Source organism: Marinomonas aquiplantarum (assembly GCF_003314975.1).
GTDB lineage: Bacteria > Pseudomonadota > Gammaproteobacteria > Pseudomonadales > Marinomonadaceae > Marinomonas > Marinomonas aquiplantarum.
In genome coordinates, this window is the sequence record NZ_QNRF01000003.1 from 461,371 (window position 1) to 506,161 (window position 44,791).

The following is a 44,791-nucleotide window of genomic DNA, read 5'->3' on the forward strand; positions in this document are numbered from 1 at the left end:
ATTCCCCCCAACGCGTTCACCCGTATGGGCCAGAAAGTCCTCTTTACGGTCTAATTTTTCAGCATAACTTGGTCCCATTCTGACCATCGCACAATCCGTTGTACCACCACCGATATCAACCACTAAAACCGTTTTATCTTGCTCAAGTCTGGTTTCGAAATCTAACCCTGCGGCAATCGGTTCATATAAAAACTCAACAAACTCAAAACCCGCTCTTTTACTGGCCGTTGTCAGAATATCAAGGGCTTGACGATTACTCGCTTCAGCATTGATTCCTTGAAAGTTAACAGGCCGACCAATAACAGTTCGCGTTAAACGGTGCCCTAATGCCGCTTCGGCTTTTTGCTTAACATTCTGCATCATGCACGCGACCACATCCTCAAAGAAATGAATGTGTTCACGGCGTAAACCCGACCCGCCTAAAAAAGACTTTGGCGATTTGACAAAATAGCCTTCTTCTGGAAAATCATAATATTCAGCAAAGGCTTTTCGACCAAAAAACAAGACTTGATCGTCCTGCCTTATATCCTCTTCTCGACGCACTCGCTGTGCTCGTAACAGAGCAGCTTGCCTATCGTGAAGAAAGGCTTGGCGTTGTGCCTCATCAAGCATATTATGGCCGACGGATTCCGTTATCAGGTCTCGATCGAGTGCGTATAATGTGGACGGCAGAAATGCGTTGTTCTCTTCCAAAGGAAGTAGACGTGCCCCCTCCTCAGACATAACCCCCATTGCGCAATTAGATGTGCCATAATCGAAACCACAAATCATTTGTTAAACCTGACCTTATATTCACGAATGTTTTGAAAAGCAGCGGACGATAACATAGAGACAATAGACTGTCAGCTAAGCTGATCTAACAATTAAATGCGTCAATGACATTCTAAAAATAAACCAGCCAAACGCAGCGAAAGAATAAAAAACGCTCAAAGGAACAATACTGAGATCACCATAAATTTAGTGTTTATGGATAACACACACTAACCAATAGGAGCAGATAATGCACCTTTCGCTACAAAGCAAAATCATGTTACAAGCCATACTGGTTGCCGTTATTATTGCTATCGGAGTCGGTGGCGTTTCCTTTTACGATTTCACCACCAGCAGTGAAGCCAGAATCAAATCGGAAGCGAGTTCACAGGCCGAATCCATCTCCACATACATTAACGCTTGGTCCGATGATCGTTCAAACACGATGAAAGCCGTCAAACAAAAAATTGAACGGGCATTAACCGCCAACCCACAAGCTAACGAACAACAAATTCTCGATATATTGCAGCAAGCACAAAGCAGTTTGAGTTTTGGAATGACATTTTTAGGGCTTGAAAATGGCGCTATGTATCGACACAACCCTGCCTTGAATAGTGCTGATTACGATCCGAGAGTTCGTAGCTGGTACAAAGACGCCAAAAGCAAACAATCTGCTTATGTCACCGCCCCCTATATTTCTTCGTCAACGAAAAAGCTCTCTATGACGTTTGTTGAACCCATTATTATCAATGGGCAATTTAAAGGAGCCATTGGCGGTTTAGTATTTTTAGATGATTTACTGGACAAAATTACCGCGATGAATGTGCTTGGTGATGGCTATAGCACTTTGCTTGATGGTAACGGAAAAATCATTGCGCACCCAAATAAAGCCCTTATTCTAAAAGAAGCGACTGAGTTATCCCCAAATTTAACAGCAAGCTTTTTAAATGAGGCCCGACGCACAGCCAAATTCACCAATCTAACCATCCAAAACCAAGACACCTTAATGTACGCCAGTAAAATTGAGAATAGCCCTTGGGTGTTAGGGTTAATGATGGATCAAAAAACGCTAGACGCACCACTTTACAAACTGGGTTTAAACATTCTCATTGCAGTGGTCATTTTATTAGTGCTGGTTTCTCTGGTCGTTATGCAGATTTCACGCATTCTATTAAAAGACTTACGACGTGTTTCTGACAGTATGGCGCAAATCGCTCAGGGTAATGGCGATCTTACCCAGCGCTTAACGACTCACTCAAAAGACGAAATTTCGGAACTGGTCAACAACTTCAACCACTTCGTTGCCCTACTACAAACCACCATTTCGCACTTAAAAAAAATCGGTGTGGATTTATCCGACCAAGCTAATGCCTCTTATCGTTCATCACAACAGAGCGCTCAAAAACTGGAAGAACAACAAGGCAATATTTCCATGGTTGCCACCGCCATTCATCAGATGGCACAAGCCACACAAGAAATCGCCAGCAATGCCACCAACACCGCGAATAATGCCGATGAAACGGTCGCGTCGAGCAACCTTGGTCAGCAACAAGTAGAGAAAAGCCAGAACAGCATTCGTGCCCTAGCCTCTGATATAGAGGGTGTTGCAGATGTGATCAATAATTTGAGCCAAAACGCCGATGGTATTAATACCATCCTGACTACGATTTCAGGAATTGCTGAACAAACGAATTTACTGGCGCTAAATGCTGCTATCGAAGCCGCACGAGCAGGCGAACAAGGCCGAGGATTTGCCGTGGTCGCCGATGAAGTTCGCGTCTTGTCACAACGTACTTACAGTTCCATTGAAGAAATTCAATCCATGATTGAAGCACTGCAAGGCATTACAAAAGACGCGGTGAATAAAATCAAATTAAGTCATAACAAAGCAGAAAGCAGTGTGTTGGATGTCAATGAAGCCAAAAACAGCTTAGACCAAATCCAACACTCAGTGACCATGATCAATGATCGTGCTGCACAAATTGCTACTGCAACAGAAGAGCAAACCAGCGTCACGGCGGAAGTGAATCAAAACACAGCTGACATTCAACAGAGTGCCACCGAACTGGTCACATTGGCTTCAGACAGTGCGACCCGCGCGGAAGACCTCAAAACACTTTCAGACGATCTAATGAAAAACATTAATCACTTTCGAACCTAAACCGGCTTCGCCCTCTCTAAAACAAAAATGCCTGACAGTCTTCACTGTCAGGCATTTTTTTGATCGCAAATCAGGTATGTCTAGTCAAATTTTATACCAAAGGTGATACACCGATCACAACTTTATGTAAGAAAAACACAATGGCGAACCAAGATACCATGGCAAACACAAAGGCAATCATATCGTATTGCACTCCGCTTTCTTCACGCTGTACGCCATTTTTACGATCACGACGACGATAAATAGCAAAACTGGCCACAGACCAAACTAATAAACTACCGAATAAAATGACATCAGCCAACGTACCATTGCTCATCAAGTGCGCAAAAGCCCACAATTTCACAGCAATTAAAAACGGATAGCCCATTTTAGATTTCAAGCTTGTCTTTGGCACCATCGCCGATCCAAGTGCAAATAAAGCAACTAACATCACTAACGCGGAGATATGCTGAACCACAACCGGAGGAAACCACAACCAAATAGGCTCGAGGCGCATTTTCTGGTATCCCAAAACAATCAGCGCCAACGACAATACGCTCAATAAAATAAAACGCGTACGCCACTGCACCAAACCCGTTTTTTCAAGGTGCATCTCACGCCAGTTTGGCGCCACTACACGTATCGAATGAACGCAGATAAAAATCACCAAACCCACAACTAACATCAACATTAAACATGCCCTCTCATTATCCCCACTCGCTATTAAAGCTACCTAGCCTATAGCAAAAAACGCAGCGAATTATAAAGCAGATCAGCGAATAAGGATAACGACTAAATTTGCACAAAAATCGCACATTGGCGTTGAGTGCAGAAAAAACCGTTAAATGACGCGAAAAAGCCATTGAAAGACGGCCAGAAAGCTAGAAAATCCTCACTTGTTTGCTAGAATACCGACTTTTTTACAATCGAGCTGGTGCCATGATTAAAACCCCTTACTACCTCATAGACAAAGCGGCTTTATTAAAGAATTTAGAGAAGATTGCCTATGTGCGTGAAAACTCTGGCGCCAAGTCTTTATTAGCGTTGAAATGCTTTGCGACTTGGTCTGTATTTGACCTGATGCAAGAGTATATGGATGGCACCACTTCTTCCTCTTTATACGAAGTAAAATTGGGTAAGACCCGTTTTCAAGGTGAAACTCATGCTTACAGCGTGGCGTATTCTGATGAAGAAATCGAAGAAGTATTGGCCCACTCTGACAAGATCATTTTCAACTCGATTGGTCAGTTCAATCGCTTTAAAGACATTAGCGCAAACAAAACTCGCGGTTTACGCGTTAACCCACAAGTCAGTACCTCAGAGTTCATCATTGCAGACCCTGCACGCCCTTTCAGCCGTTTAGGTGAATGGGACCCGGAGCAAATCAGCAGCGTCATTAATGACATCTCTGGCTTCATGTTCCACAACAACTGTGAAAACGACAGCTTTGAGTGTTTTGACGAGATGCTTAATTTGATCGAAGAGCGCTTTGGTCACCTGATTGCACAAGTGAAGTGGGTGAGCTTAGGCGGCGGCATCCACTTTACAGGGGAAAACTACCCACTAGACCGTTTTTGCGAACGCCTAAAAGCCTTTGCCGAACAATACGATATCCAAGTCTATCTAGAACCAGGTGAAGCCAGTATCACGAAGAGCACAACCCTTGAAGTAACCGTGCTGGACACCTTATTCAATGGCAAAAATTTGGCCATCGTCGACAGTTCCATTGAAGCCCACATGTTGGACTTATTAATCTATCGTGAAAACGCCAAAATGCTGCCTAACGACGGTGAGCACCAATACATGGTGTGCGGTAAATCCTGTCTTGCAGGTGATATTTTTGGGGAATTCAACTTTACTAAACCTCTAAAAGTGGGAGATCGCTTGTCTTTTCAAGACGCGGCGGGTTACACCATGGTGAAGAAAAACTGGTTTAATGGCGTCAAAATGCCATCCATAGCCATACGCCAACTGGATGGCAGCATCGAACTCGTAAGAGAATTCGACTATCAAGACTTTGAACAGAATCTGTCTTAACTCTACAGACTCAATTTTTGGAGAGAGTGTTACTATGAAAAAAAATGTCCTCATTATTGGTGGCGGAGGCGTGGCGCGCGTGGTCGCTCACAAATGCGCTCAACACAACGACACACTGGGCAATATCGCAATTGCTTCACGTAGCGTTGCGAAATGCGACGATATTGTCGCCAGTGTCTTAGACAAAGGCAGTATGAAAGTCGAAGGCCGCATTCAAGCATTTGCCCTAGACGCTCTAGACGTGCCAGCCACTGTAAAGTTGATTCAAGACACCGAATCGCAAATCGTCATTAACGTCGGTTCTGCCTTCATTAATATGTCTGTTTTGGAAGCCTGCATTGAAACCGGTGCTGCTTACCTAGACACCGCCATTCACGAAGAACCTGAAAAAATTTGTGAGCAACCACCTTGGTATGCCAACTACGAATGGCAACGTCGTGAGCGTTGTAAAGACAATGGTATTACCGCTATTTTAGGTGTTGGCTTCGATCCAGGTGTGGTGAACGCCTATGCCGCTTTGGCTTACAACGATTACTTTGACAGCGTAAGTGATATCGACATCATCGATATCAATGCGGGCAGCCACGGCAAATACTTTGCCACCAACTTCGATCCTGAGATCAACTTCCGTGAATTTACCGGTCGTGTTTACTCTTGGCAGAATCGCCAGTGGCAAGAAAACAAAATGTTTGAAATCAGCCGTACCGATGATCTACCTGTGGTCGGCAAGCAAACCGCGTACATGACAGGTCACGATGAAGTTCACTCACTATCACAGAACCTAGACGTACCAAACGTACGCTTCTGGATGGGCTTCGGCGAACATTACATCAATGTCTTTACGGTATTGAAAAGCTTGGGACTCTTGTCTGAGCAACCAGTGAAAACCGCAGAAGGCCTAGAAGTTGTACCATTAAAAGTAGTGAAGGCGGTATTGCCAGATCCTTCTTCTTTGGCACCTGAATACACAGGCAAAACCTGCATCGGTGATGTGGTTAAAGGCATCAAAGACGGTGAAGAAAAAGAAGTCTTCATCTATAACGTGGCCGACCACAAAGACGCTTACAACGAAGTGGGCAGCCAAGGTATTTCTTACACCGCTGGTGTACCACCGGTGGCAGCGGCTATTTTGGTGGCAAACGGTACTTGGGATGCCAAAGAAATGCGCAACGTTGAACAGCTAGACCCAAAACCTTTCCTAGGTTTGTTGAACGAAATGGGGCTACCAACACGCATTAAAGACGAAAACGGCGACCGCCCTTTCACGCTTTAAGCCAACCTATTCTTTAACTAAGAAAAAGGTAACAAACAAAAATCCCCAGTGAGAAAGCTCACTGGGGATTTTTTTATGATCCATTGCGGTAAACCAGCTCATTTAGAGATGCGATTCAAAGAGGCTTTCGTCTTTTCCAAAGCTTGCCTTGGCGTCATTTCCCATACCTTCACGAAAGCTTTATAGATACCCCACAAGAACAATAACGGCATGACCAAGGTTTTTAGCAAAAACAGCGCCATCAAATTTAAGAACTTATCCATGGACGCATTCAAGGAATCCACATAACCCAAAATTTTGCTTTTGGCGGCCATGGTGACACGACTAAAACCACTGGTAAGACTTTCAAAGGTGCTCATTTTGTCATTCATACGCTCCGTAAAAGAGGCTATTTCATCTCCACTCTCTTGTTCTTGATCTGACAGATCAGCCAAGCTGAGACGTTGAACGCGAATCTTGTCGTTCACCTGATCCAATTTGGTTTGAATGGCTTTCAAGGCATCTGAGCGGTTAAACAAACTATTAAAAGTCCCTTCTTCTTTCATCAGCTTCGCTTTCTGCTCGTTTAGCATGGCTTTGTCTTCATTAAGCTCAGCTAAGGCTTCACGCAACAATGACATTTGCGCTAACAGAGCATCATGCTTTTGTTTTTCTTTTTGCAAATCTAGGGCAGCTTGGGATTTTAGCTCTGCGGTCAAATCCAATGATTGATCCAATTCATCGGGGGAAACAGGAAACGCCTCCAGCGCCAAATTGTTTTGCGCAATGCGTGGCTCAACAAAGGCACTGTCTACCCAACCGCTTGCTAACGCCACTAAGGCAATGGAAAACTTACACAGACAAGCAAATAGAAACACTCGATAAATCACCACCAAGCCACTGAGAGAAAAGTAATAGCAAACTAAGTAGAGCACGCCAGACACGCTGATAAAGACTTTGAAATACAGAGTTTGGAAGATTTCCACGAGAAACTTTTGGATCAATAACGACGAAATGGCGTACTTCATAATGGACGAAAAGTCTTCCACCAAATCATTCAATGGATCCAGCATTTCACCAATCTGAATGGAGCCAACGATGGGAACATTGAGTGTGACAGTCGACAGCACTGACACAGTGGCATTGAACAATCTGGCCAAGCCAAACGACACGGAAGACGTCACTAACGAGGCATTTATGTAGTCTTCGGCGTAACTGTCCACCACTCCCACCCAAGCCAGCACAATCACCACTGACACAAATAACAAAGCGCGCCACCTTGTAATCCACTGCTCCATACTCTTCCCTTCTTATCGTATTTTTACTGCATCAAACATGGACACTAGCCTAATTTTCAATCGATCGCGAAGCATTCGACTATTTTTTGTTCAGCTTGTTTGATCTGCATTACACTTTGGATCTGACCTTACTCACCAAGAACTGCTAACATAGAGACAAAAAAATCGACCACAATAAGGAAAACATATGAGTCTGATTTGTGAATTGAATGATTTACGACGCTTGTATCACAAAGGTAAGACAAAGATGTTATCAGGAACAATCAAAAAATAGATCTACTGTACAGAAAACGCCCAGATATCATCCAACTTGCTATAAGGAGACTGCAATGATGATACGCGATACAAACCTCATGAAAACAAAACTATGGCTGACTTCTGCACTGCTTTTTGTCTGTTGCATTTGCTATGCTGCAGATGGTCAAAATAATCAGTTTACCTTGGTGATCAATGGGCAAAAGACGGAAGCACTGCCTATTGGATACAAATACATTGAGCATAATGAAATATTACTGGATAGCACGACTGGAAAACCGGTCGGTAAAGCCAGCGAACTCCTTAACCCCATGCCTATGGTAGAGAAAAGAAAGAATGGAGCTCTTTATTTAGTTGATGCAATAGATGACAAGGGTTATCACCTGCAAAACTATACACAGACTAAAGCAAGACATAATTGGGTACATAGATGGGACAAGCTTGGCATAGGATACCTATCAATTGATGACGTCACTTTATGGAGTTTAGGTGAAAATGAAGGTTCTGAGATTGAACTACTTGTTTACAACAATCAGAAAAACAAAATAAAAGGCCGGCTGCGAGATTTTGCAACCCTTTCACATACCGGTACTAAATATTCCATCGATTTTTTAATATATGAGATTGATGGTGACTGGCTTAAGGTCGGTGATGATGCTTGGTTTAAATATGATAAGCGTTTCACTAGCATCAGCTATTGGCAGGACAGTTTAGTCGGAACACCTGAAGATGAAGGTTGGCCTGGTTACTCCATTCTTAATCAACCACTACTGACCAAGGATGCATCCGGTCAATATAGCCAATCCAAAACGCGAGTAACCACCGAAGGTAAATTCATCTACTTACTGGAAAATGACGGCAACTATGGTTATGTAATGGCAACAGACAAACCTATCCCAACATGTGGAGATAAAAAAATCCCCCTGAAAGTGGACAAAGGCTGGATCCGAACTTTCGATGACAATAAGACACCGATATTACATATTGAAGGGATGATCTGCTAAACAAAGAATGCCTTGCTAGGCCATTCACTTTAATCTCAGTATCAAGCTAAAGTGGATGTTCAGATATCATGATATTCGACGGCTTTTTCTTCACCTTGTTTGAACTGCATTACACTCTGGATCTGACCTTACTCACCAAGAGCGACTAACATAAAGACAAAAAAATCGACCAAAATAAGGAAAACATATGAGTCTGATTTGCGAATTGAATGATTTACGACGCTTATATCACAAACGCGTTCCAAAGATGTTTCAAGGGTATTGCGAGTCAGGTTCATGGACACAGCAAACCCTTAAGTTAAATACTTCTGACTTCGATCACATCTTATTTCGTCAAAGAGTAGCGCGAGATTTAGAACCACGATCACTCGCCACTAGACTAGTAGGACATGATGCTAAAATGCCCCTAGCCTTAGCGCCCGTTGGGTTATTGGGCATGCAACATGCTGATGGTGAAATTCTCGCCGCCCAAGCCGCCGAAGAATTTGGTGTGCCTTTTACCTTGTCTACCATGAGCATTTGTTCCATTGAAGCGGTGGCCGCCAAAACCCAATCGCCCTTCTGGTTCCAACTTTATGTGCAGAAAGACCGTGAGTTTACTAAAAAGCTGATCGACCGAGCCAAAGCCGCAGCTTGCTCAGCCTTGGTCGTGACCTTGGATTTGCAAATGATTGGCCGTCGCCATGCGGATCACAGAAACGGTATGACAGCGCCACCGCGATTAACTCTCCCCAATATCATCGACATGGCTCGTCGACCACGTTGGGCCATGAATATGCTGCAAACCAGCAATCGAGAGTTTGGTAATATTCAGGGCTGTGCTACCGGTGTAGACGACATGAACGACCTAATGAAATGGACGGCAGGTTCCTTTGATACCAAACTCAGCTGGGAAGACATCCGCTACTTCCGCGACCTCTGGCAAGGGCCTCTCATCATCAAGGGCATCATGGAAGTGGAAGACGCTAAGGAATGCGTCAAACTCGGTGCCGATGCGATTGTTGTTTCAAACCATGGTGGTCGTCAGTTAGATGGTGCGCGCTCTTCTATCAGCACCTTACCCGAAATCGTCGCTGCGGTCGGTGATCAGATTGAAGTTTGGTTAGACAGTGGTGTACGCAGTGGCCAAGACATCATCCGAGCGAAAGCACTCGGCGCAAAAGGCGTCATGGTGGGCCGACCTATGGTGTATGGCCTTGGTGCCATGGGCAAAGCCGGTGTTACTCGTATGTTGGAAATCTTCCACGAAGAAGCTGAACTCACCATGGCCTTCATCGGCCACCGAGACATTAAAGACATCAACCGTAATGATGTGGTGTTTCAACATGAAAAATTTAGAGATGTTTGAGACCAGGTAAAACCATCGATATGAACAAAAAAAGCAGTAGACCCCCTACTGCTTTTTTCACATCTCATAGTATTAGATCAAAAGAAGCACTGAACTAAAAACAGAGCTGAATTAGGCAAATTCTGACCCAGCGTCTAGCAAGGCTTCCCATAAATATTGAGAACTGGCTAAATCAGACAACAAGAGATAATACTCTTTACCCTTTCCTTCCTGTCTGGCCACGATGGCATTAACACGAGCCACAGACGTTTGAGCAATGCTCCCCACAGGGAACACATCACCTCTTAAATCCACACCGCACACTTTGGAAAACATACTTGCCGTTTGCTCGCCACTAAACAAAAAACAAGCATGACTGTGTTGGCAAAATAAACGGTATACATCCTCTAAAGGTTCCGAGCTAAGCTCTAGTTTTTCAATCAATTCATGGTAAGTATTCTCAATATCCACCAGCCAGAATTCGGTCTTGCTGAGGCGCAATACTACTAGGCTGTCTTCGAAAAGCAGGGATTGGTTTGCTTGACTGGGAATAGGCAAACCTTGTGATGTCAAAAAGCTTGCTGCGCCCTGTCCTCTAAACCCCACTCTCGAATTGACAGTACAATCCTGATAACGAATGCTGGAAGTCGATGACCCTGTGTCACTTAAATCAATCCTACTTTTACGTAAATTAGGCACCGCACTTAAGCTAAAAGATTCCATTACAACACCTCCTGACGAGCATTGTTTTCATCATAAAAAGGCAATTTAACGACTTCAGCCATGACAATTTCCCCATTATCCACACGAATCGGAAATCTTGTACCAAGCTCCTGTTGATCCACCCCGACAAAAGCCATGCCGATGTTTGCCCCAACCGTACTGGAATACTCTGACGAGGTAATGTTGCCCGTAATGGCACAATCAACTTGACTGGCATTGGCCAATACCAAATGCCCTTCTTTTGGTCGAGTGACCTTCGCATCAAGTTTAAAACCAACCAGTTTTCGAGTCTGTTTTCGCGCCATAACAATGTCGACAGATCGACAGCCAATGAAGAAAGGCTTCTTACGATTAACCGCCCAATTTAAAGAAAGTTCACCGGGATGCGACATGCCATCTGTGTCTTGGCTGACAATGATATGGCCCTTTTCCAAACGCAGTAATCGTTGAGTTTCGACACCAAAAGGTTGCATATTAAACTCGCTACCCGCGTCCATTAAACGATCCCAAATGCCTTCGCCTAACAAGCTCGGCATATGAATTTCGTAACCTAATTCACCAACAAATCCGACCCTCATCAAGCGCACCGGGACGCCATCGATAGTGCCCTCCCGATAAGCGAGATAAGGAAAGGCTTGGTTTGAAAAGTCCACATCAAAACACACCTTACTCAGCACTTTTCTAGCGAGTGGGCCAGCCACGTTAACCGCCGAAAAAGCCGATGTCACATTCGCAATGTCCACCTCTAAACGCCATTGCGCGTTCCATTTGGTCATTTCTCGATAAACCGCATCCACGCCACTGGTCGTGGCGGTAATGTAGAAATGGTTTTCCGCAATTCGGCACGCCACACCATCGTCCACCACCACGCCTTGCTCATTGGTTAACACTGCGTAGCGTGTTTTACCAACCGGCTGCTTTAGAAAGCCAAAGGTATAAATGCGATTCACAAATTCCGCTGCGTCTGGGCCTCGCACCTCAAGACCGCCCAAGGTACTCACATCGATCATGCCCACCGCATTGCGCACCATTTGAGCTTCTTTTTGAATCAACTCATCGCGATCAGCAGGGTCTCCATAATAGGCAGGACGACGCCAAATACCTGCTGGAATCATATGAGCGCCAAGCTCAAGATGACGCTGATGCATTGGTGTGTATTTATGAGGGCTAAAAATACGCCCAGCAAGGTGCGCTAATTTCTCAGGGACAAAAGGCGGTCTGGCGGTTGTGACGCCGGTTTCCGTCACGGTTCTATTCGTCGCCTCAGCCACCAAACGAGCCGTTGGCAAGGCCGAATGGCGGCCTTGAGATGGTCCCATCCCGACTGTGGAAAATCGTTTCACGAGTTGCACATCGCGATAACCCAGACGGGTCGCATTGACGATGTCTTTGGCTTGTAGATCTTCATCAAAATCGACAAAGTCCTTGCCTTTGGGATGTTTGAAAATAGGCCAAGGAAAGTTCGTCTGCTGATCACAAGCAACGACCTCAGGTTCACTGCTCGTAAGACCTAATGAGATCACACTCTTGTATGCGGCTAACTGACCGTCACGAATCACCGCATCCAGTTCATGCACACCATTGGCAGACCCAGCCACATGCAGGTTGTTCGGCAAACTGGTCAGTGAAAAACGCGCATTGTCATCGTTATAGCTGAGTTTTGCCCCCGCCTGACAAAGCAATTGGTAAACCGGCATATAGCCTGCGGACATGCACAACATGTCGCAAGGAATCGTCACGCCACCCGCCGAGACTTGTCCTTTGCCTGTGATGTTATGCACTTGCACGGCCGACAAACGTTTCTTATCCGAACTAGGCAAAGCTTCATACACAGTGGCATTTAAGCGAACCTTGATGCCTTGTTGCGCCACGGCGTGTTGCAACGTCTCATCAGCACCCTTGGCACGCATATCAACAATAAGAGGGACTTGTACGCCATTGCTGACCAATTCAAGTGCACACAAATAGCCATCATCATTGCCGGTCAGAACCACGGCGGTGTTGGCTGGTCTGATCGCATATTGGGACATCAGTCGCATCGCTGCGCTCGACATCACCACCCCCGGCACATCGTTATTGCGAAACACAACGTGCTGCTCAAACGCCCCAGATGCCACAATACATTGTTTCGCTCGGGCTTTGTACATGCGATTGCCTTGAATAATCGGCAAGTAGTTGTCGGTAAACCAACCGTTACAAGTTGCGTTATTTAATACCGTGATTTTTGGGTGATTTAACACACTTTTTTCGAGTTGATTTCTTAACGCGTTAGCACGCACACCTTCAACATCAAAGCGATGATAGGTCAGCGCGCCGCCTAACATAGGGTTTTCATCAACCAGTAACACACTGGCACCCTCTTCTGCGGCTTTCAAGGCGGCCGCGAGACCAGCAGGGCCAGCGCCAATCACAGCCACATCATGAAACAGATAGGCTTTGTCGTGGTAAACCGGTTTGAAGCTCAGATCGGCAAAGCCTAAACCGGCTTTTTTACGTATGAAGGGTTCCCATTTATCCCAGATGCCCATTGGCTTATAAAATGCTCGGTAATAAAAACCCACTGGCATAAATCGACCCGCCAAGCTCAATTTCGCGTCTTTATCCTGTTCAAGAGAGCCATTGTAGTTTTGTCCCAACACTTCCAAATCTGCCGAAATACGCTGCTTATCAGCCAAGACATTTGGTTCACTGTTAAGCTGCACCAAGGTATTCGCATCTTGACCGGCCATGGTTAAAGGCCCACGTGGTCGATGATATTTAAAGGAGCGCGACATGAGCCACTGATCGTTTGCGATCAAAGCACTTGCAATGGTGTCACCCTCAAAACCTTGATAGTGTTGTCCTTCGAAGGTGAAATTAAGCGTTTTTTGTCGATTAACGAATAAGCCTAACGGGGCTGGTAGTCGGTTCATGCTCATGCCCTTTTCTCCTCAGTGACGGCGGCTGCGCTGTCAAACTCAACACGTTTAGTAAAGCGTTCAGATGGATCATAGGTGTTCAGAATCTCATCGCTGGCCGTATGACGTTCTGCAATAAACCAATAACCAGAAGGGGAATGAAACCACCACTCCATCACGACTCGAATGGTATTTTCAGAATAAAACACATAGTCAGCCCACTCTTTGTCAGAGCAGGTCACATGATCAGGCATCGACTTTACTTCGCCGCCATACACAAATTCACTGATATTTCTGAGCCCATTTAACGGGCAATTCATCATTTTCATCTTGGGTCTCCTAATGGCTAGCGGCAGTAGCGCCCATTTCATTGACTTGACGAAACTTATCAAAACGATCCATAGCAAATGGCGCAATGAGCTCAGGAACCTTGCCGCCACTCGCCACCAACTCCGCCATGGATTTGCCACAAATCGGGGTTGATTTGAATCCCCATGTGCCCCAACCCGCATCCAGGTAATAGTTCTCTACTGGGCTTAATCCCATGATTGGACTGTAATCTGAGGTCATGTCTGTGATCCCTGCCCATTGACGCATCAGTTTCAAGTTCGCCATAAATGGGAACATTTCAACGGCGCTCGCTAGCAGGCTTTCTTTTAAATCCAGGGTTGAACGGGTGTTATAAAGTGGGTAAGGATCTGAACCACCACCAAACACCATTTCACCTCGGCCAGTTTGTTGCACATAACAATGCAGTGCGGATGAACTGACCAATGGATCCAGAAACGGTTTTACTGGCTGGGTTACCATGGCTTGCAGAGGGTAAGTGGTAATCGGCATTTTGATGCCTGCCATGGCCGCAACAATTGAGCTATGACCTGCAACCGCTTGAACAATGCAGCCACAAGAAACCTCACCTCGATTCGTCTTTACGCCTTTCGCTTTGCCATTTTCAACAATCACATCCGTCACTTCGGTTAATTGATGCAGCTCAACGCCTCGCTGAGTGGCGCCTTTGGCATAACCCCAAGCAACGGCATCATGGCGAGCAGTAGCACCATCAATGTGCCACAAGCCAGCTAATATCGGCATGTCCGCTGGATTCATGTTGAGGGTCGGTACAAGCTCTTTTATTTGTTGAGGGTCAATTAGCTCCGTTTTACCACCAAAATGCGTATTCACTTCGGTACGTTGACGGAAGGATCGAACCGTCGAATCTGTGTGCGCTAAGGTTAATTGTCCACGGGAGGAATACATGATGTTGAAGTCAAATTCATTGGACAGTCCTTGAAACATATCAACGGACTCTTTATAAAATTTAACCCCTTCCGAGGTCAGGTAATTAGAACGTATCACCGCCGTATTCCGCGCCGTATTACCACCGCCTAGATAACCTTTTTCTAAAATAGCGATATTGCTAATGCCGTGGTACTTGGCAAGATAGTAAGCCGTGGCGACACCATGACCGCCACCACCAATAATGATCACGTCGTAGTGCTTTTTAAGTTCTGTCGGGGAAGGTAAATCCGCATCCTTTTCAAATGGGTAGTCGTTTTTTAAACCGTATTTCAATAGGGAAAAAGGCATTTTTCAGCTCCTTAAAAAATCTGATTTGGCATTAAGCTAACAACCCAATTGATGTTGAGCGGCGGTTAACGTGTTCTGCATCAGGCAAGCAATGGTCATGGGGCCAACACCACCCGGAACGGGAGTGATTGCAGCCGTTTTTGACAATACGCCGTTAAAATCCACATCCCCCACGAGCTTCCTTTTGCCATCCAATGAGATTTGATTAATACCAACATCAATGACGACAACCCCAGGTTTCAACCAGTGTTCTTTCACCATCAGAGGTTGGCCCACAGCCGCCACGAGAATGTCTGCACTGCGGCATATTTCTTCAATGTTTTGTGTGCGAGAATGCACCAAGGTCACAGTACAATCCGCTTGAAGCAGCAAATTCGCAATGGGCTTTCCAACAATATTAGAACGACCAATCACCACCGCGTGCTTACCCGACAAGTCATCCATCTGCCGCTTCAGCATGATAATGCAACCCAGTGGCGTACAGGGCACAAGAACTGGCTGTCCGGTGACCAACTTGCCGACGTTTTCCGGATGAAAACCATCAACGTCTTTTACAGGTGTGATGGCTTCAATCACTCGAGGTTCCGATAAGTGTGCCGGCAAAGGAAGTTGCACTAAGATGCCATGAACAGACTCATCTCGATTGAGCTGATCAATTAATTCGTCTAACTCAGACTGAGTTGTGTTTTCTGGCAAGTAATGGGCGATAGATTGAAGACCTGACTGCTCAGTACGTTTGATTTTATTGCGCACGTATACACCGCTCGCAGGGTCTTCACCCACTAATACAACCGCCAATGCGGGTGTCACCTTGTGTTTCAGCTTGAAAGCCGACACATCTTGCGCCACATGTTGAACTATCTCATCAGCAAGCGTTTTACCATCAATCATGACCGTCATGATGTTCTCCCTGTTGGCCTACTTAAACACAACCGTTTTATTGCCATACATGAACACACGGTGCTCAAGATGCATCCTCACCGCCGTCGCCAAGGCCACTGTCTCAGTGTCTCGACCAACGGCGACCAAACGCTCAGGCGAATAAGTGTGATCCACTGGCTGAACGGACTGTTTTATAATGGGCCCTTCATCCAGATCAGAGGTGACATAGTGCGCTGTCGCCCCAATGAGCTTAACACCGCGCTGATGCGCTTGATGATAAGGCTTGGCACCTTTAAATCCGGGTAAAAAGGAATGATGAATATTAATCGCACGACCATGCAGTTTTTTACACATTGCATCCGATAAAATCTGCATGTAACGAGCTAACACTACTAAATCCGTATGAGTTTCATTGATAATGTCCAGCAACGCGGCTTCTTGCTCAAGTTTGTTGTCTTTATTGACGGGCAGGTGCACAAAGCGAATGCCTTCACGCTCCACCATCGGCCTTAAGTCCCTATGATTTGACACCACAGCGGTAATCTCCATAGGTAGCTCGCCTTTGCGATGACGGTATAGAAGATCATCCAGACAGTGGTCAAACTTGCTCACCATCAGCAGCACTTTTACCGGTTCGCTTTTGTCAAAAATCTCCCAGTCCATATTGAATCGAGCCACTTGTTCCTCAAAGCCATCTCGAATGGAAGTGATCGTCTGAGAGTGACCTTCTATGCGACATTCAGCTCGCATAAAAAAGCGGCGGTTTTCTTCGTCATCAAATTGGTGCATTTCAGAGATATAGCAATCATGCTCAGCAAGATAAGACGACACGGCCGCTACAATGCCGCTCATCGCATCGCAAGAAGCCTTTAAAACAAACTCGTTAGACATACCACCAAACCTCAAATATAAAAAAATTATTCATATATAAATTAAGAAAGTTGATTTTCATGCTTTAAAAATCAGTTACATTCAAATATATTAAATTCAATTATTTTTGAAAGTTAAAAACTAAAAAACCTTCAAATAAAACAAAATTAGTACATATATAAAAAAATTAATCATATATGGAATAAATCATGACAAAAACCACTGAATATCAGGTTCCGGCGTTATCTCGAGGACTGCAAATAATCGAGATGTTTGATAGCCAAAAAAGAGTCTTAAACACACAAGATTTTGCTGACAATTTGGGGGTCAGTGCCTCTTCCACCTATCGTATTGTGCAAACCTTGCTGGATATGGGTTACCTAAAGAAAGTCACCAGAAATGCCTACGAGCTCGGCCCTCAAGTCGTTTCCCGTGGCTTTGCCTTTTTGGCTGGCAAAGATTTGGTCGACATTGCCGCACCTTATCTGAACGACCTAAGAGACAGAACGTCGATTTCCTGTCATTTAGGCATACGCGACGGCTTAGAAACCGTTTATATTTATCGCTCTCAAGCCTCTCAACGCTTATCAGTGAATATTCCACTGGGCTCTCGCTTGCCTTGCCATACCAATGCGATGGGGCGCGTGTTACTTCAACAACTCAGTGACATTGAACTCAATGCCATGTATCAAACTCAACAGTTAGACTCTTACCCAGGCCCCTACCCGCAATCTTTTCCTGAGTTAAAAGCCCTGTTAAAAAAAGAATGGGAGCAAGGCTATTCAAGCAATCGATCGGATAATGCCACGGCCATTGCTGTCCCCATCACCAACTATTTAGGCAAAACAATAGCGGCCATTAACATCTCGGGGGCCGACCAAGTCATGAATCACCAAACACAATTTGAAGCGGCGAAAGAGGAATTACTCAATACAGCAAGCGCCATTTCACAGCTCGTGCCTTAACGCTGTCTCGGCCTAAATAATGTCCTAAAAAAGCCCTAAATAATGTCCAAAAAAATGGGCGTCTCTGACACTCAATTCAGCGACGCCCATCTCATTCAGAAGTGATTAAAAGCGTTAAGCATCACCTTAACCAACATAGTGTGAAGCTAGGGAAGGTACGAATAACAGGCTTTTATCCACATGCTGATACCTATATGGAGGTAGGTTATTAGGGCAATGCTGGAGCAGTTGCCGAGGCAAGGGGACTTGTTCGCACCTTCCCTAGGAGAGTGAGAGTAGCGCCACTAAAATAGAAAATAAAAGGCCCCTTTCGGGGCCTTTTAGGTCACGCTAGTGGGGGGGCGCGACATACAGTAGTGTAAACACTACTTATTGGCTTCTACACCAAACTCTGGGTAGGCATGCATACCGCATTCATGCATGTCCATCCCCTCTAATTCTTCCTCTTCACTCGCACGCAGTCCCATAATTTTCTTAATGATCCATAACGTAATCAGGCTCATTACAAACATCCAAATAAAGGTACAAATCATGCCGGTAAATTGACCGAAAAAAGTCGCGTCGTCATTTGATATCAGAACGGCAAAAATGCCCCAAATACCAGCCGAACCGTGAACAGAAATCGCACCGACTGGATCATCAATTTTCAATTTATCCATTGCCAGAACAGACAGCACAACAACAATGCCACCAATAGCACCAATCAATGACGACATAGCTGCTGATGGCGCAAGCGGTTCGGCTGTAATCGCTACCAAACCGGCTAAAGCACCATTAATTGTCATGGTTAAATCGGTTTTACCAAATAAGAAACGTGCAAAAAGGGCCGCTGTAATCATGCCTGTTGCGGCGGCGGCATTGGTATTAACAAAAATTTTGGCCACCGCATTGGCCTCTTCAACATTGGCTATTTTCAGCTCAGAACCGCCATTGAAACCAAACCAGCCCATCCAAAGAATAAACATACCTAATGTAGCAAGTGGCAAGTTAGCACCTGGAATGGCACGAATTTCTCCGTTCTTTCCATAACGACCTTTACGAGGACCCACCATAATCACAGCCGCTAATGCCGCTGAAGCACCAGCCATATGCACAACAACCGATCCAGCAAAATCCTGAAAGCCCAATTGATCCAAAAAGCCACCGCCCCATTTCCAATACCCTTCAACTGGATAAATAACGGCAACCATGACCACGGCAAACACTAGGAAAGGCCATAAACGCATTCTTTCTGCAACGGCACCGGACACAATCGACATTGTTGCGGCAGCAAAGACGGCTTGAAAAATAAAGTCCGCCATAGACGAATAATAAGGGGCATCATCAGCACCCCCTATAACCGCATCGACAGCATTATCTTCTCCCAAGAAAAATTGAATACCCGGAATATAAGCACTCATAGGATCAGCCGGATACATTATGTTGTAACCAACGCATAGATAAACAAAACACGCTATCCCATAAAGCAATGCGTTTTTATTTAATATCTCCACTGTATTTTTGCCACGAACAAGCCCGGCTTCTAACATTGCAAAACCCGCGGCCATCCACATTACGAGCGCAGCACACATTAGGAAATAAAATGTATCTAACGCATAGCTAACTTCCATTACCATATTACCCATAGATATAAGCTCCAAGTTGAGAAAGTAGAATTCACTAACAAGAAAAAGATTTCTTTCTGAGATAACTTCAAGATTTAGGCCAGCATTATTTAAGGCTCTGAAAAATAAAGAGTAATTTAATGATGTTTGATATATGAAATGAAAATTTATATGAGCAAATAAACAGCCGTAATAAGGCACAATAAAGAGTCAAAAAAATGCATTTTGCACAAAAAAAAGCCACGTTAAAAACGTGGCCCCAAATAGGTGTCATGCCATTAATTTAAAACTTCTGACCTGGAATCCAACTTGTACCCGCTAAAGGCACTCGCGCCATGGCCGCCGATTCCACTGTTAAAGCCACAAGGTCTTCTGGCTCTAAATTGCGTAAATCATTCTTACCACAAGCGCGTGCCAAAGTTTGCGCTTCAAGCGTTAATACACGTAGGTAATTGGCCAAACGGCGTCCAGCATCGACAGGGTCTAATCGCTTCATTAGATCAGGGTCTTGAGTCGAAATACCCGCTGGGTCTTTCCCCTCTTGGTAATCGTCATAGTAGCCTGCTGCGGAACCAATTTTCTTAAATTCATCGTCCCATTTAGGATCATTACAACCCAGAGCGACTAAGGCGGCCGTACCGATGGCGACAGCATCCGCTCCTAGAGCCATACATTTAGCCACATCGGCACCATTGCGAATGCCACCAGAAACAATAAGCTGCACTTTACGATGCATGCCCATTTCCTGTAACGCTTGAACCGCTTGAGGAATCGCTGCCATGGTTGGGATACCAACATGTTCAATAAACACGTCTTGCGTCGCCGCAGTACCACCTTGCATGCCATCCACAACAATCACGTCAGCACCCGCTTTAACAGCTAACTTCACATCATAATAGGTACGTGTTGCCCCCACTTTAATGTAAATAGGCACTTCCCAGTCCGTAATTTCTCGTAATTCTTGGATCTTAATCGCCAGGTCATCCGGCCCAGTCCAATCAGGGTGACGACATGCTGAACGCTGATCAATGCCTTTTGGTAAGTTACGCATTTGAGCAACTCGGTCGGTAATTTTCTGACCTAATAGCATACCGCCGCCACCAGGTTTCGCACCTTGGCCAAGTACCACCTCAATCGCATCGGCTTTACGCAAATCGTCTGGGTTCATGCCGTAACGAGAAGGCAGGTATTGATACACCAATTTACTCGATTGACCACGCTCTTCCGGCGTCATACCGCCATCGCCTGTGGTGGTTGATGTTCCAACCATCGACGCACCACGACCTAAAGCCTCTTTGGCATTCGCCGATAGCGCCCCGAAACTCATCCCAGCAATGGTCACAGGAATGTCTAACTTAATGGGCTTCTTAGCAAAGCGATCACCCAAAACCACCGAGGTGTTACAGGTTTCGCGATAGCCTTCTAAAGGGTAACGAGACATACTCGCCCCCAAGAACAAAAGGTCATCAAAATGAGGCACCTTACGTTTTGCGCCAAAACCACGAATATCATAGATACCCGTATTGGCCGCACGGCGAATTTCAGCCATAGTGGCGCGATCAAACGTGGCGGACTCTTTTAAGCTAGGGTTATTGTTTGTGTCATTGCTCATGGTAAAAACCTCTCAAAAATTAGTAAGCCGATGCATTGTCAACTTTAAAGGTGTAAAGCTGGCGAGCCGATCCATAGCGTTTAAAATCAAGCGGATTTTCATCCACTCCGGCTTTTTCTAATAAGCCCTTCAATTCCGCAATATGCTCGCTACGCATGTCTTTTTCGATGCAATCTGCGCCAAGAGATTTAACGCTTCCTTTCACATAAATGTGCACTTCATACAAGGAATCACCCAGTGCTTCACCCGCATCGCCACACACCACCAGCGACCCTGACTGCCCCATGAAACAACTCATGTGACCAATGCTGCCTTTAACAACTATGTCGACGCCTTTCATCGAGATACCACAACGAGCGCCCGCATTACCTTCGATCACCAACAATCCACCTTGAGCCGTCGCACCAGCCGCTTGAGAGGCATCGCCTTTGACACGAACCACACCTGACATCATATTCTCAGCAACGCCTTGGCCAACATTGCCATGAACCGTAACATTGGCGGTTTTATTCATGCCGGCGCAGAAGTAGCCTGCATGACCATGAATATCCACAGAAATCTCTGCATCTAGCCCAACCGCAATATTGTGGTTGCCTTTCGGGTTGGTCACGACCCATTCTTTTTCCGTTATATTCTCTTTGCACTCATGTAAGGCTTTATTTAAATCTCGTACAGATTGAGCCGCTAAATCAACAGTCATCATTTTCACATTCTCCTAAAACTATTTACGTTCCCAAACATAGAAGGTCGCTGGCTCAGGTTCCCAAACTTTGGCGTTTTCGATACCCGGTAAACTAACCAAAGCCTGATATTCAGAGGCCATTGCAACGTAATCATCTGTTTCAGCAAGAACCGCAGGCTTACAAGCGATAGGATCACGCATCACGGCAAAACCGTCTTTTGTCCCAATCGTAAAAGTGAAAAAACCATCTAGATCTTTCAGCGCATTTTCCAAGGCCACTTTCAAGCTATCGCCCTGGTTAAGTCGCCAAGTTAAATAACCAGCCGCCACTTCTGAATCGTTTTCCGTTTCAAAGGTAATGCCCTCACGCTTTAACGTATCGCGCAAACGATTGTGGTTTGATAACGACCCATTATGCACAAGACACAAATCCGAACCGGTCGAAAAAGGATGACTGCCTTCCATGGTGACAGCGGACTCAGTGGCCATACGAGTATGACCAATGATGTGACTGCCCTTCATGCCACTTAGGTTAAACTTGGAGGCAATATTTTCAGGCAAACCAACTTCTTTGAGAATTTCGATGGAGGATCCGGCACTCAAGATCAATACATCAGCATCAAGCTCAGCCAAAGCACGGCGAGCAGAACTTTCATTCGTGTTAATTTTCAGCACAACGACATTAGCGTTTTGCATCCATTTGATTTCACAGCCTAATGACGCCGATAAATTGTCACTCAACTCTTCCCAGCGATAGTCTTCGTCAGGATGTCTTAAGGTTAACTTGACCCAACCTTCGCCTACTTCATCGCCATAAATGGCAAACCCCGCACTATCTGGGCCACGATCTGTCATTGAAATAAGCATTGGCTCAAACAGTTCACCTAAACTGTTTTCAAACTTATCATTTTTTAAATAAAGCCCAACAATTCCACACATAGAAGAAACCTCAATATATTTTTAAAACGTCACAGTGGATAATCAAAAGAACTCAGCGTATTTTTCTACTTCCCAAGCGGACACTTGGCGCGAATACTCATTCCATTCAGCTCGCTTCACTTTAATGAATTCGGAGACTAGGTTTTCCCCCATGGATTCAACAAACACAGAATCCTTTTCCAATTCATCAAGTGCATCGCCAAGGGATTGAGGAAGAATAGAGATGTTCTTGGCTAGAATGTCTTCTAGAGAAAGGTCATAAAGGTTGATGTTCATCGGCTCACCTGGATCAAGCTCGCGCTCAATGCCATCCAGACCTGCTGCAATTAAAGCGGCATGAACAAGATAAGGATTACAACCAGAATCCGGTAAGCGAAACTCCAAACGACCATATGGCACACGAACCAATGCCGAACGGTTATTGTCGCCGTAGCATACATAGGCTGGCGCCCAAGTCGCGCCGGAGCTGTTCCCGCCAACCACTAGGCGCTTGTAGGAATTCACTGTCGGCGCAGCAAAAGCACAAATCGCTTTAGCGTGTGCCAAAATCCCAGCAGTAAAGTGATATGCCAATTTTGAAAGGCCCATGCCATTTTTATCACTATCATCATTGAATAAGTTTTTACCTGATTCATCTGTGATGGATAAATGGAAATGCATGCCATTACCAGTTTTATCAGGCGCTGGTTTCGGCATGAAAGAACAAATCATCCCCATGTCATTTGCAATTTCACCAGCGGCCATACGAACAAAGGTAAAGCGATCTGCGGATTCAAGGGCATCGCCATAGGTATAGTTAATTTCAAACTGACCATTCGCATCTTCGTGATCAATTTGGTAGACATCAAAATCAACCGCTTGCAATGACTCAACCAAACGTTCTAGGAACTCTCGAGAACGAGACAGTCCTTTATAGTCATAACAAGGCTTAGCAAGCGTATCGGAGTCATCCACTGGAAGTAGTTCGCCATACTCGCCTTTTTTGAACAAATAAAATTCCGGCTCAAGACCTGTGTTTAATGTCCAACCTTTCGCTTCTAAGCGTTTGATTTGATTTTTTAACACCACACGAGAACAGTATGGATGAGGTTCATCATTCACATAACCATCACAAGCCAATCTTGCGTAACCTGGCTGCCAAGGGACAATGCTTAAGGTCGACAGATCACCACGAGCTAAAAAATCAGGTCCATGAGGCTCCATTGCTAAACCACTCACAGCGAAACCAGCAAAACCAGCCCCCTTTTCCACCACATCAAAAATATTTTTGGCGGGCACAGATTTGGTTTTTGCAACGCCATGAATATCCACAAACTGCGCTAAAACATATTTGATGTGATGTTCGTTAAGAAAGCCTTCTACTGCATCAGATTGCATTGCTGATCTCCTTACTCATAGTGAACTTAATGAATATTCCAATCGATCAGGGTTAAAAATGAGAAAGGCATCAAGCATTGTTGCTAACAGTATGAGTGACTGCCCTAGATACCCTTTCCTAAATTCAAACTCATCGACTATGATAGAAATAAAATATTCCTTAAGGGAAAATTTATTTCCCAATAGGAAAGCAACAAGTTTGCCAAAAATTGATTTTTAGGAATTTTTTTTTCCTAATAGTGTAAGATTTTGATTTTTATGATCTAAAATCATCCTGTTAAAATGATATCCATGAAATGCAGGTAGGAAATTCAAGGGCAATGAAGAAAAACGCACCATCCAGGCACGCAAGCGCTCTAAATGAGGGCGAAATAGTGATTACAAGAGACTCATCGCCTAAATTAAAGCTTGAGGAATACATTGCGATGCACGTAAGACGTCGACGTGTCGCCCAAGATTTAAAAATCACGGACGTCGCACGCATCGCAAAATTAAGCCAAGGCATGGTCAGTAAAATCGAAAATGCCCAAGTGTCCACAAGCCTTGATACCCTTAGCCGTCTTTGCGACGCCATTGGTTTATCCATTTCACAATTATTTGCCGACTATGATCGACCTGAAGGTGGCGCTCTTCTCACCAAATCCGGCCAAGGCATGGAAGTGGTTCGCAGAGGAACCGAAAAAGGCCATACCTATCAGCTACTGAGTTACAGTCGCGGCAAAAAGCAGCTCTATGAACCTTTCTTAATCACCATGGATGATGCCAGCGAAGTGTTTCCTACCTTCTCGCACCCAGGACAAGAATTCATTTACCTACTGGAAGGTCAAATACTCTACCGTCACGGCAACCACCTATATAACATGCAAGCTGGCGACTCTTTATCATTCGATGCAGAAGTTCCACACGGCCCAGAAGTGCTTGAACAAGTCCCAATCAAACTCTTGTCCTTTATCATGCATGACAATAAAAATGAGTAATCTGCCTGCTCTAAATGTGCAAACCTTTATAAGCCCTTCTCAAACACAAAAAAGCCCCGACCTTTAAAAGATCGGGGCTTTAACATTTTGTATAACAACTGATTCGAACGGCTAGCCTCTGCTATCCCGAGATGACTTTTATAACCTTTTGATGTGATTAATAGTAAACAAACCGCAACACGCCATCTTGCGACTTTAGTTGAACAAGGGTGTTTGATTCGATCCGAATCTGGCGGACGCAGTACTCGGTATATACTGGCTCGGTAGAAAATGAGCCTGAGTTGGTCCATGGTTGATTAAGAATCTTAGTTGGCATAAGTTGGTGAGATTGTCTCATGTTGCCAACTGATTCGCAGCTTCCCTATCCGACAAGCGCCCTCGCGAATAGTACTTTTACTTTATGAGCAAGCCGCCTTTTAAACAATTTAATATAATTTAATATAATTTTTTTTGAGGGCAAGTAACCAATTTAATACCCTCTCCAATCAAAATTAAAATATATGCCATATTTATAAAAATTATCTAAATAGTTTAAATGCTTTTCTAACGATCTGTATTTTAAATACTTTTCAAACTAAAAAGTTCAAAAAAATCCGATATAGAAAAAATCACAACCACTTTAATAAAGGATAAAAAGCGCCAATATTGGGCATTTAAAAAGCACTAAGCACCAATAAGAAACACTTCTCATATTGCTTCAAAAAAAATTATTTAAAGCTACAAAAAAAGATAATTGTTTAGGTCAATAGAACACGATTAACTGTAAAAAAACGCAATAATCAATCATCGAGAGGAACAAACAATGCGATTACTAGAAACAGTGTCGAAAAAGCTCGTTAAAGGTACTGCCGTTACCATTTCAGCATTAGCCCTCACAGCAGGTGCCGCAAACGCAGGTACTATTTCATTAGGCCATACGACTTGGGTGGGCTACGGCACGCTCTATTTAGCGAAAGATTTAGGCTACTTTGAAGAAAAAGGCTTAAATTTAGAACTCACGACTATCGAAGAATCTTCCATGTATATGGCTGCTGCTGCGTCAGGCCGTCTAGATGGTTCTGCGTCAACTATCGACGAAATCCTTAAATACCGCCCGAAATTTTGTTTTAAATCGGTTGCCGTTCTGGACGACAGCTTTGGAGGCGATGGCATCTTAGTGGAAGACGGCATTAATTCCATTGCAGATCTAAAAGGGAAAACCGTTGCCGTAAACGAAGGCTCTGTTTCTCAGTTTTGGTTATCAGACTTGCTAAAAAGCGAAGGCATGAGCATGTCTGACATTACGGTTCAAAACATGACAGCCGACGACGCTGCAAGCGCTTTCATTGCGGGCAGAGTTCCAGTTGCAGTCACTTGGGAACCGAACTTGTCTTACGTACGATCTCATAATGTAGGCAAAGTGCTGGTCGACAGTAGCGCCACTCCGGGCGTGATTGTTGATGTTGTTGCACTGAACTGTGATGTGATTGAAAACCAACCTGAAGACGTGAAAGCGCTGGTTGATGGTTTGTACCGTGCTGTTGAGTTCACTAAAACGAACCCAGACGAAGCCAATAAGATTATGGCAAAAGGCATCGGCGGATACCTTTCTGACCCAGCTGAACTTGCTGCTGCGGCGTCAACAGTTCGCTTCTACGATAAAGAAATGAACATCGAATTATTAGGCGCTAATGGCAATGAAGGCAAAATATCTGAAGTGATTGACCTTGCAAATAAAACTTGGAGTGAATTACAAAACGTAAACTACAACGTGACATACGACGAACTTGTAGACAATTCGTTCGTCACACAGTAGAGGGTTTCGATATGTCTTCTAAGCAAGTAAGTTTTAAGCAGCTGACTTCCCCACAGGAAGAGTTGCCCAAAAAAGTTGTGCTTGGGGCAGGAACGTTAAGCTGGATAGTACTCCTATCCAGCTGGTTTTTACTCTCTGCCAGTAACCTTGTTCCTACTATGTTTCTTCCTTCTCCGATGGATGTTCTAAGTACTGGCGTACGTCTTGCGGAAGACGGTACCCTGTTCGAACATATGTGGGCCAGTGTTCAGGTTGTTTTAATTGGTTTCATTGTCTCTTCAATGCTTTCCATTCCTCTTGGGATGTTAATGGGCAGCTTCAAAATAGTACAAGCCATATTAGAGCCCCTTGTAAACTTCATCCGCTATCTGCCTGTCACCTCTTTTGTGCCGCTTTTTATCTTGTGGATCGGCATTGGGATAGAACAACGCGTAACCGTTATTTTCTTCGGCGTATTTTTTCAACAATTGGTGATGATATCCGACGTCTCTCGTGGGGTTTCGAAAGACTTACTGCATGCAGCCTACACTCTGGGTACAAGTCGTTCGAAGGTTGTCACTCAGGTCATCGCACCCGCCTCATTACCCGGCATATTGGATACATTACGCGTCACCATTGGCTGGGCATGGACATATCTAGTGGTTGCGGAATTAGTCGCAGCAACCAGTGGCCTCGGATACATAAGCCTTAAAGCCATGCGAGGTTTTCAGGTCGACGTTATTTTCTTGGCAATTGTCATCATTGGCCTATTGGGACTTTTGACGGATCAGTTTTTTAGAGTTTTAAGAGCGAGGTTAAGCGCATGGGCCAACTAGCAGAGCCACTGCCGTCTACTGTAAGCGACGAGCAACAAAAACAGGACAATACGACGTCGACTAAAGAGGCGACAACTTCGAAAAAGATCCAACTGCACATTGACGAGGTAACACTCAAGTTTCCAACATCGACGGGGACCGATTTTACTGCGCTGGATAAAGTCTCAATGGAAGTACGAGAAAATGAATTCGCCGTCATTGTTGGGCCATCAGGGTGCGGTAAATCCAGCCTACTTTATCTAACAGCGGGTCTCAACAGTCCAACTGACGGTGAAATCAAAGTCGCAGGAAAAGTGGTCGACGGCCCTGGAGCTGAGCGAGGCATGGTCTTTCAGAGCTACACCTTGTTCCCTTGGCTCACCGTCTCCGAAAACATTGAGTTTGGTTTAAAGCAAAAGAAAATGCCTGCGCCAGAACGAAAGAAAATCGTTCAAAAATACCTCAAAGAAGTCGGCTTAGAGAGCTTTGCAGATCGTAACCCAAAGCAACTTTCTGGTGGTATGAAACAACGCGTAGCAATCGCACGTTCGCTAGCGAATGACCCAGAAATTTTACTTATGGACGAACCGTTTGGTGCTTTGGACAGCCAGACTAGAATGCAAATGCAGCAGTTATTACTGCAAGTATGGGAACACAGTAAAAAGACGGTTGTGTTCGTCACACACGATATCGATGAAGCCATCATGCTCGGAGACAGAGTGTTTGTGATGGGCGCAAGACCCGGACGCATCCAGAAAGTTCTCGACGTAAATATCCCACATCCCAGAACACTGGATATGGTAATGGAACCGGATTTCATCTCGTTGAAAAGAGAAATACTGTCTCTTCTTCACGATGATCTTACAGAAATGCATTAAGTGCTTTAAGAGGCAAACCCATGACTCACAAAACGTTTGATTATATTGTCGTTGGAGCTGGTTCAGCAGGTAGCGTGATTGCTAGCAGATTATCTGAAGACCCTGCGATTAGGGTTTGCCTTATTGAAGCTGGAGACAAAGACAACTCGCCTAGAATTCAAATCCCAGCGGGCACCATATCTCTGTATAAAAGTAAGAAGTACAGCTGGAACTATTATTCTGCGCCACAAAAAAACATGAATCATCGAGTACTCCACTGCCCTCGAGGAAAAGCACTTGGAGGCTCTTCCTCAATGAACAGCATGATTTATATTCGAGGTGATGCAAAGGATTATGAACAATGGCAAACATCTGGCGCAACTGGCTGGGGCTGGAACGACGTACTCCCTTACTTCCAAAAATCTGAAAAGAACCTGTTGGGTCAATCAGAACAATTCCATGGCACGCAAGGCGAGTTGCATGTCGACAAACCCAATAGCCCAAACCCGTTTTCTCTAAAGTTTGTTAAAGCCGCCTCACAGGCATTGGGCTTAAGTCAAAACTCCGACTTCAACGGTGATACTCAAATGGGTGTCGGCCTCTATAATGTGACTCAAAAAGATGGTTTTCGCCAATCCAGTTTTAAAGCGTTTGTTCACCCTATCGTTAAACAGCGTACAAACCTCACTGTGATTCCCAATGTTCAGGTTGAAAAAGTTCTCATAGAGAATAAAAAAGCCATAGGTGTGATCGTCTGGCAGGAAGACGAAAAAACAACACTGATTGCCAAGCAAGAGATTGTCTTGAGCGCCGGCGCGTTGGGTAGCCCATTCATTTTGATGAAATCAGGCATCGGTCCAAAACAAACGCTCGAACAAGCTGGAATACACGTTCAGCATGAGTTGAAAGGGGTTGGGCAAAACCTACAAGATCACTTAGATGGCTTGGTTACGGTAAGGTCAAATGCAACTCAAACATTGGGCTTTTCATTTGGCTCCTTACCTCAGGTTTTAACGTCTCCTTTCCAGTTTTTACTAAAACGCAAAGGTTGGTTAACAACCAATTATGTTGAAGCTGGCGGGTTTGCCTCCACGACAAACGACAATCGCCCTGACATACAATTCCACTTTGTTCCCGGATACCGCAGTCACCGAGGTCGGCTGTTTGAATGGGGGCACGGCTACGCAATCCACACCTGCGTATTGAGGCCAAAAAGTATCGGTCATATCTCGATCACCAAAGAACAAAACTTATTGCTCGATTACAACTTTTTATCGAATGAAGACGACGCAAAAACCTTAATTGAAGGCATACGCTGCGCTCGAAAAATCCTCTCAGATTCTGAATTTGATGGAGCTCGAGGAAAAGAGATGCTGCCCGGAGAGCACTGTCAAACGGACGAGCAGCTTATGGATTATGTAAAAGAATATGGCGCAACCGTGTTTCACCCTGTCGGCACCTGCAAAATGGGCACGGACACGCAATCGGTCGTCAAGCCAGACTTAAATGTTCATGGCATATCGGGTCTACGTGTCGCCGATGCCTCGATCATGCCGACTCTAATAAGCGGTAACACCAATGCCGTCTGCATAATGATTGGAGAACGCGCTGCTGATTTCATAAAGAAAACTCAAGAAAGTTACACAAAAAGGCAAATTGATGGCAACCCAGCTGACGATAAACACGCTCACTAAACTTATCTCATTCGACACCACCAGTGTGCATTCTAATCTGGCGTTGATGGCTTATATTCAATCATTTCTCAATGAATATGGCGTTGAATCAACACTGGATTACAATCAAGAGAAAACCAAAGCTAACCTGTATGCAACGATTGGCCCGATAGAAAAACCCGGTATTTTATTATCCGGACACACAGATACGGTCCCTGTAAAAGGCCAATCATGGTCAACTGATCCCTTTAAACTAACATTTCTGGACAACAAAGCATTCGGGCGCGGCACGGCGGATATGAAATCTTTCATTGCCGTTGCACTAGCCTCTGTGCCCAAAATGCTGAGCGCAAACCTGACCAAGCCGATTCATTTTGCGTTCTCATACGACGAGGAAATTGGCTGCCTTGGCGTGCGCAGTCTAATAGAAAAACTGAAGCATCTGGATGTAAAACCCGCTGCTTGTATTGTTGGCGAACCGACTAAAATGAAATTGGTAACGTCACACAAAGGAAAGCTTGCAGCGCGTGTCACCGTGACAGGAAAAGAATGCCACTCGGGGATGGCGCCACACGGCGTAAATGCAGTGAACTACGCTGCCAGACTGGTTAACTGGCTTGAGAACGCAGCAAACGATAAAGCACAAAATGGCCCCTTTCACACACAGTATGACATTCCGTACTCGACCATACATACCGGCATAATACAGGGCGGAACGGCATTAAATATCGTACCAAATCACTGCCAGTTTGATTTCGAAATTCGCAATATCGCAGACGATAATCCACAAGACCTGTTAGGACACTTTACCGACTACTGCCAAGAACTAATCGGCGAAATGACACAAAAAGCGTCTGATACAGATATCGCAATCGAAGTACTTACCGAATACCCCGGACTCGCTAAAGCTAATGATGACGCAATCATCTCATACCTGAAAAATCTCACTGATGACGCCGAAGAAGGTCAAATAAACTTTGGCACAGAAGGTGGCTTGTTTAGCGAGCACTTAAAACTTCCCACTGTCGTGTGTGGACCCGGAAGTATGCAGCAAGGCCATAAACCCGATGAGTTTATTTATATTGAACAATTGGCTAAATCAGAAGCCTTCATAGAGCGATTAATTGACTCGTTAAGCGAGTCACCGTAAGCCTTTTGTCGCTTTAGTTTTTCCTATGCAAACAAAGAAAAAACATATTTTACCGAAGCCAGAACTCTCTATAAATTATTTAAACAGATTATAATTCTATTCCGAGGAACCATTCGATGTCTGAAAATAAATCCGCCGAAATGTACCAAGTCTGGCAGCAAGACAAGGACCATTACATTCATCCATGGACAGACTTCTCCACGTTTAAAGAGACAGGTTCGATTGTCGTTGAAGACAGCGACAATGTTCACATCACAGATGGAGACGGAAATCAGTATCTAGATGGTATTGGCGGTTTATGGTGCGTCAACATCGGTTATGCTCGTGAAGAAATGGCACAAGCCATTGCAGAGCAAATCATGAAAGTTCCGTATTATTCTTGTTTTGGACACCACACTACCGTTCCTGCAGCGAAATTGGCCGCAAAAATTGCAGAGCTGGCACCGGGTAATCTGAATCACGTTTTTTATGGTTGTGGAGGATCGGTAGCAAACGACACCGCTGTTCGTATTATTCACTTTTACTTTAATCAGCTTGGTAAAAAAAGTAAGAAAAAAATCATTTCACGCATTGATGGGTATCACGGCAGTACCTATATGGCGATGTCTATTACAGGCGTTAAATTTGACCACATTGGCTTTGATATCGATGAACAGCTTGTTCATAATATTTCCTGCCCCAACCCTTATCGTCGCCCTGAAAGCCAATCCATTGAAGCCTTCTGCGATGAAAAAGTTCAAGAGCTGGAAAACAAGATTTTGGAGCTTGGGCCTGACAATGTTGCCGCTTTCTTTGCTGAACCTATTATGGGCGCAGGCGGTGTCATTGTTCCGCCGAAGGGCTACCACAAACGTACACTAGACGTCTGTCGTAAGTATGGCGTGCTTTACGTATCGGATGAAGTTGTCACTGCATTTGGTCGTCTAGGACATATGTTTGCCTCTAAAGACGAATTCGACATAGTGCCAGACATCATCACCTGTGCAAAAGGCCTCACCTCAGGTTATTTACCATTAGGCGCGACGATTCTGTCTGACGATATTTACGAAGTAATCAGTAAGCCTCAAGCCGACGGCGCTCTATTTACGCATGGCTTTACCTATTCCGGCCACCCAGTAAGCTGTGCAGCAGGCCTTAAAAATATAGAAATCATGGAGAGAGAAAACCTCTGTGGTCACGTCCAAGAAATCGGTTCGTATTTTGAAGAGCAACTAAAGACGCTTATGGATTTGCCCATAGTGGGTGACGTGCGCGGTAAGAAATTTATGGTTTGTGTCGAGAATGTGGCCAATAAGGAATCAAAAGAACTGATTGATCCTGAAGCTCAAGTCGGTAATAGAATTGCCGATCATTGCCAAAAACGAGGGCTCATCGTCAGACCGTTAGCACACATGAACATATTATCCCCACCGCTAACCTTATCGAAAGATAATGTGGATTTCTTAGTATCGACATTGCGAGAAAGTATTGTAGAGACAATGAAAGACTTAAAAAAGGACGGTTATTTATAAAACTATTGCCCCCCATATTTAACCGCCTACTTGGCGGTTTTTTTACTATAAAAACTAAAAAAGCCCTTTACTCGAAAGCAAAGGGCTTAACATTATTTGGTGCTAACCGAGTTTAATCCAAGTAGTTTTTAATTGAGTAAACTTGTCGAAAGCATGCAGGGAAAGATCACGGCCAAAGCCAGACTGCTTATACCCCCCAAAAGGCGTCGACATATCCAATGCATCCATAGTATTTACGGAAATCGTGCCCGCTTTAAGCCGCTTGGATACCAAATGAGCGCGGTTGAGGTTAGTCGTCCAAACCGACGCGGCCAAACCATAAATCGAATCATTTGCTAACGTGATCGCATCCTCTTGATCGTCAAATGGCATAATAACGACCACAGGGCCAAACACTTCTTCGCGAGCAATGTTCATTTCCGGTGTGACATTGTCCAAAATCGTTGGCGGAACAGAATTGGTCGTGCAGTCTCCCAGACCACCTGTCACCAAAGTCGCCCCTTCATCCAACGCCTCCTGAATAAAAGCGCGGACTTTAGCTGCGTGATTAGAATCGATAAGCGCCCCAACTTGGGTATCTGGATCCATCGGATCACCAACCACCATAGATTCCGCTTTCACTTTCAACTTTTGTATAAAAGCGTCTTTAATACTGCGCTCAACTAAGATTCTTGAGTTTGCAGAACACACCTCGCCTTGGTTGAAAAAGATCCCCATCGCGGCATGTTCCACTGCATTATCCAGCTCACAATCGCCAAAAATGAGATTGGGGCTCTTACCACCTGTTTCAGGCCATACGGGTTTCATATTGGATTCAGCAGAGTAGCCCATCAGCAACTTTGCCGTCGGCGTCGACCCAGTAAAAGTAATGCAATCAATGTCGTTATGAAGACCCATTGCTTTACCAACAATGTGTCCGTGTCCCGTCACTACGCTCAGAACCCCGTCGGGTAATCCGGCTTCCTTGGCTAATGCCGCAATACGTAACGCGGTATGAGGAGACTGCTCAGCGGGTTTCAATACCACTGAATTGCCTGAAATTAGAGCGGGGGCTAACTTCCAAGCCGCCAAATCTAACGGGAAATTCCACGGAACGATGGCGCCGACAACACCAACTGGCTCCTTGGTAATTGTCGCAATGTTTAAACCGTCTGTTGGCGCGACTTCACCGTATATTTTATCGATGGCTTCAGCATACCAATCAAAACACGCAGCGGCGCCCAATATATCGACACTCATTGCGTCCATGATGGGCTTGCCCACGTTTATACTTTCTAGTAACGCAAGCTCTTCTTGATGTTCGCGAATCAGTTCAGCTAAGCGCTTCATGACAGCTTTACGGTCTGAGGGGGATTGATTCGCCCAAATGCCCTGCTCGAACGAATCTCTGGCATGTTTTACTGCCGTATCGACATCCTGTTCAGTACACGCCACTACATTAGCTATTTGTTCTTTTGTAGCGGGATTAACCACCGCATACGTTTCGCTATTTAACGCATCGACAAACTTCCCTGCTATAAATGCGCGGGATTCAATTTCTAAATTAGCGTTTTTTTCAAGCCAATATTGTTTTGTATATGAAGACAAACCACTAACCTCTCAAATGTTATTTAGGGAGGCATCTCTCCCTCTACGTATTTATACCCTATTCTACAAACATACCCATTTATCAAAAAAAACTAAATTATAATTAAATAAACTCCTAAATAAGTTTTATTAATTCGATCAAGGTTACATAACATTTTTCAATTCAAGGATTTAGATAATCGTATTTTATTAATAATTCGACCTACCGTAACCTTCCAGTCATCAGTGCAAAAATCTTATGCATAAAGGTGACTAAATTGAAATTAGATAACACAGTAGTTGATACGCTAGTAATTGGCGCAGGTCAGGCAGGGATTGCAACCAGTGAGCACCTTACTGCCCTTAATGTTCCGCATATTGTTGTAGAAAAAGATCGGATAGCGGAAAGATGGCGTTCTCAACGCTGGGACTCGCTGGTCGCCAATGGCCCTGCATGGCACGATCGCTTCCCAAATCTTCAATTTGAAGGGCTTGACCCTGATGCATTTCCAAGTAAAGAACGCGTGGCGCGTTACTTTGAAGAGTATGTTGAAAAGTTTAGTTTACCGGTTTACACCGACGTCACGGTAAAGCAGGTCTCAATGCTTCAGGGGGAAGCAGGGTATGCAATCGAAACCAGTAAAGGGTGCATAAAAGCCAAACGTATTGTGTGCGCAACTGGGCCATTTCAGAAGCCATCCATCCCCCCGATCGTGCCCGAGCTTACCGACCTAAAACAGCTCCACTCATCTCATTATTTTAATCCAGAGCAGCTTGATTCTGGCGCCGTACTTGTCGTGGGGGCAGGTTCATCAGGTGTTCAAATTGCGGATGAAATAAACCGATCAGGTAAAAAGGTCTACCTTTCTGTAGGCCCACATGACCGTCCTCCGCGTTCATATCGTGGCCGAGATTTTGTATGGTGGCTTGGCGTGTTGGGCAAATGGGATGCGCCCGCTGCTGCGCCGGATGCAGAACACGTTACGATCGCCGTAAGCGGCGCACACAAGGGTATAACAATCGATTTCAGAGAACTTGCCAATAACAATATCACGCTATTAGGACGCACCCATGCATTCACCAATGGCACACTGAGTTTTTCAAATGATCTTGTTCAAAACATTGAGAAAGGTGATGAAAACTATCTTTCATTGCTAGAAGAAGCGGATGCTTACATCGAGAAAAATGGCTTAGATCTCCCAGAAGAGCCCAGTGCAAAACGAATTTTACCTCAGCCAGAATGCATGCTAAATCCAATTCGTGAACTGGATTTAGCCGCATCTGGGATCACCACTATTATTTGGGCAACCGGTTTTAAGTCAGATTACAGTTGGCTTGATTTAGACGTTTTTGATGATAAAGGTGCTCCAAAACACCAACGAGGCGTCACTGCGTTATCTGGAATCTATTTCGTGGGGTTGCCTTGGTTATCTCGTCGTGGATCAAGTTTCATCTGGGGATGCTGGCACGATGCAAAATACATCGCCGATCACATTGAAACTCAAAGAAAGTATCACGAGTACGAATGCCATGTTCCAGAACCAAGCGTTGAAATTGCCTAACTCCATCATCCGTTAATAGGAAAAATACATGCCGACTCATACTCGAATTCGTATGTTTAATACTAAAGAAACCTACCCTAACCAATCGCTTGATAATGATCTATGCCAAGCCGTTGTGGCAGGCAATACCGTGTATGTTCGCGGTCAGGTAGGTACTGACTTTGACGGTAACCTTATTGGCCTAGGTAACCCTCAAGCTCAAGCAGAGCAGGCCATGAAAAACATCAAACTATTGCTGGAGGAATGTGGTTCGAATTTAACGCATATAGTGAAAACAACCACTTATATAACCGATCCAAGATTCAGAGAGCCCGTCTATAAAGAAGTCGGCAAATGGTTGAAAGGTGTCTATCCCATTTCAACTGGATTGGTCGTGGCCGGATTGGCGCAGCCTGAATGGTTGATGGAAATTGATGTTATCGCAGTTATCCCTGAAAGCGACGTATAAACTGGAGTCCAATATGACTTTTTCTATCGCAGGTTACTGTAAAAAAACAGGCATGGTGGGAAGCGCAATCACATCATCCAGTATTTGTGTTGCAAGTCGGTGTGCATTCGCAAAATCCGACGTCGGTGTCGTGTTGACACAAAACGTCACGAACCCTGCTTTAGGCCCGTTCGGTCTTGAGCAATTAAGCTCCGGAGCCACGCCTGAAGAGACGCTTGAAAAGCTAAAAGAGCATGAAACCTATATTGAATATCGCCAACTGGGCATTTTAAATGCTCAGGGCGAAGGCGTTACATTCAGCGGAGTAAATGCGCTAGGAATCTATAACGAAGCGTCTGGCAATGCGTGTATTGCCATGGGAAACCTTTTGGATAACTCTGACGTTCCCGCAGCAATGATCGCTTCCTTCGAAAGTAATGAAGATTTACCTCTTCCACAACGACTGCTTTCAGCATTACAAGCAGGGTTAGACGCAGGTGGCGAAGCGGGTTCAGTACAATCGGCAGGGCTTCAAGTTTACTCAAAACCAAGTTGGCCTATAGTGGACTTGAGAGTGGACTGGCACGACGCCCCACTGTCAGAGCTTCAGGTTTTGCTCGACATGTATGAACCTCAAATGAACGATTACATATTGCGAGCCGAGTCTCCAGCACACGCTGCGAGCTACGGTGTACCGGGTGACTTGTAGAGAGATTTGTAACCATTACCCGCTTTTTCTTAACCGACATGCTTTCTTAACCGACATGCTTTCTTAACCGACACCTCCTGTTAACCTATGCTTCTTCCGCCCTCTTGTGCATTGATCTCATTAAGGTCAATGCACAAGACCAATACGCTACGCGCGCACTGTCATAAAGCAAAACCTACCTCAAGGTTACAAAACACCGCATTTTGATGTGAAAAAGCGCAACTATGCGACGTTTGTAGCTTCAAAAATTGGCAAAACAATTGCATTTAAAATTCAAAACCCAGTCGTGGTTAGTATTTGTTTTATCAATGCTAATGACGACTAAGGCAATACGTCAAAATGCGTGCTAAACCAAGTTGATGCAATAGACCATAATTAGGGGTACAACCAATGGCGAACAAATTCACACTAAAACAGCTGACCTACTTTGTTCTTGCCGGAGAACACAGCAGTGTCACTAAAGCAGCCGAGCTTTTGTTTGTCTCCCAGCCTTCGATTTCCTCTGCGATCCATCATCTTGAAGACGTTACAGGCTTACAATTGTTTATTCGTCACCATGCTCAAGGGTTGTCTCTGACCACTCAAGGATGGCAATTTTTCCACAAAGCAAAAGCATTACTAAAAGGGGCGGATGATCTGTCTCAATTTGCTCAAACGCTTGGCACGGAAGTTTCTGGTTCTTTGAGTATTGTAGGCTTCCCTACATTTACTTCTTTAATGATGCCCTCGATGCTTAAAGAGTTTGTTGATCAATACCCTGCCGTAAACGTGCAATGCGATGAAATGCACCAAAGAGATTTGATCCAAGGGCTCATTAACAGTAAATACGAATTGGCAATCACTTACGATATGCAGCTTCCAGCCAATATTGAATTTACCCCTCTTATCAGCCTTCCCCCTTATGTCGTTGTAGCGCTGAATCATCCGTTAGCTAAGAAAAAACAAGTCTCTATTCATGAACTGGCAAAACACCCAATGGTGATGTTGGATTGGCCAATGAGCCGAGAGTATTTTAGCTCTCTATTTATTGGTCAAGGAATCGAGCCTATGATTAGCCATAATGCTCATTCGTTAGGCATGGTGAGGGGCATGGTCGCAAACGGTTTCGGTTATTCCATTTTTAATACACCAGTGCATAGCAATGTCGCGCTGGACGGTACAAAATTCGCGTCAATTCCATTAAAAGAAGAACTTATGCCATTAACGATGGGCGTCGCGAAATTAGAACAATCTCAGCTTACGCCAGCAGCAGAAGCGTTTGTGGAGGTTCTAAAAAACTTTGCATCCGGCATATTGACGCCAAGCCAAGAGAACTCAGCAGAAAGGAAAACAGCCGTTTAAAGGAAAACGCCTCTAAACGAGGATGTTTTAAATGCTTAACCTTCGCTACGACTAGCAAGGAACTCATCGTAGTGGCCTCGGAAATGATCCAACTTCTTGTCTTTGATTTGAATGATTTCAGTAGCAAGAGAGGAAACAAACTCACGGTCATGGCTGACGAATATCAGAACATATCAAGCGCCATGTTCAAAGATTCAATGGACTCCATGTCTAAGTGGTTAGTAGGCTCGTCCATTATCAGTACGTTAGGCTGTTGCATGATTATCTTGCCAAACAGCAAAGGGGTTTTCTCACCACCAGAACAGACTTTCGCTCTCTTCTTAATATCATCAGAAGACAACAACATACGCCCCAAAATGCCACGAGCAATTAAAGGGGTCAGACCCCTTTAATTCAAGCTCGGTAACCCATTGAAATAACATAATGACTCACCACCCCAGAAAAAGCGTGCGATCAAAACAAGCGTGTGAATAGAATTTTGAAGAGAGATAAAAAAGCAGAAAAAATCCTTATCAATCTAGCCGTACATCCCTTACGTTCAGCTCATCATAGATCAGTGTTTTGAATTGTGCGAATTTAAATTTATTTGCCGATATCGCAATGTCTGATGGCGCTTCGCCGACCAGACCTACAAACTGCTGTTGGCGACGAGAGGATTTGAGGTTAATGGGTGAATTTTATTGTTTAATATGTTCCTTACGCCATGTATTTGGAGTCACACCAACAATTCGTCGAAAAGCTGCTGAAAATTTACTTGGATTTGAATAGCCAATACTGATTGCCACATCAGTGATATTTAAGTTCCCTTGACATATTAGGCGCTTGGCGTGTTCCATTCTACGCAAGGTAAAATACGCATAAGGCGTGTACCCTGTGGCCGCGGAAAATGAACGAGTAAAACTTTGAGTATCTTGTCTAACTAATGTGGCTAATTCTGCAACACTAACATCACTGCACACTCTACTTTCGATATACTCAAGTACTGTTTTAAGGTGTCGCTTACTTAAAGAGTAAACCGGTTTTTTCGACACCGGCTTATATTCAGCATTACTCAAGTGCTGGAGAATAACATTCAGACCTTGTTCAAAAAAAGCACTTGATAGCCCATGTAGTTCTGCATCACGCCATAATGCATTCATAATTGAACTAAGGTACACATCGTTATGCAATTGAGAGGCTGCTGGAATAAAATCTTCTGTAGTATAAGTATGTTCTGCAAGAGAATTTAAAGCGCTTAAATTCACAGCAATACCCAGCATTTCAGTGCCGGGGAAAGAACCAAAAACTGACGTATCTGGCAAAGCCATAGTGAAAGTGCCAGGACGTAATACACCCTCAAGAGATGGACCTTCACCAGATCGATGCATTCTCCCAACCTTCGCAGTACATAGTGTTAACATTAAAAAAGGGGCCGCCTCAATTTCACCTTCAAACGGGGAAAAACGTGCATGGGCAAGCATTGCCAAGCCTTCTTTGTCGGACACCGAAATAGAAGGTGTTGCATCTAATTCAGCCATTCTGACGTTAAAATCGTCAACTTCATTTAACCAAATATCAGACTCTTTTCTCTGCATATTATCGACCTGAGACTTCATTTAATTATCTCCTGTTTTGGAGTATTTAGCTGCTATTGGAGTAGTCAGTTGCTAAAAATAGATGCTAATCTAATTGATAAGCATTATCAATTAGATTATTTGGAGAAGTTAATGACTCAACAGAAAGCCATGAAAAAGCTGTTATTACCACTGGTTCTTATGAGTGAAATCGCTATGGCTGATGACAGCTCTGACACTGTCAATTTAGACGCCATTATTGTAAGTGCCGAGTTGCTCGACAAGTCAGCAAAAGAAAGTGCACAAAGTATTGAAATATATGATGAAGACACTCTTAAAAATCAAGCAGGCCTAAACTCTGCCAAAGACATTTTAAACACAACATCTAACGTTAATTTAGTAAAAGGTACAGGAACAGCCGCCACAGTACGAGGCATAGACGGTACCGGTGCAGCACAAAATACTATTGCCATTTACGCAGGCGGCAGACAAAGACTCAACTACGAAGTAGATGACAGACCTTTGTCTTTTAATGAAGTCGTCTACAGTGACATCAATTTATTTGATGTAGAAAAGGTCGAGGTACTGCGTGGAGCCCAAAGCACACTATCTGGCCGAAATGCCATGGCAGGGACGATCAACATTAAAACAAAAGATCCTGTATATGAAGACGAAACCATACTTCGTGCCGCTGCCGGGAATTATGATGCACAAGAACTGTCCGCAGCCGTTAACAGAACCATTGGTGGTGATGACACCATGGCGTATCGTTTGTCGGCAGACCTAAAAGACAGAGATTCCACTGTTAAATACGGATCAACAGATAATGTCGATGATGTGAGTCGGTATGAAAGTGTGAACCTAAGAGGTAAGTTACTGATAGAACCAGATTCAGAAGACAACAAACGATTACTTTTGGGGGTATCTCATACAGACTACGCTGGACCTCACTTAGAAACCGTCGCGGCTCCTTATGAAGACAGAAAAGCCGCTACTTTTGATGGACAGGCTTATCATAACACTATCGCTGACACAGTATCCTTGGATTATTCACAAGACCTCAACTCTGACACGTATTTCCGATTAAATAGCTCACTAACAAACGCAGAGTTTATTCGAACAACTGCAGACAACGGCACCAATGTCGACATTGACAGCACTGAGATAGTCCTAGAGCCTCAGCTCCACTATAGCAATGAAACTTTAAGTCTTGTCGCTGGGATCTATTACTACAGCGCTGCAGAAGAAGAAGATACTGAATTGTTCTCTACCAAATATCGTTATAACGACGATACAGAAGCACTCAGCGCTTATATTGAAGGGGCGTTTAATTTATCAGATAACCTCACTCTATCATTGGGCGGGCGTCAAGAGCATGAATCAAGAAAACGCGATGGTGGCGTTTACAGTAATGGCGCAACGAGTAACGACTTTGATTACGATGAAAATTATTCACAATTTCTACCTAAAGTCGGCATCAATTGGCAACAATCTGAAATGGTCAGTTGGGGCGCACAAATATCAAAAGGCTACAACGCTGGAGGAGCAGGTATCTTTTTTGATAATTCATTTGCAGTACAGGATTATGATTTCAAAGAAGAAACCTCTTGGACCTATGAAATTTATAGCCGCCAACAGTTTTTACAAGGCAAGCTAAGCAGTAGCCAAAACCTTTTCTATTCTCGCTATAAAGACCTACAGCTCGCCTACAGTTCAAGCGGTGATTTCGATAACGACCTTTCGTATTTAATTGCCAATGTAGACAAGGTAAATACTTGGGGCTTTGAGCAAGGCTTAACAGCAATACTGTCAGACGAATTTACTCTATCAGGCAGTTTAGGCTTTCTAAATACTGAGATTGTTGAGTTTTCTAGCGACACCAGTTTAGAAGGTAATGATCTTGCGATTGCACCTTCAGTTACTTCTAGTATCAGCCTAGATTGGCACAAAGACAATTGGACAACCAACCTAAACCTTCGTTATTCCGGTGCGTATTACACCTACCCAAATAACGAATCTGCCTCAAAAACAGATGCTTATGTTGTTGCTAATGCAAGAGCTACCTACCAAATGGGTGATGCCCAATGGTTCGCAAGCATAGACAACTTATTCGATGAAGACGCCATTATTTATCAACGCTCAACGTCAGCCGTATTGTTACAACCACGTACTTTCCTAGTGGGAGTGGAATACGCACTTTAAACCTAAAACATCAGCAATTCGATCAAGAAGGTGCAAATAACCAGTTTTATCAATGTGTTAAGAAAATCAGTTATTTGCACCTTGCAACTTAGTACTGCAATGGAGTTGTAGACAACCAAGATCAGCACCGTTGGCAATGTATCACCATCCAATAGAAGAAATGAGCGGCCTGCTTGAGAGTATGGGACTAGAAATCGTTTCTACCCGCGAAAATATCCTTATCAGTGGCGGTGAAAATATTGCAGGCCTAAAACGCTCACTACGTTCCGCCGCCTTTGCCGCGCAAACGGCTGTATTGGGTGACGATGTAGATGAATTGATCGATGAAAGTTTGTACTTATTAAACGAGAGAAATGTACTGCATATTTCAAACACAGAAATCATTGCTCGAAAACCTGACTAAAAATGCCGTCAAAATCCACAGCAGTTTAAAAAAATATCAGCCCTATCAGCCAACTAAAAGGAGTTGGCTGACGTTAACTTATGGAGATACTTATGAGCTTATTAGCCCATGAAACCAAACACTATCCCCTAATGCTCGCTATCGCTAAAGGCAAGCCAACTATGGAACAACATTTAGAATCATTAACCCATTGGGATAATTGGTTTGCCGATGAAAAGCCCATTCATGTTATACGCTTTTTTGATGATGCTGACTCCCTTCATCCGCCTTCAGGTGCCGGCAAAGTGACCAAGAAATGGATGAATGAAGGCGCCGACAATAAATTCCGCGCCTTTATAAAACATATGATGATCGTTGTGCCAGAAGACCAATATGAACGTATGAAAAACATGAGTGTCACAAAAGTGTTTGGCATCCCTGGTGGCATATTCCCTTCCACCGATGACGCGTTCGAATGGTTAGCCCAGCAAGCTGACATAGATATTTTTGACAATGATGATGCTTGGCGAAATGACATAAAAGAAACAATCAGAGCACACCTTGTAGAAAAACTACCAAAGTAAAAATAGCCATGCCACCAACTAAATTTAGAGGTAAAAAATGACAACATACAAACGCTCTACTTGGTCGTTATTGTTTAGCTTATACGCTACGCAATATGTAGGGATTAGCTTTTTATTGGTGGCACTGGTGGCTATTTTACGCAGCCAGGGAATGCCTTTAGAGAAACTAAGTATTGTGTATAGCCTAGGTATTTTCTGGGTATTTAGGTTTCTTTGGGCACCTTTGATTGATCGTTTTTCATTGCGAAGATTTGGTCATTACCGAACTTGGCTGCTAACTTTACAGGCCGCCATGATAATCAATTTATTTATTCTAGGGTTGTATGATCTCTCAACCGACTTTGTATTAGTCATGTCTCTTTGCGCTACATTCTCATTTTTCTCCGCAACTCAAGATGTGGCAGTGGACGGTTTAGCTTGTCGCCTTCTCGATGTGAATAGTCGTGGAGTAGGAAATGGCATACAGCAAGCTGGCACCATGTTTGGGAGCTTGGTTGGCAGTGGTTTGGTATTGTCTATTTACCCAATGCTAGGATGGCTTGGTTGTATGTTGCTTATGGCAGGACTGACCGGTATCTCTTGGCTTCAGCTAATTTTCTATAAAGAACCGACTGGAAAGGTACGACCCCAAATAGGCTATAAACGTTTAGTGGGGTTTTGGCGGTACGTATCAAAACCATGGCTGGTGCTTTTGTTTCTGTACCCAATAGGTGGTGGTATGGCATACGCCATCATTAACCCTATGCTTGTTGATATAGGCTGGTCGTTAAGTAGTATTGGAACAGCTATATACCTTGTGGCAACACCATTTGGTATCGTCTCAGCATTAATTACAGGAAAACTCATTCAGCTCGTTGGAAGACGCAAAGCTCTGCTTGGCTTAATGTCTACGCAAGCCTTGTTTTTGTTGGTGCTACTCATTCCTGCTTACGGTGTGAATGAGACACTCCCTGTATACGCATGCCTTATCACGTATTTTATTGTCCATTCCCCGATACCTGCCGTGCTGTATACCCTAATGATGGATCAAACAGATCAAAGGACGCCAGCAACGGATTTTACCATTCAAGCCAGTACTCTCATGCTTATTGGTATTATCACATCTGGCGCAAGCACGGCATTAGCAGGTGCATTCGGCTACATTGCAGTTATCTGGATGGCTTCCGCAATGTGTGTTGTGGCCTTTATTGCAGTATGGTTTCTAGGCACAACACACAGACTCACAGCTTCCACATAAGTGTTTTAAATACCACGCAAGATGCTTAAAGACGTCCTTGCAACTAACGATCAGTCAGCCTGCAAAATAGAAAATAAGTAAGACTCTGTAAAAGAGACATGAAAGAAGCCAGCTGCTGAAGTTAGAACTACATTGAGAAAGAACAGGAAGTTTGGTTTGGTAAATGACATTACTCTGTAATCCCCCCATTTTTAACAGGGGTGAAAAGTAGAGCCTAAGCTGCCTTCATAAGCCATTTAGGTGGAATGCCACCAATGGCACTGTTTGGCC

General features: G+C 44.3%; 37 protein-coding genes and 1 pseudogene (1 of these 38 cut by a window edge). 21 read left to right on the forward strand and 17 right to left on the reverse strand.

Translation table 11 applies throughout. From position 1 onward, the window contains the following. A protein-coding gene (gene yegD, locus DFP76_RS07945) for a molecular chaperone (RefSeq protein WP_113874103.1) crosses the window boundary here: on the reverse strand, window positions 1-771 show its 5' portion. Its footprint begins 594 nt before the window's first position; only the first 771 of its 1,365 coding nucleotides appear in the window; it begins with the start codon at window positions 769-771; its stop codon lies beyond the left edge, outside the window. 229 nt (window positions 772-1,000) lie between these two features. On the opposite strand from yegD, the gene DFP76_RS07950 reads away from it, so the two are divergent. Beyond that, window positions 1,001-2,911, forward strand: a complete 1,911-nt coding sequence (locus DFP76_RS07950) for a methyl-accepting chemotaxis protein (protein ID WP_113874104.1) — start codon at window positions 1,001-1,003, stop codon at window positions 2,909-2,911. Between the two features lie 91 nt (window positions 2,912-3,002). Here DFP76_RS07950 and DFP76_RS07955 read toward each other — a convergent pair whose 3' ends face one another. After that, entirely contained in the window at window positions 3,003-3,581 is a 579-nt protein-coding gene (locus tag DFP76_RS07955) for an NnrU family protein (protein WP_113874105.1), read from the reverse strand. A 248-nt stretch (window positions 3,582-3,829) separates the two neighbouring features. On the opposite strand from DFP76_RS07955, the gene nspC reads away from it, so the two are divergent. Further along, the gene (gene nspC / locus DFP76_RS07960; RefSeq protein WP_113874106.1) at window positions 3,830-4,927 is read left to right on the forward strand and encodes a carboxynorspermidine decarboxylase; all 1,098 of its coding nucleotides are present in this window, start codon (window positions 3,830-3,832) and stop codon (window positions 4,925-4,927) included. A gap of 34 nt (window positions 4,928-4,961) precedes the next feature. Continuing rightward, the gene (locus DFP76_RS07965; protein WP_113874107.1) at window positions 4,962-6,200 is read left to right on the forward strand and encodes a saccharopine dehydrogenase family protein; all 1,239 of its coding nucleotides are present in this window, start codon (window positions 4,962-4,964) and stop codon (window positions 6,198-6,200) included. 98 nt (window positions 6,201-6,298) lie between these two features. Here the strand turns inward: DFP76_RS07965 and DFP76_RS07970 are convergent, their stop codons facing one another. Further along, window positions 6,299-7,477, reverse strand: a complete 1,179-nt coding sequence (locus DFP76_RS07970; RefSeq protein WP_113874108.1) for a hypothetical protein — start codon at window positions 7,475-7,477, stop codon at window positions 6,299-6,301. A 329-nt stretch (window positions 7,478-7,806) separates the two neighbouring features. Between DFP76_RS07970 and DFP76_RS07975 the strand changes: the two genes are divergently transcribed. Both DFP76_RS07975 and DFP76_RS07980 read left to right on the forward strand, forming a co-directional pair. Beyond that, window positions 7,807-8,736 carry a hypothetical protein gene (locus tag DFP76_RS07975; protein ID WP_113874109.1) on the forward strand — a complete coding sequence of 310 codons (930 nt, stop codon included), beginning with the start codon at window positions 7,807-7,809 and terminating at the stop codon, window positions 8,734-8,736. Window positions 8,737-8,923: 187 nt separating this feature from the next. Then, window positions 8,924-10,084 (forward strand): alpha-hydroxy acid oxidase, encoded by a 1,161-nt coding sequence (locus tag DFP76_RS07980; RefSeq protein WP_113874110.1) that lies wholly within the window; start codon window positions 8,924-8,926, stop codon window positions 10,082-10,084. Between the two features lie 111 nt (window positions 10,085-10,195). Here DFP76_RS07980 and DFP76_RS07985 read toward each other — a convergent pair whose 3' ends face one another. Genes DFP76_RS07985 through purU form a run of 6 tightly spaced genes read right to left on the reverse strand, consistent with a single transcriptional unit; the run spans window position 10,196 to window position 17,043 of the window. After that, the gene (locus DFP76_RS07985) at window positions 10,196-10,786 is read right to left on the reverse strand and encodes an aminomethyltransferase family protein (protein ID WP_113874111.1); all 591 of its coding nucleotides are present in this window, start codon (window positions 10,784-10,786) and stop codon (window positions 10,196-10,198) included. Further along, window positions 10,786-13,704 carry an FAD-dependent oxidoreductase gene (locus DFP76_RS07990; protein ID WP_220150987.1) on the reverse strand — a complete coding sequence of 973 codons (2,919 nt, stop codon included), beginning with the start codon at window positions 13,702-13,704 and terminating at the stop codon, window positions 10,786-10,788. The genes DFP76_RS07985 and DFP76_RS07990 overlap by 1 nt, the downstream gene beginning before the upstream one ends. Beyond that, complete coding sequence (locus DFP76_RS07995; RefSeq protein WP_113874112.1) at window positions 13,701-14,012, reverse strand: sarcosine oxidase subunit delta; 312 nt, start codon at window positions 14,010-14,012, stop codon at window positions 13,701-13,703. Before DFP76_RS07995 ends, DFP76_RS07990 begins: the two co-directional genes overlap by 4 nt. A 10-nt stretch (window positions 14,013-14,022) precedes the next feature. Continuing rightward, on the reverse strand, window positions 14,023-15,270 hold the full coding sequence (locus DFP76_RS08000) for an FAD-dependent oxidoreductase (protein WP_113874113.1): 1,248 nt from the start codon (window positions 15,268-15,270) through the stop codon (window positions 14,023-14,025). 36 nt (window positions 15,271-15,306) lie between these two features. Next, window positions 15,307-16,170: a bifunctional methylenetetrahydrofolate dehydrogenase/methenyltetrahydrofolate cyclohydrolase FolD gene (gene folD / locus DFP76_RS08005; RefSeq protein WP_113874114.1), complete on the reverse strand. Its 864-nt coding sequence runs from the start codon at window positions 16,168-16,170 to the stop codon at window positions 15,307-15,309. 18 nt (window positions 16,171-16,188) lie between these two features. Further along, entirely contained in the window at window positions 16,189-17,043 is an 855-nt protein-coding gene (purU, locus tag DFP76_RS08010; protein WP_113874115.1) for a formyltetrahydrofolate deformylase, read from the reverse strand. Window positions 17,044-17,231: 188 nt separating this feature from the next. On the opposite strand from purU, the gene DFP76_RS08015 reads away from it, so the two are divergent. Next, entirely contained in the window at window positions 17,232-17,987 is a 756-nt protein-coding gene (locus DFP76_RS08015) for an IclR family transcriptional regulator (protein ID WP_113874116.1), read from the forward strand. A gap of 365 nt (window positions 17,988-18,352) precedes the next feature. Here DFP76_RS08015 and DFP76_RS08020 read toward each other — a convergent pair whose 3' ends face one another. From DFP76_RS08020 to glnT, 5 genes are all read right to left on the reverse strand, one after another. Next, window positions 18,353-19,612 (reverse strand): ammonium transporter, encoded by a 1,260-nt coding sequence (locus DFP76_RS08020; RefSeq protein WP_013797014.1) that lies wholly within the window; start codon window positions 19,610-19,612, stop codon window positions 18,353-18,355. A gap of 262 nt (window positions 19,613-19,874) precedes the next feature. After that, complete coding sequence (locus DFP76_RS08025) at window positions 19,875-21,203, reverse strand: FMN-binding glutamate synthase family protein (RefSeq protein WP_113874117.1); 1,329 nt, start codon at window positions 21,201-21,203, stop codon at window positions 19,875-19,877. Window positions 21,204-21,222: 19 nt separating this feature from the next. Further along, the gene (locus DFP76_RS08030; protein WP_013797016.1) at window positions 21,223-21,906 is read right to left on the reverse strand and encodes a GltB/FmdC/FwdC-like GXGXG domain-containing protein; all 684 of its coding nucleotides are present in this window, start codon (window positions 21,904-21,906) and stop codon (window positions 21,223-21,225) included. Window positions 21,907-21,924: 18 nt separating this feature from the next. Beyond that, entirely contained in the window at window positions 21,925-22,824 is a 900-nt protein-coding gene (locus DFP76_RS08035) for a class II glutamine amidotransferase (protein ID WP_113874118.1), read from the reverse strand. A 42-nt stretch (window positions 22,825-22,866) separates the two neighbouring features. Beyond that, complete coding sequence (gene glnT, locus DFP76_RS08040) at window positions 22,867-24,201, reverse strand: type III glutamate--ammonia ligase (protein WP_113874119.1); 1,335 nt, start codon at window positions 24,199-24,201, stop codon at window positions 22,867-22,869. 374 nt (window positions 24,202-24,575) lie between these two features. Between glnT and DFP76_RS08045 the strand changes: the two genes are divergently transcribed. The 7 genes from DFP76_RS08045 (at window position 24,576) to DFP76_RS08075 (ending at window position 32,958) form a co-directional block, all read left to right on the forward strand. Then, complete coding sequence (locus tag DFP76_RS08045; RefSeq protein WP_245546159.1) at window positions 24,576-25,178, forward strand: helix-turn-helix domain-containing protein; 603 nt, start codon at window positions 24,576-24,578, stop codon at window positions 25,176-25,178. Between the two features lie 802 nt (window positions 25,179-25,980). Then, window positions 25,981-26,973, forward strand: a complete 993-nt coding sequence (locus DFP76_RS08050) for an ABC transporter substrate-binding protein (protein WP_113874121.1) — start codon at window positions 25,981-25,983, stop codon at window positions 26,971-26,973. A gap of 11 nt (window positions 26,974-26,984) precedes the next feature. Continuing rightward, complete coding sequence (locus DFP76_RS08055; protein ID WP_013797021.1) at window positions 26,985-27,788, forward strand: ABC transporter permease; 804 nt, start codon at window positions 26,985-26,987, stop codon at window positions 27,786-27,788. Next, window positions 27,776-28,645, forward strand: coding sequence for an ABC transporter ATP-binding protein (locus DFP76_RS08060; protein WP_113874122.1), 870 nt, complete (start codon window positions 27,776-27,778; stop codon window positions 28,643-28,645). Before DFP76_RS08055 ends, DFP76_RS08060 begins: the two co-directional genes overlap by 13 nt. A 20-nt stretch (window positions 28,646-28,665) precedes the next feature. Beyond that, window positions 28,666-30,318 carry a GMC family oxidoreductase gene (locus DFP76_RS08065; protein WP_113874123.1) on the forward strand — a complete coding sequence of 551 codons (1,653 nt, stop codon included), beginning with the start codon at window positions 28,666-28,668 and terminating at the stop codon, window positions 30,316-30,318. Beyond that, the gene (gene argE, locus DFP76_RS08070) at window positions 30,284-31,447 is read left to right on the forward strand and encodes an acetylornithine deacetylase (protein WP_113874124.1); all 1,164 of its coding nucleotides are present in this window, start codon (window positions 30,284-30,286) and stop codon (window positions 31,445-31,447) included. Before DFP76_RS08065 ends, argE begins: the two co-directional genes overlap by 35 nt. Window positions 31,448-31,563: 116 nt before the next feature. Further along, window positions 31,564-32,958 carry an aminotransferase gene (locus DFP76_RS08075; RefSeq protein WP_113874125.1) on the forward strand — a complete coding sequence of 465 codons (1,395 nt, stop codon included), beginning with the start codon at window positions 31,564-31,566 and terminating at the stop codon, window positions 32,956-32,958. Window positions 32,959-33,060: 102 nt separating this feature from the next. Here the strand turns inward: DFP76_RS08075 and DFP76_RS08080 are convergent, their stop codons facing one another. After that, window positions 33,061-34,545 carry an aldehyde dehydrogenase gene (locus DFP76_RS08080; protein WP_113874126.1) on the reverse strand — a complete coding sequence of 495 codons (1,485 nt, stop codon included), beginning with the start codon at window positions 34,543-34,545 and terminating at the stop codon, window positions 33,061-33,063. Between the two features lie 248 nt (window positions 34,546-34,793). Between DFP76_RS08080 and DFP76_RS08085 the strand changes: the two genes are divergently transcribed. From DFP76_RS08085 to DFP76_RS08100, 4 genes are all read left to right on the forward strand, one after another. Next, window positions 34,794-36,086: a flavin-containing monooxygenase gene (locus DFP76_RS08085; protein ID WP_245931900.1), complete on the forward strand. Its 1,293-nt coding sequence runs from the start codon at window positions 34,794-34,796 to the stop codon at window positions 36,084-36,086. Window positions 36,087-36,114: 28 nt separating this feature from the next. Next, window positions 36,115-36,534 carry a RidA family protein gene (locus DFP76_RS08090; protein ID WP_113874128.1) on the forward strand — a complete coding sequence of 140 codons (420 nt, stop codon included), beginning with the start codon at window positions 36,115-36,117 and terminating at the stop codon, window positions 36,532-36,534. Window positions 36,535-36,547: 13 nt separating this feature from the next. Then, window positions 36,548-37,222 carry a DUF1028 domain-containing protein gene (locus DFP76_RS08095; RefSeq protein WP_113874129.1) on the forward strand — a complete coding sequence of 225 codons (675 nt, stop codon included), beginning with the start codon at window positions 36,548-36,550 and terminating at the stop codon, window positions 37,220-37,222. A 390-nt stretch (window positions 37,223-37,612) separates the two neighbouring features. Then, on the forward strand, window positions 37,613-38,563 hold the full coding sequence (locus DFP76_RS08100) for a LysR family transcriptional regulator (protein ID WP_113874130.1): 951 nt from the start codon (window positions 37,613-37,615) through the stop codon (window positions 38,561-38,563). Window positions 38,564-38,598: 35 nt separating this feature from the next. Here DFP76_RS08100 and DFP76_RS08105 read toward each other — a convergent pair. Beyond that, window positions 38,599-38,933 (reverse strand): annotated as a pseudogene (locus DFP76_RS08105) (ATP-binding cassette domain-containing protein); the annotation flags it as partial. Between the two features lie 307 nt (window positions 38,934-39,240). Next, window positions 39,241-40,158, reverse strand: a complete 918-nt coding sequence (locus DFP76_RS08110; protein ID WP_113874131.1) for a helix-turn-helix domain-containing protein — start codon at window positions 40,156-40,158, stop codon at window positions 39,241-39,243. Window positions 40,159-40,206: 48 nt separating this feature from the next. Here DFP76_RS08110 and DFP76_RS08115 point away from each other — a divergent pair, with 48 nt between their 5' ends. From DFP76_RS08115 to DFP76_RS08130, 4 genes are all read left to right on the forward strand, one after another. Beyond that, the gene (locus tag DFP76_RS08115; protein ID WP_113874132.1) at window positions 40,207-42,318 is read left to right on the forward strand and encodes a TonB-dependent receptor; all 2,112 of its coding nucleotides are present in this window, start codon (window positions 40,207-40,209) and stop codon (window positions 42,316-42,318) included. A 136-nt stretch (window positions 42,319-42,454) separates the two neighbouring features. Beyond that, window positions 42,455-42,721: a hypothetical protein gene (locus tag DFP76_RS08120; protein WP_113874133.1), complete on the forward strand. Its 267-nt coding sequence runs from the start codon at window positions 42,455-42,457 to the stop codon at window positions 42,719-42,721. A gap of 92 nt (window positions 42,722-42,813) precedes the next feature. After that, a complete protein-coding gene (locus DFP76_RS08125; protein WP_113874134.1) occupies window positions 42,814-43,284 on the forward strand; it encodes a hypothetical protein in 471 nt (156 codons plus the stop codon). Between the two features lie 37 nt (window positions 43,285-43,321). After that, the gene (locus tag DFP76_RS08130) at window positions 43,322-44,521 is read left to right on the forward strand and encodes an MFS transporter (RefSeq protein WP_113874135.1); all 1,200 of its coding nucleotides are present in this window, start codon (window positions 43,322-43,324) and stop codon (window positions 44,519-44,521) included. Window positions 44,522-44,791 lie beyond the last annotated feature (270 nt).

Coding starts and splice junctions, on each gene's coding strand:
- DFP76_RS07995 (WP_113874112.1), bottom strand. CDS start 14,012: ATGAAAATGATGAATTGCCCGTTAAATGGGCTCAGAAATATCAGTGAA.
- DFP76_RS08065 (WP_113874123.1), top strand. CDS start 28,666: ATGACTCACAAAACGTTTGATTATATTGTCGTTGGAGCTGGTTCAGCA.
- DFP76_RS08095 (WP_113874129.1), top strand. CDS start 36,548: ATGACTTTTTCTATCGCAGGTTACTGTAAAAAAACAGGCATGGTGGGA.
- nspC (WP_113874106.1), top strand. CDS start 3,830: ATGATTAAAACCCCTTACTACCTCATAGACAAAGCGGCTTTATTAAAG.
- DFP76_RS07975 (WP_113874109.1), top strand. CDS start 7,807: ATGATGATACGCGATACAAACCTCATGAAAACAAAACTATGGCTGACT.
- DFP76_RS08055 (WP_013797021.1), top strand. CDS start 26,985: ATGTCTTCTAAGCAAGTAAGTTTTAAGCAGCTGACTTCCCCACAGGAA.
- DFP76_RS08015 (WP_113874116.1), top strand. CDS start 17,232: ATGACAAAAACCACTGAATATCAGGTTCCGGCGTTATCTCGAGGACTG.
- folD (WP_113874114.1), bottom strand. CDS start 16,170: ATGACGGTCATGATTGATGGTAAAACGCTTGCTGATGAGATAGTTCAA.
- DFP76_RS08120 (WP_113874133.1), top strand. CDS start 42,455: ATGTATCACCATCCAATAGAAGAAATGAGCGGCCTGCTTGAGAGTATG.
- DFP76_RS08110 (WP_113874131.1), bottom strand. CDS start 40,158: ATGAAGTCTCAGGTCGATAATATGCAGAGAAAAGAGTCTGATATTTGG.
- argE (WP_113874124.1), top strand. CDS start 30,284: ATGGCAACCCAGCTGACGATAAACACGCTCACTAAACTTATCTCATTC.
- DFP76_RS07970 (WP_113874108.1), bottom strand. CDS start 7,477: ATGGAGCAGTGGATTACAAGGTGGCGCGCTTTGTTATTTGTGTCAGTG.
- DFP76_RS08000 (WP_113874113.1), bottom strand. CDS start 15,270: ATGCCTTTTTCCCTATTGAAATACGGTTTAAAAAACGACTACCCATTT.
- DFP76_RS07950 (WP_113874104.1), top strand. CDS start 1,001: ATGCACCTTTCGCTACAAAGCAAAATCATGTTACAAGCCATACTGGTT.
- DFP76_RS08090 (WP_113874128.1), top strand. CDS start 36,115: ATGCCGACTCATACTCGAATTCGTATGTTTAATACTAAAGAAACCTAC.
- glnT (WP_113874119.1), bottom strand. CDS start 24,201: ATGCAATCTGATGCAGTAGAAGGCTTTCTTAACGAACATCACATCAAA.
- DFP76_RS07965 (WP_113874107.1), top strand. CDS start 4,962: ATGAAAAAAAATGTCCTCATTATTGGTGGCGGAGGCGTGGCGCGCGTG.
- DFP76_RS07985 (WP_113874111.1), bottom strand. CDS start 10,786: ATGGAATCTTTTAGCTTAAGTGCGGTGCCTAATTTACGTAAAAGTAGG.
- DFP76_RS08025 (WP_113874117.1), bottom strand. CDS start 21,203: ATGAGCAATGACACAAACAATAACCCTAGCTTAAAAGAGTCCGCCACG.
- DFP76_RS08020 (WP_013797014.1), bottom strand. CDS start 19,612: ATGGGTAATATGGTAATGGAAGTTAGCTATGCGTTAGATACATTTTAT.
- DFP76_RS08060 (WP_113874122.1), top strand. CDS start 27,776: ATGGGCCAACTAGCAGAGCCACTGCCGTCTACTGTAAGCGACGAGCAA.
- DFP76_RS08075 (WP_113874125.1), top strand. CDS start 31,564: ATGTCTGAAAATAAATCCGCCGAAATGTACCAAGTCTGGCAGCAAGAC.
- purU (WP_113874115.1), bottom strand. CDS start 17,043: ATGTCTAACGAGTTTGTTTTAAAGGCTTCTTGCGATGCGATGAGCGGC.
- DFP76_RS08035 (WP_113874118.1), bottom strand. CDS start 22,824: ATGTGTGGAATTGTTGGGCTTTATTTAAAAAATGATAAGTTTGAAAAC.
- DFP76_RS08050 (WP_113874121.1), top strand. CDS start 25,981: ATGCGATTACTAGAAACAGTGTCGAAAAAGCTCGTTAAAGGTACTGCC.
- DFP76_RS08030 (WP_013797016.1), bottom strand. CDS start 21,906: ATGATGACTGTTGATTTAGCGGCTCAATCTGTACGAGATTTAAATAAA.
- DFP76_RS08130 (WP_113874135.1), top strand. CDS start 43,322: ATGACAACATACAAACGCTCTACTTGGTCGTTATTGTTTAGCTTATAC.
- DFP76_RS07955 (WP_113874105.1), bottom strand. CDS start 3,581: ATGTTGATGTTAGTTGTGGGTTTGGTGATTTTTATCTGCGTTCATTCG.
- DFP76_RS08125 (WP_113874134.1), top strand. CDS start 42,814: ATGAGCTTATTAGCCCATGAAACCAAACACTATCCCCTAATGCTCGCT.
- DFP76_RS07990 (WP_220150987.1), bottom strand. CDS start 13,704: ATGAGCATGAACCGACTACCAGCCCCGTTAGGCTTATTCGTTAATCGA.
- DFP76_RS08100 (WP_113874130.1), top strand. CDS start 37,613: ATGGCGAACAAATTCACACTAAAACAGCTGACCTACTTTGTTCTTGCC.
- DFP76_RS07980 (WP_113874110.1), top strand. CDS start 8,924: ATGAGTCTGATTTGCGAATTGAATGATTTACGACGCTTATATCACAAA.